This is a genomic window from Actinoplanes sp. NPDC021490, assembly GCF_055562135.1.
In genome coordinates this window covers 557,186-610,454 of the sequence record NZ_JBVHFW010000003.1, presented here as the reverse complement: position 1 = coordinate 610,454, position 53,269 = coordinate 557,186, and the positions used below count along the sequence as shown (strand labels likewise).

The window sequence follows — 53,269 nt, the reverse complement described above, 5'->3', positions numbered from 1 at the left end:
ATCCATGCCAACAATCCTAGGGCCGGTGCAGCGCGGCCGCGGTGGCCGCGTCGGCCGGCAGGAACGATTCGATCGCCAGCTCGGACAGCGTCACGTCCAACGGCGTACCGAGAACCGAAGTGATGCTGAAGAAGGCCAGGTCGTCGAAGCGCAGCGGCACGACCAGCCCGTCCGGCCGGAACGTGGCGCCGGGTGTCCCGCCCGGATAGCCCGCCAGCTCGGCGCGCAGCTCCCGCAGCACCGGGTCGGCGGTGGCGGCGGCCTGCTGGTCGAGACGATGCAGCACATGGGCGCGCCACTCGTTCAGGTTCCGGATCCGTGGCGCCATGCCTTCGGGGTGCAGCGAGAGGCGCAGCACGTTCACCGGCGGCTCCAGCAGCCACGCCGCGCACCCCGCGGTGAACCGCCCGACCGCCTCGTTCGCGTCCACCATCGTCCAATGGCGATCGACGAGCAGCGCCGGGTAGGGCGCATGACCGGCCAGCACATCGCGCAGCGAGGCCAGCACGGTCGCGAGCGGCGGGCCGTCGAGAGCGGTTTCCCCGTACGCCGGAGCGAAGCCCCCGGCCAGCAGCAGCTCGTTGCGGGACCGCAGCGGCACCGACAGCTCTTCGGCCAGCCGCAGGATCATCTCGCGGGTCGGCCGGGAGCGCCCGGTCTCGAGGAACGACAGGTGCCGCGCCGACACCCCGGCCCGCACCGACAGTTCCAGCTGACTGAGCCGGCGCCCGGTCCGCCACTCCCGCAGAAGCTGTCCCACCCCGTTCACGCCTCCGACCCTAGGCACCGCCGGGAAGCGCGGCCATTACCTCGCGGGTAATCGACCGGCCTACCTTTTGCGGCGAAGGTTCTTCTCGTCAGCAACGACGGAGGGACGAAACGATGAGTGACTTCAATGCCGTGGTGGACCGCTACCTGGCCGTGTGGAACGAGCCGGACGCCGGAACCCGCCGCGCCGCCATCGACGACGTGTTCGCCGACGGCGTCCGCTACACCGACCCGCTGGCCGCCGTCGAGGGCCGCGACCAGCTGAACACGCTGATCGGCGCCGCGCGGCAGCAGTTCCCCGGTTTCACCTTCACGCCCGGCGGCCCGGTCGACGGCCACCACGACCAGCTGCGCTTCACCTGGAACCTGGGCGAGGCGGGCGGTGAGCCGCTGGTGGTCGGCTTCGACGTGGCCGAACTCGACGCCGACGGCCGCATCCGGCAGGTGCTGGGCTTCATCGACAAGGCCCCCGCCTGATCCGACGCGGTCAGGGGCGGCGGAGGATCCAGGCGCGGCCGCGGAGCTGGAAGGCTGTGGCGCCCGCGACCGAGCGCAACGCCGGGGCACGGCGGGGGCGGGGGGCGCTGCGGCCGTCGTAGTGCCAGATGGCCTCCCGCTCGGCCAGCTCGGGGGCGGCCAGGGCCGGGAGGGCGCGGCGGCCGGCCAGCGCGCGGGCCAGGTCCCAGCCGTCGCGCAGGGAACCCTGGGTGGGGCGGGCGGCGGCCCACGCGGCGAACTCGGGTTTCCAGCGGTCGCCGAAGGCCGCGGCGAGCAGGGGCCAGGCTCGGGCCACCTCGCCGGCCCGCTTGCGCAGCAGGGCGACCCGGGCGGCCTCGAAGCGGGGGCCGTCGATGCCCTCGGGGATCGGCCGTCCGGCGGTCAGCGCCTCGACCAGGGCGGCCTGCCGGGCGGCCAGACTGTCGGGCCCGCTCATGTCACCGTGGGGTAGCCGGAGGCCCGGGCGATCGCGTCGAGCTCGGCCGTCAGGTCGGCCGCGGCCGGGTAGTCGCCGTCGCGTTCGAGCATCAGGGCCGGCGGGCGGTGGCGGGCGCACAGCTCGGCCACCAGGTCGAGCACCGGCGGCGGCACCGCGTCGGTGTGGGTGTCGTGGTAGAGGCCCTGGTGTTCGGAGCCGCCGGCCACATGGACGTACGCGACCCGATCGAGCGGCAGGTTGTCGAGCAGGTCGAGCGGGTCGGTGCCGCGGTTGCGCGCGTTGGCGTAGACGTTGGCGATGTCGAGCAGCAGCATCGCGCCCGAGCGGTCCAGGATCTCGCCGATGAACTGGGCCTCGGTCAGCTCGTCGTCCGGCCAGTCGAACAGCGCGGCGATCGGCTCGAGGGCGATCGGCACCGTGATCGACTCCTGGACCCGCCGCACGTTGGCGACAACAGCGTCAACAGCTTCCCGCGTACGGGGGAGGGGCAGCAGATGCCCCGCCTCGATGCCCCCGGCCCGCACGAACGCGATGTGCTCGCTGACCATCGGCGCCCCGAGCCGCTCGGCCACGGCCGCGAAGTGCGCCACCCGCTCCGGGTCGACCGCCTCGGCGCCGCCCAGCGACAGCCGTACGCCGTGCGGGACGACGGTGACGCCCCGGTCGAGCAGAGCCTGCAGGCCGGGCGGAAGCTCCCCGTGTGCGTGCACCGACTCGGCGACCACTTCGGCGAACCGCAGCCCGGGCAGCTTCTCGACGAAGCCGGCGATCTCGGGCCGCCACCCGATCCCGACGCCCGGCCCGGCGATCCCGGGTGGCCATCCGATCCCGACGCCCGGCCCGGCGGTCTCCCCGCGTACGGGCTCAGCCACCGCAACCGCCCCCGCCGCCGCAACCACCGCCGCCGCCTCCGCAGGAGGACGAACTGGAGCAGGAGCTGCTGGTGCTGCCGCTGTCGCCGCCCCCGCCGGTCGCGCCGCCCGTGGCCGCGATGCGCTGCACCTGGGCCTCGGCCGCGAACGCGGGGTCCATCGAATACAACGCGGCCCCGCCGAAGAGGGCCACGCCCATCGCCGCGCCGGTCGCGCCGTAGGTGGCGTACGAGGGGCTGTTGTCCGGGGCCAGGTGGTTGTGCTTGTAACGCAGGTCGCGCATGGACTTCTGGGCCACGTCGGTGGCGTAGCGGCGCGAACGCAGCAGTGTCAGCGTCAGCACGATCGCGCCGGCCGTGGCCAGGAGCATGAACAGGACCGGCTTGTCGTTGTTCACGCCGGCGACGACGCGGCCGATGCCGAGCACGGTCAGGGCCAGACCGGCGAGCACCCAGAGCCGGGCCGCCCGCATCGTGGCCGGGCTGACCGCGAGGCCGCTGCGCTCGAGGTGGTCGCGCAGCTGATCGAGCGCCGAGGCCACGAACTGGTCGTCGGCCAGGTCGCGAGCGCGCACCCCGCGGGCGGCGGCGTTGTAGATCGCGTTGTCGAGCGGGGTGACACCGCCGGGCAGCGGCCCGGTCTGCGCGAGCGTGCGGCCGGAGCCGGTGCCGATCGCGCCGGCCGCCCGCAGGCCGCCCATCGCGGCGTAGATGGCGAGGCGGTCGCCGCCGTTGAGATAGGCCACCTGCTGCGGGCCCAGGTTGTCGACGCGGACGCCGGGGGTGCCCCGGAACAGCGCCTTGCGGTGGAACGCGGAGATCAACGCGATGGCCAGGCCAGCGAAGAGAAAGTAGGTGAGAAAGGTCGGGCCGGAGATTCCCCAGGTGTCGTTCATGGCTGGACCCTCCCTGGTGATGCGACGTGATGGCCTCATTGTGCAGGCGCGCGCAACGTCGGGGATCAGGCCTTTCGGACGGCGTCCTCGACCAGATCGAGGACCCGGCTCAGCTCGCCCGGCGGGCGCCCGGTCGCGAGGTGCAGAACGAGACCGTCGTACGCCAGCTCGAGGAACTGGGTGAGCACCTCGACCGGCACGTCGTCGCGCAGGACCCCGGCCTCACGCTGGCGCTGGAGCCGCTCGCGGGTGGCGTCGGCGATGGCCGCGGACCGCTCGGTCCACCGCTTGGCGAACGCCGGGTCGGTGCGCAGCCGCCGCGACACCTCGAGCTGGGTGCCGAGCCAGCCGGCCGTGTCGCCCTCGCTGCCGCCGGCCCGCTCGAGCAGGTCGCGCATCACCTGGACGAGACCGTTGCGGGCGACCGTCTCGACCATCGCGGCCGCGTCGTCCTCGGCCACGGCGAGGAAGAGGGATTCCTTGTCACGAAAATGGTGGAAAATCGCACCGCGCGACAGCCCGGTTGCGTCCTCGAGGCGCCGCACTGTCGCACCCTCGTAGCCGAACCGGGCGAAACAGTCGCGCGCGGCCGCGAGGATCTCGTGGCGGCGGGCGTCCAGCTGGTCCTGGCTTACTCGGGGCACACTCTGGATCGTGTCACGGGTCCCCTTTCGTATGCAATCCGTACGTACGTCTTGGCAACCCCCGTCGCCGTACGGACGGATGGCGCGAATTCCCCCATCCCGCCCGAAGGTTGTTTACAACACTGACTACTCGATGCCCGTTCCGCTCACGTAAAGTGCCCGGGTGCCCCTCGTCCTGATAGCTCTCGACGACACCCTGCTCGACCGCAGCGGTGCGTTCCGGCTGTGGGCAAAGGGTTTCCTCGATGAGATCGGCGCGCCACAGGACGACCTCGACTGGTTACTCTCGGTCGATGCCGACGGCCTGACCTCGCGCTGGGACCTGGCCGACCTGATCCGCGACCGCTACCAGCTCACCATCCCGTCGATCGACCTCGTCGACGAGCTGCACGAGGGCCCCCTGCCGTTCGAGAAACTCGACCCGATGGTGGGCTGCGCGCTGCAGATCGCCGGCGATGCCGGGCTCGTCCCCGTGGTGGTGACCAACGGCCGGGCGGAGATCCAGGACAGCCGCATCCGGCGTACGGGGCTGGACCGCTATGTCGCCGACTGGGTGATCTCGGAGCAGGCCGGGGTGAGCAAGCCCAACCCGCGCATCTTCGCGCTGGCCGCCCAGCGGGTGCGGATGCGGCTCGGCGGCGCGTGGGTGGTGGGCGACAGCCCCGAGGCCGACATCGGCGGCGCCGCGGCCATGGGCCTGCCCAGCGTGTGGCTGCACCGAGGCCGCGAGTGGGTCGACAACCGGTTCGCCCCGACCAAGGTCGTCGGCAACGTGATCCAGGGGCTCTCGGCCATCATGGCCGCCGCGAAATAAATAGGTTGCACGCTCCCGGCGGTCTTCGGGAGAGTGAGCGCGTCGCCCACAAGGGGCTTGAGAGAGAGGGGGGTGGACTCATGGCTGTCATTGCGATGCCTGCTGTCCAGGAATTTTCTTCTTCTTCCTCTCTCTCCAAGGAGACCCCGCAGTGCGCGAGCACGACTCTTTCGGCCCGGCCACCATGCGCCGCGGCCGTCGCAAGTTCGACGATGACGAGCCTGACTTCCTGAAGCGCGGGCGGCTCGAGCCGCAGCTGAAGGAAGACCCCGACCTGCCCGAGACCGGTGACCGCTGGTCGACGTGGGACGGTTCGCTCAAAGGCCCGGAGCCCCGGCCCGAGTGGGTCCGCACCGAATACGGCGCGGTCGACACCGAACTGGGCATGCTCAAGACGGGCAAGGAAGCCGACGTCTTCCTGGTGCGCCGGGCCGTTCCCGACACCGGCAAGGTCAGCATGCTGGCCGCCAAGCGTTACCGCGACGGCGACCACCGGCTGTTCCACCGCGACGCCGGCTATCTCGAGGGACGCCGGGTCCGCCGGTCACGCGAGATGCGGGCCATGACCAACCGCACCTCGTTCGGCAAGGAAATGATCGCCGGCCAGTGGGCGATGGCCGAGTTCGGCGCGCTCAGCCACCTCTGGCAGGTGGGTCAGGAGAGCGGCCTGGTCCGGGTGCCCTATCCGGTTCAGGTGATCGGCACCGAGCTGATGCTGGAGTTCATCGGCGACTGGGAGACCGGCGAGGCGGCGCCCCGGCTCGCTGCGGTGCGGGCCGGCCGCGACGAGCTGGCCGGCATGTGGGGGCAGATGATCGACGCGCTGTCGGTGCTGGCCCGCGCGCAGGTGGCGCACGGCGACCTCTCGCCCTACAACATCCTCGTGCACGAGGGGCGGCTGGTGCTGATCGACCTGCCGCAGATCGTCGACGTGGTGGCCAACCCGCAGGGCGCCGACTTCATCGCCCGGGACGTGCGCAACGTCGCGGCCTGGTTCGCCCAGCGGGGCCTGCCGGTCGACGCCGACGAGCTGCTGGAAAGGCTGCTCTACGAAGCCGGCCTGAGATGACCCGTCGCACGAAGCCCGGACCGCGGCCGCCGAAGACCCGGCGGCCGCGGCCGAGGCCGTGTCACTGCAGGTAGCCCTCGACCTCACCGACGCTGTGCGCCTGCTCGGAGTTCGGGTCGTTGCCCACTTCGCGGGCGGCGCGGCGGCGGCGGAGCAGGTCCCAGCACTGGTCCAGGGCCTCCTCCAGATCCTTGAGCCGGGCGTGCTCCTCGTCCGACGAGATCTCGCCCTTGCCCAGCTGCGAGCGCAGCTTGTGCTCCTCATCGACCAGGCCGTGGATCCGGCTCAGCACAGTCTTGTCATCCATGCGCGAAGCCTATGCGCAAGTCCTGGTCCCTGTGCGGTCAGCATGGTCACGACCGGGGCGGCGGCGATGTGATGGTCCCTGTGCGGTCAGCATGGTCACGACCGGGGCGGCGGCGATGTGATGGTCCCTGTGCGGCGAGCATGGTCACGACCGGGGCGGCGGCGATGTGATGGTCCCTGTGCGGCGAGCATGGTCACGACCGGGGCGGCGGCGATGTGATGGTCCCTGTGCGGCCAGCATGGTCACGACCGCGGCCGCGGCGGTGTCATGGTCCTTGTGCGGCGAGCATCGTCATGACCGGGGCGGCGGCGGTGTCATGGTCCTTGTGCGGCGAGCATCGTCACGACCGCGGCCGCGGCGAGCACGGTGGCGCCCATCCGGCGGGCGCCGAGGGGCTCGCGCAGCACGAGGAAGGCGATCAATCCGGCCCACAGCAGGCTCGAGCTGCGCAGGGCGGCCACAAGCGAGACTGGGGCGTACCGGGTGGCGTACAGGCCGAGCAGGTACGACAGCGGGACCAGCACGGCGAGCAGGGCGATCGGCCCGGGGCGGCGGCGGAACTGACCGGCCGCCTCGGGCAGCCGCCGGCGCAGCAGAACCGTGAGAAAGATCAGCTGCAGCAGGGACCCGTACGCGTAGAAGAAGATCGGGTCGGCGCCGAGCTCGACCACGGCCCAGCCGTCAAAGGTGGTGTACGCGGCGATGCTCACGGCGATCAGGGCCGACCACAACACCGCGCCACCCGATTCGGGACGCTCGCTCAGCAGCAGCGCCACAGACGCCGCGAGCAACAGGACCGCGATCCACTGCGGCGCGCGCAGCCACTGGCCCAGGGCGCCCGCCCCCGCGAACGCGACCAGCACCGGCGCGAGACCGCGGGACAGCGGATAGATCTGCCCGACGTCGAAGCGCGTGTAGGCACGTTGGAGACAGACCGCGTACGCGGTGTGCAGCACGGTGCTGATCGGCGCGAGCAACATCAGTCGTCCGTTTGCAGCGCCGAAGTGAGCGATCGTGAGCGGCGCGAGCAAAACGAACGCCACCACGCCGGAGGCCCAAATCGCGGGCAGACCGGCCATGGCTGTTCGTTTGGCCGTCGTGTTCCACCCCGCATGAGCGATCGCCGATCCGATCGCCAGAACCACACCTAGAACCATGCTTCCCCCGTACGCGTAGACAGTGTCTATCTGGTAGACACTGTCTACGTGATGGCGGGTGACGATGTAAAGGCCGCTCTTGTTCGGCACGGCGCGCTGCTGCTCGACGAGCAGGGGCTGGCCGGCTTCACCGGCCGGGAGGTCGCGCGGCGGGCCGGGGTGTCGCACGGAGCGCCACGCCGATATTTCCCGACGCTGGCCGCTCTGCTGTCAGCCGTCGCCGCCACCGGCTTCGCCGACTTGCGCTCCCGATTGCCCGGAGTGCGAAACAACCCGTCCACCGGCGGCTCAGCGAGCGAACGCTCAATGAGTGAACGCTCAATGAGTGAACGCTCATCGGGCGAGCACTCATCGGGCGGACGCTCATCGGGCGAGCACTCATCGGGCGGACGCTCATCGGGCGGACACTCATCGGGCGGACACTCATCGGGCGGACACTCAGCGGGCGGACACTCAGCGGGCGAACGCTCATCAGGCGAACGCTCAGCGAGCGATCACTTGGCGGGCGAACACTCAGCGGGCGAACACTCAGCGGGCGAACGCTCAGCGGGCGAACGCTCAATGAGCGAACGCTCAACGGGCGGACACTCATCAGGCGAACGCTCATCAGGCGAACGCTCATCAGGCGAACGCTCATCAGGCGAACGCTCAGCGAGCGATCACTTGGCGGGCGAACACTCAGTGAGCGAACGCTCAACGGACGAACGCTCAACGGACGAACGCTCAACGGACGAACGCTCAACGGACGAACGCTCAACGGACGAACGCTCAACGGACGAACGCTCATCGGACGAACACTCAACGGACGAACACTCAATGAGCGAACACTCGGCGGGCGATGCGCGTGACGCTTTGCGCGCGCTTGCCCGCGAGTACGTTGCGTTCGCTCAGGACCGGCCGGCCATGTTCGAGCTGATGTTCCGCCACGACCTGCTCGAAGGGTCGGGGGAGCGGCTGCGTGAGCACAGCACGCCGATCTTCGAGGCCGCGTTCACTCTGGTCGCGCGGACCGGCGTACGGGAACCGCGGTTGACTGCCGTTGATCTGTGGGCCGGTGTGCACGGACTGGCCGTGCTGGCGAGCCGCCGGGCGCTCGGTTTGATCACCGATGAGACGCCCGGCGGCCTTCTGGAACGCCAGCTGAGGGCGCACCTGAACTTTTAGAGGTCGCGGCGCTGGAAAGCGAGACCGGCCAGGGCGAGGACCAGCACGATCCAGGCGACTGCCCACACCAGGTAGGCGCCGGTCAACGGGGCTTTGCTGAGGAACGGATGTCCCTCGAAGGCCTCGCCGAACTGGGACAGCAGCGTTGGATCCTGGAAGGAGCGCATCGCCCCGCGCCACAGGCCGTCGGTGGGCAGCAGCATCTGTGAGACCGTGCCGACCTTGCGGACGCTGTCGTTGCCGAGCGCGTCGCCGACCCCGCCGACCACGCCCGCGATCCAGGTGGCGCCGAACAGGCCTACCGCCACGATGCCCGACGCCATCGGTGAGATTACCGTGGACAGCAGCAGGCCCAGCGTGAGCAGCGCGATCGCCTGCCCGCAGAGCAGCGCCAGGCCGGACACGGGGCTGGGGGGCCAATATCCGGTGGTCGCCTTGACGATCACCAGCTGGGCCGCTCCGGCGATCACCACGAAGCCGGCGCCGAACGCGACCAGGCCCAGCCACTTGCCGAGCAGCACGTACGCCCGCCGCACCGGGCGGGCCAGCACGGCCAGCGCGATGCCCGACTCGGCCTCGCCGGCCAGCGTCGGACCGGCCAGGAACGCCGTGCCCAGCGCGGCGATCAGGCTCAGCCCGAACATCACCAGGTTGAGCACGGTGGCCGCCGCCAGTTTGGCCTCACCGCTGGTCAGGCCGCCGAACTCGGCGTCGATGCGGGAGAAGCCCCAGGCGCTGAGCGACAGCAGCAGAACGGTCAGGACGGCCAGCGACCGCAGCACCTTGCGCCGGGCCGCCTCGCGCAGGGTGAGCCCGGCGATGGTGAGAACGATGGTCATGAGCCACTCCGGATGATGTCCAGCAGGCGTTCCTCGAGGCTGATCCGGCTGGGTTCGACGGCGTGGATCCGCACGCCGAGCTTGACGAGATCGGCGACGAGGTCCGGTACGGTGCTCTCGTCCTCGATGGCCACGACGAAGACCTCGCCGTCCTTGGTGAAATGTCCGAGCCGCCCGCGGGCCTCCTCGGAGAGGTCCGACAGCTTGAGCCGCAGTTCCCGCCGCCCGAGCAACTCCGGGAGCGTGCCCGACGCGGCCACCCGCCCGTGATCGAGGATGACGACCCGGTCGCAGACCCGCTCCACCTCGCCGATCAGGTGCGAGTTGAGCAGCACGGCCACCCCCTTGTCGCGCAGGGCCAGGAGCAGATCCCGTACGTCGGCCCGCCCGAGCGGATCGAGAGCGCTCGTCGGCTCGTCCAGCACCACCAGCTCGGGCCGGGCGACCAGCGCGACGGCCAGCCCGAGACGCTGCTGCATGCCCTTGGAGAAGCCGCCGACCCGGTCGCCCGCGCGATCGGCCAGCCCGACCAGGGTCAGCGGCTCCTCGTCGGCCTCGACCGCGGCCAGCCGGGCGTGCAGCCGCAGCACCTCGGTCGCGGTCAGCCACGGCTGGTAGCGGAACAGTTCGGGCAGATAGCCGACCCGGGCCCGCGACCGGGGATCCGCGCCCGGCCGGCCCAGCAGCATCACCTCGCCGGCGTCCGGGCGTACGAGGCCCAGAAGCATCTTGATGACGGTGGTCTTGCCCGCGCCGTTCGGGCCGAGCAGACCGACCACCTCGCCCCGGCCGACCGTGAACGACACGTCGTCCACCGCCTGCCGCTTCCGATAGCGTTTGCGCAGCCCGGACGCCCACACCGCGGGGGCCGGCTTGCTGAGCTCCTCCAGAACCGTCACCACAGACCCCTCGCGACCGTCAGCACCTCGTCCGGCGACAGCGACCCGGCGACCAGCGTGACCACCCCGTCGTCGACCCAGACCGCGGCCGACAGCACCTGGTCGGTCGAGGTCAGCAGCGTCGCCGGGGTGCCGTTGACCTCGGTCGGCTTGCTGGTCAGCTCCTCGGGCATGACGTGCAGGGGCAGGGTCCGGCCGTCGGCCGAGAAACTGCGGAGCTGGCCGGCGACGTCGGCGGGCAGGCCGGAGAGCGACAGCAGGTAGTCGCGGGCGGTCGCGAAGGGCACCCCGTCCGAGTACGCCGCCGGGGCGACCGCGCGGGCCACGATCAGCGACGGCACCCCCTGGTTGCTCGACCAGACCGCGGCCGCGCCGGGACCGGCGGTCAGGCGGAACTTGCTGCCGTCGAGACCCGCGGGCATGGGCGGCGCCGACGCGGTGAACGCCTTGATCTTTGCGGCCCGGAAGGTGAATGTCGCGCTGATCCGCTTGCCGGCCTGATACTGCGGCTCGCCGGTCACCCCGCGGGGTAGACCGGCGACCTGCGGCAGGTCGAGGCCGGTCTCCTTCTCGGCGGCGGCCCGACCGCCGACGGGGTGGATCTTGGGGCGATCGGTGATCTCGACGTCGCCCCAGGAGGACAGGTCGGGCAACGCCATCAGGTCGGCCTGGTGGACGGTGATGGGCGCGATCTTCTCGGTGCGGAAGATCTGCAGCCAGTCGGCGGCGGCCGCGGTGCCCGCGCCGGCCAGGATGACCACCGCGGCCAGTCCGGCCACCAGGGGCGTACGCCTTGGTGTCAGCCACCGCCGTCTCGCCGGAGCCGCCGCCTTGCCGGTGGTCGTCGTGGCTCGCTGCCAGGCCGCGTCCACGTCGGGGTCGATGTCGATGTGCAGGGCGCTCGCGGCGAAGGCGGCGTCCTGCTGAATCCGGTCCAGGCTCGTCCGGCAGGCCGGGCAACCGGACACGTGGGCACGATCGGTGTCGGCGACACCGGCGGGCTCGTCGACGAGCCGGCGCAGCACACCCTCACTCGGATGGCGCATGACTGTTCAACTCCTTGCGCAGGGCGGACTCGGCGCGCCGCACGGTGGTGCCGACGCTGCCGGGGGAGAGGTCGAGGGCGGCGGCCACCTCGGTGTAGCTCAGACCGCTGTGCCGCAGCACGAGGGCGACCGCCTGTTTGCGGGGTAATCGGGCGAGCGCGGCCCGGACCCGGCGGCGCTCCTCGGAGGCGACCACCGCGTCGGCCACGTCCGGCACGACGGCGTCCCGGGGGTGGGCCGCTTCCTCGCGTCCGGCGCGGCGTTTCCCCGTACGGATGTGATTGAGCGCGGTGTGGGCGGCCGCAACCGACAGCCAGGGCAGCGCCTCGCCGGCCGGCACGCCGGAGCGCCCGAACGTCAGGAAGACTTCCTGCGCCACGTCCTCGGCCTCGTCCCGCGACCCCAGCACCCGCGCGGCGACGGCCACGATCCGCGGATACGAGGCGCGAAAGACCTGCTCGAGGTCGGGCCGCACAACTCCGGGTGATCGGGCCACGCTGTCCTTCCGCTCCCATGACAGTGCAACGTCCATGCTTAGTCAGCACCGCAGCACACCTCCATGTGACAGCGGACGCCACAAGAACGTGTGCAGGTTGTGTAGTGGAAGTGTGAAGGTGCGGCAGTTCCCGTCCGGCAGCTCCGGTTTCGAGGCGTTCCTGCGTGAGAGCGGGCCCGCCCTGCTGAGGCTGGGCAACCTGCTGACCCTCGACCGCGCCACCGCCGAGGATCTGGCCCAGGAGACGTACATCAGGGTCGGGCTGGCCTGGTCGCGGGTTCGCCAGGACGGCAACCCGGTCGGCTACGCCCGCCGCACGATGGTCAACCTGTTCCTGAACTCGCGCCGCCGGACCCGCCCGACGCCGGTGCCGCAGGTGCCGGAGACCCCGCACGAGGACGCCGCGCTGGCCGCCGTCGATTCGGCCGCGGTGATCCGGCAGATTCTGGCCGGCCTGCCGCCGCAGCAGCGGGCCGCGCTGGCGCTGCGCTATCTCGACGACCTGCCCGACGACGAGATCGGCGCGCTGCTCGGCTGCACGGCCGCGACCGTGCGGTCCCACCTGTCCCGAGGCCTGGCCACGCTGCGCGCACGCACGGAAGGAGAGCGCGATGCCCGACGACCTTGACGTCCTGTCGGCGATCGACGCCGAGCTGCCGGTCACCGACGAGTTCATTTCCCGCGTACGCCGGGGGGTGCGCCGCCGTCGTGCCGCCCGCGTCTCCGCGGTGCTGGTGGCGGCCGCGGCCGTGATCGCGGTGGCCGCGCCGGCCCTTCCACCGGCTCGTCCGGCGCCGCCCCCGGTCGCTTCGCCCAGCCTGCCGGCGCCGGACGCGCCGCTGGACGGGTTCCGCATCGGCTATGTCCCCGACGGGTTGCGAGCCGATGTGCGCGACGACCACGGCGGTCCGTGGCTGGTCACCGAGAACGAGCTGCACATCGGCACCGCGGCGCCGGACCCCGGCGTACGGATGGCCCCGTTTTTCAATGATCCCGCGGCGACCGTGTCGATGCGCCGCTACCTGCGGGACAACGGTGGGAACTGGCTTTGGATCACCGTCCTGCGCCCGCGGATGAACGATCCGGCCGGCCCGTCCACGGTCACCCGATGGCTGGTGGGTTCGCAGACGGCGGGCGCCGAGATCAGCGGCTCGTTCCTCGTCCCGGCCGGCCGGGCCGTGCTGACCACCATGAAAGGCAGCGAGGTGACCACCCACGACATCGTGATCACCACCCCGGAGGGCGTGGTGGTGACGGTGGGCGGAAACGCGGGCCTGGGCGAACGTGAACTGCGGGCCGTCGCCGACGGCATCGCCGAACTCTGACAATCATTCCTGAGTCGTGCTGATCCGGTCGTCGCCACGCAGCTGGTCGACCAGGCGCCGGGCGGTCGTGCCGATGGCCGCGTCGATGCGGGCCGGGTCGGTGGTTGCCCCCGGCGGGCAGCGGGTGAAGACGGCCACGGCGTACTGCCCGCCGGCGGGCAGGGTGACCACGCCGGCCTCGTTGCGGACGATGCCCATCAAGCCGCCGCTCTTGGCCGCGACCCGCACCCGCGGGCCGAACCCGGAGGCGATGCGGTGCCGGGTCAGCTGCTGGGCCATTGCCTCCCGGACCGGCCCGGCCGCCGGATCACGCCAGACCGCTTGGAGCAGCCGCACGGTGTCGGCGGCCGTGGTGCACGAGCCGCGCGCCGGGTCGAGGGCAGCCGTCCGGGACAGGTCGGGGGCCACGCCGGCGCGGGCCAGCGTCGCGTAGTCGGCGAAGCCTGCCTCCGCGGCCATGTCGTCGAGCATGGGTCCGAGGCCGGCGACGATGCGCGTACGGGCAAGGCCGAGGCCGGCGGTGAGCGCGTTGATCCGGTCGAGCCCGGCCCGGGCGATCAGCTCGTCGGTGGCCACGTTGTCGCTGATCGTCAGCATCAAGGTCAGCAGGTCGCGCACCGACATGCGCACCTCGTCACGCATCAGCGAGATCCCGACCGGGCCCGGCGTCCGCCCCTCGGGCCGCAGCACCACCTGAGAGCCGCCGTCCAGTTCGCCGGCCGCGATCGCCCGGGCGACGGCCAGCCCGATCTGGATCTTCATGACCGACGCCGGCGTCACCGGCTCGTCGGCTGCGAATCCGGCGCCCGGCCCGCCGTCGATCGGGGCCGCGAAGGCCGTCGCGGTGACTTCCTCCAGGTCGAGCATCAGGCCTGCCGGGCTCGGGCCGCGGTGGACGAGACGGTGGCCAGGTCGGGGCGAGCGGGCAGGAGCAGCGTCGGTACGCCGAGGGAGTCGTTCATGGCGGCCAGTTCGTGCTCGTGGCGAACGTCGCGGCTGTTGCGGATGCCGCGGACGATCACGTCGATGTGGTGGCGGTGGCAGTAGTCGGCGGTCAGGCCACGCCACGCGGTGACGGTGACGCCGGGCCGGCCGGGCGGTAGGGCGGCGCGTACGGCTGCGGCCCGGGCCTCGCCTTCGCGGGTGGGCTGTTTGGCGCCGTTGACGGCGACCAGCACGACCAGCTCGTCGAACAGGTGGCGGGCCCGCTCGATGACGTCGAGGTGGCCGGGGGTGACGGGGTCGAACGTGCCGGGGTACACCGCGCGCGTCATGACCCGAGCCTAAGCAGACGGCCCCGCCCTCCGCGAGCGGAGAGCGGGGCCGTCACAGCCGATCGAACGGTCAGCTGTTGAGCATCTTGCGCAGCACGTACTGCAGGATGCCGCCGTGCCGGTAGTAGTCGGCCTCGCCGGGGGTGTCGATGCGGACGTCGGCGTCGAACTCGACGCCGGTGTCGGTGCGCACCTTGACCGTGCTCGGGGTGTCGCCGTCGTTGAGGGCCGTCACGCCGGTGATCGTGAAGGTCTCGGTGCCGGTCAGGCCGAGCGACTCGGCGCTGGTCTTGGGCGGGAACTGCAGCGGCAGCACGCCCATGCCGATCAGGTTGGAGCGGTGGATGCGCTCGTAGCTCTCGGCGATGACCGCGCGCACGCCCAGCAGCATCGTGCCCTTGGCCGCCCAGTCCCGCGAGGAACCGGAGCCGTACTCCTTGCCGGCCAGGATGACCAGCGGGACGCCGGCCTCCTGGTAGGCCACGCTGGCGTCGTAGATCGTCGTCTGGTCGCCGGTCAGGTGGTTGACCGTGAAGCCGCCCTCGACGCCGGGCACCAGCTGGTTGCGCAGCCGGATGTTGGCGAACGTGCCGCGGATCATGACCTCGTGGTTGCCGCGGCGGGAGCCGTAGCTGTTGAACTCGTGACGCGGCACGCCGTGCTCGGCCAGGTACTTGCCGGCGGGCGAGTCGGCCTTGATCGACGACGCGGGCGAGATGTGGTCGGTCGTGACCGAGTCGCCCAGCTTGGCCAGCACCCGGGCGCCCGCGATGTCGTTCACGGGCTGGGGGGCGGGCTGCATGCCCTCGAAGTAAGGGGGCTTGCGCACGTACGTCGACTCGTCGGCCCACTCGAAGGTCTTGCCCTCGGGCGTGGGCAGCGACTGCCACTGCTCGTCACCGGCGAACACGTCGGAGTAGGCCGTGCTGAAGCCCTCGGCCCCGATCGCCGACGCGATGACGTCGTCGATCTCCTTGGCGCTGGGCCAGATGTCGTTGAGGTGGACCGGCTTGCCGTCGGAGCCGGTGCCGAGCGGCTCGGTGGTGATGTCGATGTCCATCGAGCCGGCCAGCGCGTACGCCACCACCAGCGGCGGGGACGCCAGGTAGTTCATCTTGACGTCCGGGTTGATCCGGCCCTCGAAGTTGCGGTTGCCGGAGAGCACGCTGACCGCGGTCAGGTCGGCCTCGTTGACGGCGGCGGAGACCTCCTCGGGCAGCGGGCCCGAGTTGCCGATGCACGTCGTGCAGCCGTAGCCGACCAGGTTGAAGCCGAGCTTGTCGAGGTACGGCGTCAGGCCGGACCGGTCGTAGTAGTCGGAGACGACCTTGGAGCCGGGCGCCAGCGTGGTCTTGACCCACGGCTTGCGGGTCAGGCCGCGCTCGACGGCCTTCTTCGCGAGCAGCGCCGCACCGATCATGACCTGCGGGTTCGAGGTGTTGGTGCAGGAGGTGATGGCCGCGATCACCACGGCGCCGTGGTCGAGCTCGTACTCGACGCCGTCCTCGCCGACCACCCGGGTCGGCTTGGAGGGACGCCCGTCGGCGCCGGTGGCCGCGCTGAACACGTGCGGCTTGTCGGCGGCCGAGTTCTCGTGGTTGGCCGGCGGGTCGCTGGCCGGGAACGACTCCTCGCTGGCCTCGTCGGCCGGGCCCTGGCCGGAGACGTAGTTGGCCAGGGCGTCGCGGAACATCGGCTTGGCCGCGTTCAGCGGCACCCGGTCCTGCGGGCGCTTCGGGCCGGCCAGCGACGGCACGATCGTCGACAGGTCGAGCTCGAGCTTCTCGGAGTAGTCGGGCTCGGCGGCCGGGTCGAGCCACAGGCCCTGCCGCTTCGCGTACGCCTCGACCAGCGCCACCTGCTGCTCGGAGCGGCCGGTCAGCTTGAGGTACTTGATGGTCTCGTCGTCGATCGGGAAGATCGCCACGGTCGAGCCGTACTCGGGCGACATGTTGCCGATGGTGGCCCGGTTGGCCAGCGGCACGGCGCTGACGCCGGGGCCGTAGAACTCGACGAACTTGCTGACCACACCGTGCTCGCGGAGCATCTCGGTGATCGTCAGCACCAGGTCGGTGGCGGTGGTGCCGGCCGGCATCTCGCCGGAGAGCTTGAAGCCGACGACCCGCGGGATGAGCATGCTGACCGGCTGGCCGAGCATGGCCGCCTCGGCCTCGATGCCGCCGACGCCCCAGCCCAGCACGCCCAGGCCGTTGACCATCGTGGTGTGCGAGTCGGTGCCGACGACCGTGTCGGGGTAGGCCTGGCCGTTGCGCTCCATGATCGTACGGGCCAGGTATTCGATGTTGACCTGGTGCACGATGCCGGTGCCCGGCGGCACGACCTTGAACTCGTTGAACGCGGTCTGGCCCCAGCGCAGGAACTGGTAGCGCTCGCGGTTGCGCTGGTACTCCAGCTCGACGTTGCGGGCGAAGGCGTCCTCGCGGCCGAACAGGTCGGCGATGACCGAGTGGTCGATGACCAGCTCGGCCGGCGCGAGCGGGTTGACCTTGGTCGGGTCGCCGCCCAGGTCCTTCACGGCCTCGCGCATGGTGGCCAGGTCGACCACGCAGGGAACGCCGGTGAAGTCCTGCATCAGCACCCGGGCGGGCGTGAACTGGATCTCGACGCTCGGGTCGGCGGTCTGGTCCCAGCCGCCGAGCGCGCGGATGTGGTCGGCGGTGATGTTCGCGCCGTCCTCCGTGCGGAGCAGGTTCTCCAGCAGGATCTTCAAGGAGTAGGGCAGGCGGTCGTGCCCCTCGACCTTGTCGATCGTGAAAATCTCGTAGCTCGCGTCATTGACGCGCAGCTCGCTCTTCGCACCAAAGGTGTCGAGGCTGGCCACGTCATCTCCTTCACACCCAGCGACTGTCGTCCAAGTCTTTCGCACCGAATGAGCCGCCTTCGGGTTAGGCAGCCCTAACTCTCGGTTCACGATTCCCGTAAACCGTACGTCCGTCTTGTAAGCGTGCGCAAGGCGGGGTGCCTTCCCTCCCACGTTTACTCCGCCGGCGCGCCGGGCACACGTCGAACCGTGAAGGCGCCCACCGATCCGGCCGAGCTCACCGATTTCTTCGATCGCTACGGCGCCGCGCTGACCAGCGGGGACGTCACGGCGATCAGTCGCTGCTACGCCCTGCCGGGCATGGTGGTGGCCGATGCGTACAGCTTCACCTTCACCTCGCCGGCGGCGGTCGCCCTGTCGTTCCTGGGCGCGGCGCCGTCCTACGCCGAGCAGCAGATAGTCGCCGCGCATGCGCAGTTGCGGGACGTGCAGCGCCTCTCACCGGCGCTCAGCCTGGTCTCGGTGGAGTGGGAGTATCTCGACTCGCGCGGCAACGCCGTACACGGTGAGCGGTATTCATACCTTTTGCGCGTCGACGCGGATGGGCCAAAGATCACTACCGTCATCGCCACCCACTGAATCATTCTCACCCAGCTGCCAGTATGGGCCGGGTGAGCAGCGTCATCATCCACTACCAGCGTCCGGGCAACGACTACGACGGATGGGGCGTGCACGCCTGGGAGGGCGCCGTCGCCCGGCCCGACTGGCGCTCGCCGCTCGCCCCCACCGCGTTCGACGACTTCGGCGCCGTGTTCGAGATTCCCGTACGCGACGGCGCGATCGGCCTGCGCTTCGTGCTGCACCGCGGCGACGAGAAGGACCTCCCCGACGACCAGCGCCTCGACCTCACCGTGGCCCGCGAGATCTGGCTGCGCGCCGGCACCAAGGCGCCGGTCGAGCCCCGCCTGGCCACGCTCGGCCCCGAACTCGACGCCGTCCGCGCCCTGGCCGTCTTCGTCGACCGCACGACGATCGCCCTGCCCGCCGGTCTGGCCGGCCGGGCCGCCTCGCTGTTCCTGACCGGCCTCGACCGGGAGCTGCCGCTCACCCCGCGCCCCGGCGGCCTGTTCCAGGCGCAGAGCCGGCGCTTTCCCCACCTGCGGGCCTACAAGGCTTTCTCGGTACGCGAGATGGGCGACGCGGCCCTCGGCGACCTGCTGCGCGACCGGATCCTCGTGACCGGCCGCGACACCGGCGGCGAGACCACGGTGCTGACCGGCGTGCAGATCGCGGGCGTCCTCGACGACCTGTACGCGGACGCCGCCGACGCCGACCTCGGGCTGGTCCTCGACGACGACCGCCCCCGCCTGTCGGTGTGGGCGCCGACCGCGCACACGGTCGAACTGGAACTGTTCCGCAACCCCGGCGACGACCCGAAGGTCCTGCCCATGGAGCGGGACGACCTCACCGGCGTCTGGTCGGCCGCGATCAAGCCGAAGTGGATGGGCCGCTACTACCGCTACCGCGTCGAGGTGTGGCATCCGGCGGCCCAGCGCGTCGTCACCACCAGCGTCACCGACCCGTATTCGCTGGCCCTGGCCGTCGACTCCACGCACAGCCTGCTGGTCGACCTGGACGACCCCGAGCTGGCCCCGCCCGGCTGGGACACTCTGACCAAGCCGCCCCCCGTCGCGCCGGCCCGCATGCAGATCAGCGAGGTGTCGATCCGCGACTTCTCCATCTTCGACCACTCCCTGCCGCCGGCCGAGCGGGGCACCTACACGGCGTTCACCCGGTCCGGGTCGGCCTCGATGAGCCACCTGCGCTCGCTGGCCGACGCCGGGCTGACCCACCTGCACCTGCTGCCCGCGTCCGACTTCGGCAGCGTGCCCGACCGCCACGCCGATCAGGCCACCCCCGCCTGCGACCTGGCCGCCTTCCCGCCCGACTCGCCCGAGCAGCAGCGCGAGGTGGCCGCGATCGCCGACCGCGACGGGTTCAACTGGGGTTACGACCCGTGGCACTACACGACGCCCGAGGGCAGCTACGCCGTCGACCCGGCCGGCCCGGCCCGCATCCTCGAGTTCCGGCGCATGGTGGCCGCGCTCAACGCGGCCGGGCTGCGCGTGGTGCTCGACGTTGTCTACAACCACACGATGGCCGACGGCACCGACCGGTTCAGCGTGCTCGACCGCATCGTGCCCGGCTACTACCACCGCCAGCTGGCCGACGGCTCGACGGCCCGGTCGACCTGCTGCCCGAACACCGCCCCCGAGCACATGATGATGAGCAAGCTGATCGTCGACTCGGTGGTCACCTGGGCCCGCGGCTACAAGATCGACGGCTTCCGGTTCGACCTCATGGGCCACCATCCGCGGGCCAACATCCTCGAGGTCCGGGTCAACCTCGACCATCTGACGGCCGACGTCGAGGGCGTCGACGGCAAGCAGATCTACCTGTACGGCGAGGGCTGGAACTTCGGCGAGGTGGCCAACGACGCCCGGTTCGCCCAGGCCACGCAGATCAACATGGCCGGCACCGGGATCGGCACGTTCAACGACCGGCTGCGCGACGCCGTCCGGGGCGGGCACGCGTTCGGCGACCCCACCGTGCCCGGCTTCGCCACCGGGTCGGGCGCGCTGACCCCGCTCGTCGTCCACGACCAGATCAAGGTGGGGCTGTCGGGCGGGCTGGCGGCGTACCGGTTCGTCAATCACGCCGGGACCGAGCAGAGCGGCGCCCAGGTCGACTACAACGGCGCGCCCAGCGGCTACGCGACGTGCCCGGGCGAGACCGTCAACTACGTCGACGCCCACGACAACGAGATCCTGTACGACGCCATGGCGTACAAGCTGCCGATCACCACGCCGGCCGTCGAGCGCGCCCGCCTGCAGGTGCTCGCGCTGGCGCTGGTGGTGCTCGGCCAGGGCGCCGGGTTCGTGACGCTGGGCAGCGAACGGCTGCGGTCCAAGTCGCTCGACCGCGACTCCTACGACTCCGGCGACTGGTTCAACCAGATCCGCTGGGACCCCGAGCTCGGCAACGGCTTCGGCCTGGGCCTGCCCCCGGCCGCGACCAACCGGGACCGCTGGCCGCTGGCCGCGCCGCTGCTGGCCGACCCGGCGCTGGTGCCGCCGCCCGAGGTGATCGAGATGACCGCCGAGCGGTACCGCGAGCTGCTGCGCATCCGCCGCTCCTCGCCGGTGTTCGGGCTGCCGACGGCGGACGAGGTGCAGCGCCGGCTGACGTTCCCGCTCGGCGGGCCCGGCGAGACGCCCGGCGTGATCGTGATGTGTCTCGACGGCACCGGCCTCGACCGCCGGTGGAGTCAGATCGTGGTCGTCTTCAACGCCACCGGCGCCGAGACCGTCCAATACGTCCCCGGCCTCGCCGACGGCCTGCGCCCGCACCCCGAGCTGGTCGAATCGGCCGACAAACTCCTGCGTACGGCGGTCGCGACCGGCGCCCGGCTGACCGTGCCGTCCCGATCGGTGGCGGTCTTCGTGCGCGACGCAACCTGAAGCAATTCTGTGAGTCCGGTCGCGACCCGGTGTGGAGGGGTGTCCCCGGCGGCTCCGAAAGCGAACAATGGGCCAGGGGAGGCAGGACTTTGCGCGAGGTGAACTACGACGAGCGGCAGCATCGGGTCTATGCGCGTGCCCGGGCGCTGCCACCCGAGACGCTGACCGAGTGGGTGCACGTCTTCGCCCGGCACGCTCCGGCGGGCCGGCCGCTGGCCGTGCTCGACCTGGGCTCCGGCACCGGCCGGTTCACCCCGGCGCTGGCCGCCGAGTTCGGCGGCCCGGTCTGGGGCGTCGAGCCGTTCGACCGCATGCGCGCCGTGGCCGAGGAACACGCCGGGCACGACGGCGTCACCTACCTGACCGGCTCGGCCACCGAGATCCCGCTGCCCGACCGCAGCTGCGACCTGGTGCTTCTCTTCCTCGTGCTGCACCACGTGCGCGACCACGCGGCCGCGGCGGCCGAGATCGCCCGGGTGCTGCGCCCCGGCGGGCGGGTGCTGATCCGCAGCCTGTTCCCCGACCGCATGCCCGCCCTGCCGTGGTACGACTACTTTCCCGGCATCCGCCTGATCGACGAGCAGGTGTTCCCGCGTCTCGACCCGCTGCTCGACACGTTCGCCGCGGCCGGCCTGCGGTTCGTCACCGTCGACCGGGTGCAGGAACGCATCGCCACCAGCCTGGCCGAATACGAGGACCGGCTGAAACTGCGCGGCTCGTCGGCGTTCGAGCGGCTCACCGAAGACGAGATCACCGTCGGGTTCGAGGCCCTCGACGCCGCGGTCCGGGCCGAACGCAGCCCACGGCCGGTCGAGGAAGAAAGCGACCTACTGGTTCTCGAGCTTCCGCAGTAACACCGCGCGCTCCCGGGCGTTGCCGCAGAGCCGCGCGGCCAGCTCGAATTCGGCGCGGGCCTCGCGGGTGCGGCCCAGCCGGGCCAGCAGCTCGCCGCGCACGCTGGGCAGCAGGTGGGAGCCGGGCAGCCGGTCCTGCGCGACCAGTTCGTCGACCATCAGCAGCGCCTCGGCCGGGCCGCTCGCCATCGCGACGGCCACCGCCCGGTTCAGCTCGACGATCGGGGACGGCGCGACCCGGCCCAGCGCCTCGTAGAGCAGCACGATCCGCTCCCAGTCGGTGCCGGCGACCGAATCGGCCTCGGCATGGCGGGCGGCGATCGCGGCCTGCAACCCGTACGGGCCGAGACCGCGACCGGCGGCCGACGCCCGGCCCAGCGCCGCCAGCCCACGGCGGATCGCCGACCGGTCCCAGCGGCGACGGTCCTGCTGCTCGAGCAGGATCGCCTCGCCGTCCGGGCCGGTGCGCGCCGGAAACCGCGACGAGGTCAGCTCGCACAACGCGATCAGCCCGGCCACCTCCGGCTCCCCGGGCAGCAGCGCGGCCAGGGTCCGGGCGAGCCGGATGGCCTCATACGCCAGGTCCGGGCGCAACAGGCGGTCGCCCGCGGTCGCCGTGGAACCCTCGGTGAAGATCACGTAGAGGACGCTGAGCACGCCGCCGAGCCGCTGCCTGCGCTCATCGGCCGGCGGCACCTCGAACGGCACCCGCGCCGCCGCGATCGTCTTCTTGGCCCGGGTGATGCGGGCCTGGATCGTCGGCACCGGCACCACGAACGCGCGGGCGATCTCCTCACTGGACAGCCCGCCGACCGTGCGCAGCGTCAGCGCCACCCGGGCCACGGGGGAGAGGACCGGATGACACGCCACGAACATCAGCGCCAGCACGTCGTCGTCGATCCGGTCCGGATCCCACAGATGCCCGTCCCCGCCGTCCGAGTCCTGTTCGGCCAGCAGCGCGTACCTCTGATCGCGGGCGGCCCGGCGGCGGAAGGCGTCGATCGCCCGCCGCCGGGCCGTGGCCAGCAGCCACCCCACCGGGTTGTCCGGCTCACCGTCCCGCGGCCACTTCTCGAGAGCCTCGGCCACCGCCTCCTGCGCGACATCCTCGGCCAGCTCGAGATCCCCGCCGGTGTAGCGGGTCAGCGCGCCGACGATGCGCGCCGACTCGATCCGCCAGACGGCCTCGATCGCACTCACAGCCGGCCCGTCTCCAGCATGATGGCCACTCCTCGGTTCGCGTCCGGTCGCCTGCCGACCTTCTCACCCTCAGGTCGAACGGGCCCGGCGCGGATCGACACGGCCGTGCATGCCTGCGCTAGATTTCCCCGCGTGCTCCTCCGAAAGCTTCCCTGGGCCCTGGCGCTGGTCGCGCTGGCCGCCGGATGCACCTCGTCCGACCCGTCGCCGCCCGCCCCGACCACGTCCACCGCCGCCTCGCCCCCGGCGTGGACCGAGCCGGGCTCGTACTCGTACGTGCTGACCCGGGGTTGTGACGACGCCAAACCGCTCGGCCGTTACCAGGTCAAGGTGACCTCCGGAGCCGTCTCGGCCGCCGACCGCCTGGACGCCACCACGGTGAAGCCGTCCGCCGGGGCCGATGAGGAACTGGGCCCGGTCACCGGCAACGACGGCGAGGAGATCGAGGCCTTCACTCTCGGCGAGCTCGTCGAGATGGCCCAGACCGCCACCGAGGACGGCGCCGAGGTCGCCACCACCTACGACACCGCCGACGGGCACCCGGTCAAGGTCAGCATCGACGTCGGCGAAGGCCCCGAGTGCTGGGGTGTCACCGACTACAATACGTCCTGAGGCTTGACTTCGAGCGCGCTCGAAGCCCTACGTTGCGGTGTCATGACCGCTCCCACTGCCCATGACGTGCTCTCCGGAACCGACCTGACCGGCCGGACCGCCGTGGTGACCGGCGGCGCCTCGGGCATCGGCCGGGCCGCCGCCCGCGCCCTCGCCGACGCCGGCGCCCACGTGATCGTGCCCGCACGCCGGCCCCGCCCCGAGCCGGGCCTCGACGTCCGGCCGATGGACCTGACCGACCCCGCCTCGATCCGCTCGTTCGCCGCCACGATCGGACGCGCCGACATCCTGATCGGCAGCGCCGGCGTGATGGCCTGCCCCGAAACCCGCGTCGGCCCCGGCTGGGAAGCCCAGTTCGCCACCAACCACCTCGGCCACTACGCCCTGGTCATGCACCTGTGGCCGGCCCTGCTCGCCGCGGGCGGCGCCCGGGTGGTGATGGTCGCCTCGGGCCGCTCCCCGGACGACCGGATCCGCTGGAACGACGTGCAGTTCACCCTCGGCTACGACAAGTGGGCCGCCTACACCCAGTCCAAGCTGGCCAACATCCTGTTCGCCTACCAGCTCGACCTGCTCGGCGCACCCTTCGGCGTACGGGCGTTCTCGGCCAGTCCCGGCTGGGTGCTGACCCCGCTGCAGCGCCACCTCACGCAGGCCGAGATGACCGGCGCGGGCTGGATCGACGAGGACGGCCGGCCGATTCCCGGCCTGTTCCAGACCCCCGAACAGGGCGCCGCCACCCCGATCTGGGCCGCGGTGACCCCGGTGACCCGCGGCGGCGCCTACTGCCGCGACCGCGAACTGACCGGGGAGTATCCGACGGACGCCCCCGAAGCCGCCAAACTCTGGCACCTTTCGGCCCGGCTGACCGGCCTCAACCTGCCCGGGATTCCAGACGGGCAACCCGCCGCGGCCCGGCCGTGAGGCGATAGCTGGCGTCGATCAGCTCGGCGATCTCGGCCCAGTCGGTGCCCTCGCCGAGATGGACGCCGAGCCAGCCCGCCGGCGCCAGGTAGGCCGGCCGATAACAGCGCGGGTCGCCGGCCATCGCGTCGCGCTCATCCGGGTCGAGCAGCACCAGCAGCGAGTCGTCGTGCCGCACCCACTCGCCGCCGTCCTTGACGCTGCCGCCGTAATAGGCGAACACCTTCGTCGTGTAGAACGCCGGATGCCCGTGCGAGACCTTCTCCGCCGCGTCGGGAAAAGCCAGGGCGATTTCCCGTACGCGGTGAAGAAGCGCACTCGACTCGTCGAACCGGACGGGGTGCGCCACAGCGGCTCTAGATCTCGTCGATCAGGTCGGCGACCGATTCCACGATGCGGGACGGGCGGAACGGATAACGGTCGGCCTCCGCGCGGGTGCTGATGCCGGTCATGACCAGGATCGTCTCCAGGCCCGCCTCCAGCCCGCACAGCACGTCGGTGTCCATCCGGTCGCCGATCATGGCGGTGGACTCGCTGTGAGCCTCGATCGTGTTCAGCGCCGAGCGCATCATCATCGGGTTCGGCTTGCCCACGAAATACGGGTCGACGCCGGTTGCCTTGGAGATCATCGCCGCCACCGAACCGGCCGCGGGCAGCGCGCCCTCGTTGGACGGGCCGGTCGCGTCGGGGTTCGTGCAGATGAACTTGGCCCCCGCGTCGATCAGCCGGATCGCCTTGGTGATCGCCTCGAAGCTGTACGTGCGGGTCTCGCCCAGCACCACGTAATCCGGGTCGAACTCGGTGAGCACGTAACCCGCCGCGTGCATGGCGGTGGTCAGACCGGCCTCGCCGATCACGTACGCCGTGCCACCCGGCCGCTGATCGGCCAGGAACTGGGCCGTGGCCAGGGCGGCCGTCCAGATCGACTGCTCCGGCACGTCGAAACCCATCCGGTTGAGACGGGCCTGCAGGTCACGCGGCGTGTAGATCGAGTTGTTGGTCAGGATCAGGAACGGCTTGCCGGACGTCTTCATCCGGTTCACGAACTCGGGAGCGCCCGGAACCGGCACACCCTCGTGGACCAGCACGCCGTCCATGTCGGTGAGCCAGCTCTCGATGGCCTTGCGCTCAGGCATCATGCACCTCGTCGCTGTGGGGGTGGGCAGCAGGCGACCGGGCAGTCGTCCCAGACCGGCAGCGTACCGAGCCGCTTCAGGGGCGCGCGGTCGGTCCGCTCCTGCACGAGTTCCCGCACCATGGTGACGAAACGCGGGTCGACGCCGGGCGTCGCGGCCCGCGCGTAGCCCAGGCCCAGCCGCTTGGCGGTGTCGGCCGCCTCGTTGTCGAGATCCCAGAGGACCTCGAGGTGGTCGGAGACGAACCCGATCGGGCTGACCACCACGTCGGTGACGCCCTGCTCGGCCAGCGCCTCGAGATGGTCGTTGATGTCGGGCTCCAGCCACGGCACCTGCGGCGGGCCGGAGCGGCTCTGCCACACCAGGTCCCAGGGCAGATCGGCCGCGGCGGCCGCGTGCACCAGGCGGGCCGTCTCGGTGAGCTGGGCCTCGTAGCGCCCGCCGTCGGGACCGGCCGTCTTGGCCATGGTCACCGGAATCGAGTGGGCGGTGAACACCAGCCGCGTGGTGGCGCGCCGGCCCTCGTCCAGGGTCGCGAGCGACGAGCGTACGGCGTCGGAATGCGGCTCGACAAAACCGGGATGATCCCAGAACTGGCGCAACTTGGAAATCACCGGAGCGCCCGGACCGACCTTGGCCCGGGCGGCCGCGATGTCCTCCCAGTACTGCTTGCACGACGAATAACCGCCGTACGCGCTGGTGGCGAGCCCGAGCGCATGCGTGACACCGTCGTCGCGCATCTGCGCCACCGTGTCGGCCAGCATGGGCTGCCAGTTGCGGTTTCCCCAGTACGCGGGCAGGTCGATCCCGTTCGCGGCGAACTCGGTGCGCACGGCGGCGAGGAGGTCCCGGCACTGCTGGTTGATCGGCGAGACGCCGCCGAAGTGCATGTAGTGCTCGGCCACCTCGGCCAGGCGCTCGTCCGGAACTCCGCGCCCGCGTACCACGTTGCGCAGGAACGGCATTACGTCTTCAGGCTTCTCGGGCCCGCCGAAGGACAGCAGGACGAACGCGTCATAGACCACGCATCCATACTGTCACCGCGTCAGGCTGAGCTGGCATGGGCCTGCCTTCCTGGCCCTGCGTCCGCTCCGCTCACTGCGGTGCAGTCAGTCAGGCTGAGCTGGCATGGGCCTGCCTTCCTGGCCCTGCGTCCGCTCCGCTCACTGCGGTGCAGTCAGTCAGGCTGAGCTGGCATGGGCCTGCCTTCCTGGCCCTGCGTCCGCTCCGCTCACTGCGGTGCAGTCAGTCAGGCCCCAAGAGCGTGGTAGCCCCCGTCGACGTGTACAACCTCACCCGTGGTGGCGGGGAACCAGTCGGAGAGCAGGGCGCAGATCGCCTTGCCGGCCGCCGACGTGTCGTGCAGATCCCAGCCCAGCGGCGCCCGCTCGGCCCACGCCTCCTCGAACTGCTCGAAGCCCGGGATCGACTTCGCCGCCATCGTGCGCAGCGGACCGGCCGACACCAGGTTGCTGCGGATGCCCTGCTTGCCCAGGTGCAGCGCCAGATAGCGGTTGGCCGACTCCAGACCGGCCTTGGCCACGCCCATCCAGTCATAGACCGGCCACGCCTTGGTCGCGTCGAACGTCAGCCCGACCACGCTGCCGCCCGACTGCATCAGCGGCAGGCAGGCCACGGCGAGCGATTTGTACGAGTACGTGGAGACGTGCAGCGCCTTGGCCACGTCCTCCCACTGAGCGTTGAGGAACTCGCCGCCCAGCACACTCTGCGGCCCGAAGGCGATCGAGTGCAGAACTCCGTCGAGCCCGTCCACGTGCTCGCTCACCTTGCCGGGCAGCGCGGCCAGGTGGTCGGGGTCGGTGACGTCGAGCTCGATCACCGGCGGCGGCTCGGGCAGCCGCTTGGCGATCCGCTCGACCAGCGACATCCGGCCGAAACCGGTCAGCACGACGGTCGCCCCGTTCTCCTGGGCGATCTTCGCCGCCGAGAACGCGATCGAGGCGTCGGTGATGACGCCGGAGATGAGCAGCCGCTTGCCGGCCAGCAATCCAGACACGGTTCTTCGTGCTCCTTCAGTTAAAGGTGTCAGTGGCCCATGTTTCGGTGGCCCATGATTCAGTGGCCCATGCCGAGGCCACCGTCGACCGGGATGACCGCGCCGTTGATGTACGCGGCGGAGTCGCCGGCCAGGAAGGTCACCACGGCCGCGACCTCGTCGGCACTGGCGAGCCGGCCCGCCGGAACCGCCTTGATGATCTCTGCCTGCCGGGTCTCCGACAAGACCGCTGTCATCTCCGTCTCGATGAACCCGGGCGCCACCACATTCGCCGTGATGTTCCGGCTGCCCAGCTCACGAGTGATGCTGCGGGCCATGCCGACCAGCCCGGCCTTGCTCGCCGCATAGTTCACCTGACCGGGGCCGCCGTACAGCCCGACCACCGACGAGATGTAGATGATGCGTCCCCACTTGGCCCGCAGCATCTTCGAACTGGCCCGCTTGGAAACCCGGAACGAGCCCTTGAGGTTCGTGTCGATCACACGCTCGAACTGCTCCTCGCTCATCCGCAGCAGCAGCGTGTCGTCGGTGATGCCCGCGTTGGCCACCAGCACCTCGACCGGGCCGAGCTCCTTCTCGATCTCGGTGAAGGCCGCGTCGACCTGCGCCGGATCGGTGATGTCGCACTGCACCCCGAACAGGCCCTCGGGAGCGCCGCTGCCGCGGTGCGTGACCGCGACCCGGTCGCCCTGCGCGGCGAACGCCCGCGCGATGGCGAGGCCGATGCCCCGGTTGCCGCCTGTCACCAGTACCGTGCGCGCCACGACCTTCGCTCCTCATACCCAGGTAGGGGGTGCCGGCTGGCACCACGGGGGCACGACGGCGGCGCAATACCGCCGTAACCTGCCGGGGTGGAGACTATCGGCCCGGTGACCCGGCGCAATGCCACGGGGCCGCTGAGACGCCTGATGTGGTCACGCGAGAGGGCCCGGCCCGCACCGCACGGCCGGTTCTGGAACTATGCGCTGCCCCTCGGCCTGCTCGCCCTGAGCGGCCTCGGACTCGCCGCCGGCGCCTACCTGACCGACACCCGCAAGCTCGGCGACTTCTGGATCGTGCTCATCGCCGTCGGCTCGGTGCTGCCCGTCGCCGTCACGCTCCGCATGCCCGTCATCGCCTGGCGGCTCGGCTTCGTCATGCTCTTCGTCGGCACCCTCACCTACGGTCCCGCCGAACCCGGCACCCAGCCCGAGTCCTGGCCGTGGAACACCGTGCAGATCATCGGCTTCCTCGTCGTGCTGGCCCGGCTGTCAATCGCCGAGGACTCGGCCCTCACCATCTGGGCCGTCGCCCTCAGCCTGATCCCGGTCTTCGTCTACGCCCCGTACGCGAACGCCTGGGGTGCCGCGGTCCTGCTCGTGGCCATCGGGGCGCTCGGCGACATCGTGTCGCGACGACGCCGTACGAGGGCCCTGCTCGCCGAAAAGGAAGAGCTGACCGAGCTGGAGCGCGCCCGGCGGGCCGTGCTGGAAGAACGCACCCGGATCGCGCGCGAGATGCACGACGTCGTCGCCCACCACATGTCGATGATCGCCGTACGGGCGGAAACGGCGCCGTACCGGGTGGGTGGTCTGTCCGAGCCGGCCCGGGAGGAGCTGGCGACCATCGCGGGCTCGGCCCGGGAGGCGCTGATCGACATGCGGCGGCTGCTGGGGGTGCTGCGCGCCGAGGAGGGGGAGGCGCCGCTCACGCCGCAGCCCGGGCTGGCCGAGATCGACGACCTGATCGCGAACGCCCGGGCCGCCGGAGTCGAGGTCTCGTACCACACGTCGGGCTCGCTGGGCCAGCACGAGAGCCGCCCTGTGGACAACGCCGAACCCGAAATCGCCCCTGTGGACAACGCGGCTCCCGGCCGCGCAAAAACCGATAGGGTCCCCACCCTGGGTGGGGCCGCTGCAGAGCTCGCGGCCTACCGGATCGTGCAGGAGGCGCTGGCCAACGCCGCCCGGCACGCGCCCGAAGGCCCGGTGACCCTGGATGCCCGCGGCCTCGGCGACCGGCTCGAACTGACCATCCGCAACCGGCTGACCAGCCCCGTCGCGCCCGACCAGGGGCACGGGACGGCCGGTCCCGTCCCGCTCAGCCAGGGGCACGGGCTGGCCGGCATGCGCGAGCGCGCCGAACTGCTCGGCGGCACGCTCGCGGCCGGGGCTGAGGACGACCATTTCGTCGTACGGGCCAGTCTGCCTTTGGGGGACAAGCAGTGATCAAGGTCCTGATCGCCGACGACCAGGCGATGGTCCGCGAGGGTTTCGGCGCGTTGCTCGCCGCCCAGCCCGACATGCTGGTCGTGGGCGACGCCTCCGACGGCGCGGCCGCCGTGGCCCAGGCCCGCGAGCTGCGCCCCGACGTCGTGCTGATGGACGTACGCATGCCGGTCATGGACGGCCTGGAAGCCACCCGGCGCCTGCACGACGGCTCCACTCCGGGCGGCCCCAAGATCCTCATCCTCACCACGTTCGACCTGGACGATTACGTATACGCGGCCCTGCGCGCGGGCGCGAGCGGCTTCCTCCTCAAGGACGCCCCGGCCGCCGACCTGATCAACGCCGTACGCGTCGTGGCCGCCGGCGAGGCCCTGCTCGCGCCTCGGGTGACCCGCCGCCTGATCGCCGAGTTCGCGGCCCGCCCGATGGCCGCCCGCCCCAAACCCGCCGCCCTGAACGCCCTGACCCCGCGCGAAACCGACGTGCTGCTTCTGATCGCGCGGGGCCGCTCCAACCAGGAGATAGCCGAAGAGCTGATCGTGGCCGAGCAGACCGTGAAGACCCACATCGGACGGATCCTGGCCAAGCTCAACCTCCGCGACCGGGCCCAGGCCGTCGTTTTCGCGTACGAGACCGGCCTCGTCATCCCGTCCTGACCGGATCCGGAGCGAGGGCCCGCCTCGGGCGGTACCGTTCGCTCATCGCATCTGGATGGTGACCGACGTGCTGCCGCCGCGGATCACGTAGACGCCGTCGGCCACCTCGTCGGAGTCCAGCAGCGCCTGGCTCTGCCACTCCAGCGACGGCCATCGGGTCGCCGCCGACCATCGCAGCCCGGCCAACGGAAGAAGCCGGAGATCGGCCGCGCGCAGATCGGCGCCCACGAAGTCGTGCTGGGCCCGATCCAGGGCGTCAGCCAGCCGGGGAGCAAGGGCGCGGTGCTGCGCCGTCACGAGATCCTGGTCGAGGACCGCCGGGTCGAGGCCCACCGCATCAGGGATCTCGTCACCGTTGACAGCGTGCAGCAGGTCGACAGTCAACTCGCGGATTCGCCGCAGCTCCCGCGCGAACTCACACTCCGGCGCCTCAACGAGCATCGGTTCAAGCAGGCGGGCAAGCACCTGCTCGAGCTCACCGGCCGCTGCTTGGAGCACCTGGCCCGGCCGGGGACGCCGCAACTGGTCGAGGACCGCGCCGGCCCGCCGGGCGATCATCCGGGCCTCGATATCGACGTTCAGAACGCGTGCGGCCGGCATCAGCACGTTCATCCGTACGACGAGGGCGAGCGCGATGATCACCGGATGTGCACGCAACACGAGCCGGTGGACGTCCTCGAGGGACGTCAGCCAGTCGGCGACGGCACTTTCGCCGCTGGGCCGCCGTCCGGGGCGTTTCCCGGCGCGTAGGACGGCGCGCAGTCCGCCCTCGACGTCGAGGGGGAGGTTGTCCCGGGTGCACGTATGCCGGGCGACCAGCAGGACTTCACTCAATCCGGTCTCGACGTCGAGCAGGTCGCCGAGTTCGCCGGCGGCGGCGGAGTGCGCGTCGCCAAGGCCTCGCGACGGGGAACGGTTCCCGCCGCGGACCGGCAGGCCGTGCGGATCGCGGCTCATTCCGGCTCCTCCTCCCGGCCGAGCAGCCCGGCCAGCGCGCGTCGGGCGAGCTTCAGACTGGCCCGCACCGCCTCCGGGGTGATACCCAGCTCGGCGGCGATCTCGTGTGGCTGATAGCCGTCGTAGCACCAGGCCATGACCTGTCGCTGCCGCCACGGGAGAGTGGCGATCAGCCGCAGCACCTCGTGCCTTTCCTCCCACGCGGCGATGTCCTCGCGGGAGGCCCGCAGCAGCGGGTTGCGCTCGCCGGTCAGGTCGACGGCCGTCTCGTCGAGGTGGGAACGCGCGTACTTGCGCGACGCGACGACCCGGACCCACGCCCGGGGACGCTGGACGTTCGCCCAGTTGCGCACCAGGTCGAGCATCGTCTCTTGCGCGAGGTCGGTGGCATCGGCCATCCCGGCGCCCATCCAGAGCAGGAAGTTGACCAGGTCACGGATCTCCGCGCGGTAGAACGCGCTGATCGCCTCGACCGGATCCGTCTCGGGGCACTGCCGGACGGCCGGGAGCGGCTCGGGTGGTTCGAGGCGGGCGGTCATCGTGGCTCGTCCCGGTTCGCCGCCTCGACCACGACCAGTGTGATCCGCTCGCCGGCCGGGGCGTTCCGCTTACGCAGCGACAGCCACAACCGCACCACGGACGTCACCGCCCCCATCAGTACCGCCCCGTCCCCGATCACTTCGTGAACCCCCATCGCCGCCCCCGCCGGTTCTTGGATGTCACCACATAAGTGGAGATTTCGTCCCACTTGCGTGAAGCCCCACCCGGAGGTTTCTTGACTCGGGTGCCCGCTCAACCATCCAACGCCGGCTGATCAAGCGTGGCCGCCGTCAGCCGGCCGCGTCGTTGACGAGTTTCAGGAGCTCGGCGGTGAACTCGGCCGGGCGTTCGAGGTGTGGTGAGTGGCCGCAGTTGTCGTAGACGACCTCACGGAAGCTGCCAGAGCTCGCCGCGTATCGCTGGAGCACCGCGCGGGTCTGGCCGACCATGGGCTGCGGCGGGCACGCGTCGGCGCCGGGCCAGTCCGGTACTGCGCCGATCGAGCCCAGGTAGGCCCGGTCGAACAGCGACGTGTCCGACACGATCACGTCCCGGTCGCCGCGGACCCAGACGATCGGTGGCTTCTGCGCGGCGCCGACCAGGGCGTCAGCGACGTTGAAATGCTTGGGTGACATGGCGTTGAGGACGCCACGGTCACCCGGCCCGAAGAAAGGCCAGCTGTTCGCCGGCTTGCTGTCGCCCGGGTAGCTGTCCTCGCCGACCGTGGTGCTGAGCATCGCCTTGAGCAGAAGTTCTTCATCGTCGCCGAGCGATGCCGGGTCGGCCACATACGTGGAGCGCAGCACCGACAGCGGACTCGTCTGCGCCTCGGAGCTGCGGTCGCCCGCTTCGAGGCGGGCCACGAAGTCGGGGTTGGCGCCGCCGCCTCCGGTGCCGGCGAAATCCGGGGTTGTCGGGATGCCTTCGAGGTCGCGGGTGCCGCCGAAGCCGTACGGGCTCACCGGCGACTCCAGGAGGACCGACGTGATCCGGCCCGGGTGGTCGGCGATCATCTGCATGACCACGCCGGCGCCCATCGAGTGGGCCGCCACGATCACCGGGCCGCCCTGGGGGAACAGGTCGCGGTCGTCGAGCAGCGTGGCCACGTCATCGGAGAAGTCCCGCAGGCCCCGGGTGGCGTCCACCGGTGCCGCCTCACTGCGCCCGTACCCGCGCAGGTGCGGGGCGACGACCCGGATGCCGTCCGGCAGCCGCCGGATCAGCGGCAGCCAGAATTCCGCGGACGAGCAGTTGCCGTGCACCAGCAGAACCGGCACGCCGTCGTTCGGCCCACCGACCAGCACGTCATAGGTGACACCGCGGGCCTGGACGAGCCATTCGATGTGCTCCGGGAGCAACCGGGTGCCCCGGGTCCGCGGATCGCGGCGCTCGTCATGCCGGCGGGCCGCCACGGCGTACGTCTCGCCGGTCTCCGCCATTCGCGCCCGGATCGCCCGCTGACGGGCCCGGCGGTCGTTGTTGACCATGCTCATCTTCTTCCCGCGGGAAGCCCATGCCACCGCGCGGTCGAAAATGATCACGGAATGGTTCCACGCTGCGTCGCAGACGGCTTGTCCTCGGTCGTCCGGCAAGGTGACGGCATGGGCGTCGAGCCGGACTCGGAGTCAGGCAGAGCGTGGCTGCCGCCCAGCACGGTACCCGCTCGGGCCGCTCCTTGGTAGAGCGGCGCCTGTCCCGCTCTGTGGGCCTTTACGCCACCCACCACCAGCCGTCGCCCAGCTCCCGTTTCGGATATCCGAAGTCGCCCGACGCTGTGGTGATGGTTGTCGACTTGGTGGGCGGCTCGGCGAAATACGCGATTCCTGTTCCCGATTCCTCTCGCCAGTTCTGCCACAGTTGCACGAACAGAACGGTCGGACTGGCGTACGCGAATCCGGACGGGCACAGGGAGCGCATGTCGACCGGCAGGGTCACTTCGTCGTCCAGGCGCCCGGCCCGGTAGTCCTCGACCAGTTCGGCGAGCGCGGCCCGGTGCAGCTGGTACCGATAGCCAACGGGGTAGACCTGGGAATCGTGCCGGGAGACGACGACAGCGGCGGCGGCGACGAGACACAAGCTCACCACGGCGACTCCCCACGAACGGCGTACGCAGGCAATCAGGATCGCCGCAATCGAAATGAGCGCAGCGAACAACACAGCCAGCAACGAGATCAGCCAGCCGACGAACGAACCGACGAGCAGAGGCGTCTCGGCGAGCCACCAGGCGGGAATCAGCAGCAGCCACCCGGCACAGCTCAAGACGGCCTGCAACATGCCGCGCACGCTCCACGCGGCCGTCGCATGCGGCTCGGCCGGCCGATCGACCGGATCCCACTGAAAGTCCATGGCGAGGATCTTGCATTGGCGGTCACAAGCCGCGAAAGGCCGTACACAAAACCTCTACACGGTCTCCTTGCGACGGCCGACAATGCCGGTGTGATCCGACTTGCGCGAGCCGACGACCTTCAACACCTGCCCGACATCGAGCGTGCCGCGGGAGAACCCTTCCGGCAGATAGGCATGGACGCTGTGGCCGACTACAGTCCACCGACGCCGGCTGAGCTCGCCGTTTTTCAGCGGGCCGGCCGCGCCTGGGTGGCGGTCGACGACGCCGACATGCCGATGGGCTACGTGCTGGCCGATGTGGTGGATGGGTGCGCGCACGTGGAGCAGGTGTCGATCCACCCGCGGTACGCGCGGCAGGGCGTGGGAAGGCGATTGTTGGAAGCCGTGGAACGGTGGGCGCGTCATGCGGAATTCCCGGCGATGACGCTGACGACGTTTTCCGATGTCCCGTGGAACGCGCTCTACTACGAGCGTCTGGGGTGGAGCCGACTAGCTGAGCCCGAACTGACGCCCGGGTTGGTCGCCGTCCGAAATCACGAGGCGGAACTTGGCTTGGACCGCTGGCCGCGCGTAGTAATGCGCTACGCACTCTCGTAGCCAGCGTTCTCATCCTCGGATCTGATCCGCCAAGTCCTTGGCCATGACGTGCTGCCGAGTCACGCCATCGGGCATGAGCTCGCCCTCGTCGCCGGTCTCATGAAAGCCGTTTCTTTCATAAAGCGCCCGGGCACTGCTGTTGCTCTCTGTCACCGCCAACCGCAGTTCCTCCGCGCCAGTCTGTCCGGCCCATTGCGCCACCCGCTGCACAAGCAGATCACCCACTCCGCGACCGCGCCCCTGCGGCAGCACATACAGGGAAATCAGCTCCACGGTCCGCGCCTCACCGGCCGGAACGCCGCTCACCATCCCCACCGCTGCGCCGTCGAGCGACGCCACAACGTTGTACGAGCCGGGAATGGTCAGGCGGGCGCGCCAGCGTTCCTCCCGGTCCCCGTCGCCCTGCCAATCCGCCAGGCGGCTCCCAAACGCGTAGGGGGCCTCGGCCAACGCCTGGAGCCGCAGCTCGCGCCACAACGCCCAATCGTCTTCGGTAAGAACACGGGTCCCGATCATCGGCGAAGCTTGCCCGTCACGCTCGGGGGGAGCAACCGATATGCACCTGCTGGCGTATGCCTCCACCTGGCCTCCCGGTCGTCAGGACATGCAGCGCACGGATCCGCCGCGGTTTGGCACGCGTTCAGGACGAGCTGCGGTTCATGTACTGGTTCCATACGTGCCTTTCGATCTCGAGGATGGGCCGGCCCAGCTGTGCCGGGTTGGTGAACCGGCGTTGCCCGGAGGCGTGTCCGGGACCGGCCGGGTTCTGGAGCCATCGCCGGGCGGTCCGGAAACCATAGGTAGGCGAGTCTCCCCGCGCGGATGAAGGCGGCCGGTTGCTGACCCGTCGTGCAGGAGCCGAAGAAACGCCTGCCCGCCCCAGTCGGGCCGCCGGCTGGTTCATGCGTTCTATGTCGTGGTCGCCGCGATTCGAGCTGCGAGGTCGGGCAGGTCCACCGGATCGTGTGTGTTGACACGTAGCACCGGTGCCGCATCGAGAGGTTGCCCCTCCGCCGCCCAGCGGGGCCAGTCGTCGACAAGGCGGCGGTGATCGTCATGGATTCGGTGTCGTTGACGAGCCGCGTACCGTGCTTTGGCGACATCAGGCGGGACGTCGCACCAGACCTCGACCGTCCTGTCTGGCCGGCATCGGCGCAGGCCGGCCTCGACGAAGGGCAAATCCCTCGGTTTGAACCACCACGACTCCAGCACCACCCGGCCGGACATCGCCGCCGCCAGCGACCACATCATCTCGCCGGCCGCCGCCCCGAGCGCATGCCCCGGAACTGACGGCGCGATGCCCGAGACGGCTTACTTGATCGCATCCTTGGAGATCACCGGGACACCGAAGACCGAGGCCAGCCCCGTCGCCAGAGTCGTCTTCCCTGAACCCGGCAGACCGTTGACGAGAATGAGATCAACCATGCGGCGATCGTTGCTCACGCGTACCGACGTAGCGCGGGCCGGCCCCGTCCGGCGAGGGCAGACTTCATCGCGCCAGCGAGCCACGACGCGGTGGACGCAGGTATGGCCGCGTTACGGCGGCGTGTCGAGCACCGCGTCGGCGGCATCGTCGAGACTCTGCACGATCCACTGCTCGAAGTCGGCCGTGGTGCGCTCCGCCGCTGCCTGCCAGCGCAGCCGCTGCTCCTCCGTGGTGATGCGGGGCAGTGGCGCAGTCAGCCGGCGTGCGCCGCCGGCGCGGGTGGCCCGGAGATTCCGGCGCAGCTCGTTGCGCGACCAGCCCCCCTCCTCGGCCTGATCCAGCCATCGATCCTGCTGTTCGTCGGGCAGACCGGCTACCTCGGCATGATGCTGGAAGCTCAACGCGGCCCGCCGCCGGGCCAGTGGGAAACGGCGCGCGACCCATGCATAATTACGCACTGTCTGATACTCCAAGCCCAGAGTTTCGACGGCGCGCCGATACCTTCCGGTAAATTCCCGTTCACCGTGTGCCAGCCAGTCCCCAATACACCACACGGATGAATTCAGCACCTCAACGAGCCGCCGCCCGGCGCGCTCCCACCCCGCGAACGTGACGCCACCTGGTATTTGGAGTCCCACCTGGGTGACCAGGATCTGACCATTCGGCACGGCCGCCTCATGAGCCGTCTGCAGGTCTTTTCCAGAGTTTGCGGCGGCACTCACACCTCGTTGTTCAGGTATCGACAACGTGACTCCTCGCGATCGTCACTAAGGAGAGCCTGCCGTCCCGGCTCTCCGCGGGCCTCCCGCCACAAAGGACCGTATTTTGTCGGGGCCAACGGCATCTTCCCCCCACGGTGGACATTTGCGCGTAGCTCGCGCGGGGGACGCGCCGGACGCTGCTGTCTCGCCGGCGGGACAACAGTGGCGGCCGCCGGAATCGTGAAAACGTTGACACTGATGGATTTCTCTCCGCAATATGTGTCCACCGAATCCTCACCCTCGTCGAGAGGAAAGGGCAGTAATGGGCATGAACTCGCGAACAGGCCGAGGCTGGAAAAGGGCGGCAGTAATGGTTGCCGCATCCATGGCAGCGGTGGTTGGTGTGACCGGTCCGGCATTCGCCATCCATCAGCCTGACCCGCTTTCCTGCGCCTGGAATCGCACTTACGGCAGCGGCGACTACCTCTGGCTCAAGATCTTGCAAAGCAATCCGTCGGTGCCGTGGACGCCGTTGTGCTTCGTCGACGCCGGCTCGGATTTCAATGTGAGCGCGTTTGGAGTGATCGGGCTGCACAGCGGCAACAACGCCGGCATCATCGGCAGCGACACGATCCTCTGGGCATTTCCCAAGTGGCACGACGACTTCACCAACTACGGCACCGTCCGAGTGCTGACCATCTACTCGTGACATACGCGCCGCCGGGCGGTCCGACGTGCCGGACCGCCCGGCCGGCCAACACTTGGGGGTGTGCGAACGTGCGCGAGAACGACGACATCCGCGCCGCGGCGGGCCGCCGATCGCGGCGCCGCCGCATCGCTGCCGGGCTGGCCGGGATTGTCCTAGCCGGTTCTGCCTGGTGGGCGTACGACCGGTCGGCGGAACCAGCGGCTCCCGGCGACGGTGCCACGGTCAACGTGCTGGACTCCGATCTGCGAGACCCCGACCGGCTGGACGCCATCCTTGATGACGCCGGTATCCCGGCCCGCATCCAGATCATGCACGCCAAGGTCGTCAACGGCGTTCTTTTGGGTGGTTGCGGCGGCGCCGGTCAGGACGGCCTGCGCCAGATCGAGGCGGTGCTCGGCCCGCCGCCGGTGATTCGTCCGATTGGCAACAGCGAAGGCGTACGGATCGACATCGCGGCCCTGCCCCGCAACACCCAGATGTCATTCGTCTACTGGGTGATGCCTGGCCAGGTCCGGCCCATCACCGCGCCGACGATGAGCCTGCACAACGGCACGCCGCCGACCTGCACCCTGCCGGTCGCCCCGGCCCGTGACCGTCAATCGACTGGGCGGCCGGCACCCTGAAGACGACCGTGATTATCGACCGTATGCCGGTCGAGGAGCGTGCTTTCGCGGTGCATCCGGGGGGTGTGGAACGCAGTGACCGGGACCGGCCGTGACCTGCGCCGCCCGGGTCCGGGCCACGTAGTGTGCCGCGCCGTCGCGCCCGGCCGGCTCTGCGGTGCCGGCACCGGCCGCGATTGCTCGCATGGCGAAGTCGGGAACGGGCCGGGCGTCCTTGAAGCCCTGCTCGGTCACCATCGGCCTGGTCAAGGGGCGGCTCGGTGCGGTTGATCCCAGCCGTCCGGCAGAACGATGGAATCCCATCCGGGGTCCGGCCGATAATCGGTCCACCGACCGTCGAACGGTGGTGCGCCGCTCGCCGCGAGATCCATCAGATGTTCTCCGGCGGCCCGGATCGCCGGCGCCTGATCGGCGCTCCAACGGCCCGGTAGACCTGTCAGCGCGGCGAATTCGTCCTCGTCCTTCCACCGGCCGTTCCCGTCCGGGGTGATTAAGACGTCCAGGGCGCGGTCTGCGGTGTCGATGCCACGCAGGCTTCCGGTTTCCCAGCGCACGCGAGGCGACTCGAGATTGCCGTACCAGCCTTCGAAGCGCATGGAGGCGTCGAAGAACCACCACAAGGACCAGTCGCCGACCGTCGGTGCATAGTGCACGATGCCGGAACCTCGCCAGGTGGAACGGCGAGAGGCCCGGGGCAGATGAACCCGATCGGCGATCGAAACGTCGCGTAATCCACGTCCGTCGGCCAGGACGGATTCGATTTGCGGCGTGCCCGGACCGATCCACAACGCCAGCCCCTCGGCGTCGTCGCTGATGACCCGGCCGACCCGTACGAAACGCGCCTGTCCCTGACGCCCGTACCGATAGAGGACCGTGTCGCCGTAACCCCAGACCATGGGCGCACCGTATTACGCCGGCACTAGTCTGCCGCCGAGAATGCTGTTTCATACCTGGGTAGCACTCGCGATTGCGGTCTGTGGTGTGACGACCCGGGGGACACTTCGGCCGGACGCTCCAGGCCATGCGAATCCTGCCGCTCACCTTGGCCCTGACCAGCATCTTCACCCTGACCGCGGCCGCCGGCCCCCCACCCAGGGTGGGGACCCTATCGCCTTTCGCGGCGGCGCGGTCCGCGTTGTCCACAGGGGCGAATTCGCGTTCCGAGTTATCCACAGGCAGCTTGCCGGCGGGTCCGGCGCTGGCCTCCACTGTGTTTGCGGCGGCCTACCGGGAGACGGCCGTGCGCATGCTGGCCGCCGGCTGCCCGTACGCGAACTGGGCCGCCCAAGGCCGCCACTTCCTGCAGTTCGACCCGGCCGGCGACGGGCGCGTCGTCGAGGTGCTCGGGGACTTGGGGTCGGCCTCGCGGGTGGCGATCCTGGTTCCGGGCGTGGACACCACGCTGGCCGACTTCGACCGTGGCCTGGGCGGGGTGCCGCGACGGGCGCCGGGGGTGCAGGCGCGCAACCTGTACGAGGCCCTGACCAAGCGCGACCGGCACACCGCGGTCATCGCGTGGCTGGGTTACGACCCGCCGGAGGGGATCGGGGTGGCGGCCGCGACCGAGGGGCGGGCCCGGGACGGCGCGGCGGCGCTGACCGCGTTCGTGCGGGGCGTGCTGCGGCAGCGGCCGGGGACGGCGGTGACGTTGATCGGGCACAGCTATGGCTCGATCGTCGCCGGGCTGGCCGCGGAACGGCTGCCCGAGGTGGGCGATGTCGTGACGTTGGGCGCGCCCGGCATCGGGGTGGACCACGCCGGAGACCTGGGTGGGGCGCGGGTGTGGTCGGCGTTGGCTCCGACCGACTGGATTCGCCGGATTCCGCAGGTGCGCGTGCTGGGTCTGGGTCTCGGGCGGCGTCCGAGTTCGCCGGAATTCGGGGCGAACGTGCTGCCCACGGACGGGGTGGCGGGGCACGATTTCTATCTTGTGCCGGGAAGCGCGACCCTGAAGGCGGTAGGCGACATCGTCCTCTCGGGTGGTCCTCGCCACGAGACGCCGGGCCGCGTTTCTTAAGCCGCGCTTAAGGGGTACAGTTCCGGGCGGTCCTGATGCTGACGACTTCGCGGGAGGTGTTCGCTGTGCGAGATAGCGATCCTCCTAGTCGTGGCCGGGCTGCCTGTCAGCGCGCCTGACCGCTGACACAGGACTCTTCCACCCCGCATCCACCCGTACGCCGTTTGCCGGCGCCGGGTCGAGTCGTGCGCGCCGCGACGCCGGATGCGTGGGTGCCGGCCGCGACGTGATGTGCGCCCAGAACGCCACTCACGAGCGGAAGAAGGCCCCTCTGATGAAGAACCTCATCGCGCCCCTGACCTTCACGGTCGCTGCCATTTACGTGGTCATGCTGTTCGTCCTGGCTCACAGCACGCCGTGAACAGCCGCTAAGGCAAGCGGGACGTCCACAGCAGCGAAAGTCCGGCCGCCACCAGGCCCAGCAGCAACGCCAGCCCCGCATACCACTGCGTGACCTCGCGGGGCTCCACCCGGTGGCCGATCGAGCTGCCCATGTCCTCGTACACCTGCTTGAGCTCGCTGACCGACGCGGCCTCGTAGAAGTAGCCCTCGGTGTTCTCGGCCAGCTGCTGCAGCGACAGCCGGTCGACCGGCACCCGCTGCAGGGCGCCGCGGATGTCGACCACGCCGGTGTCGGTGCCGAACGCGATCGTCGAGACCGGCACGTTGGCCTGTGACGCAGCGGTGGCCGCGTCCTCGATCGAGCGGCCCGACGTGCGGTAGCCGTCGGAGAGCAGCACGATCCGGGCCGGGGGAGCGCCGGCGGCCCCGTCGGCGGGCACCGCGCGGATGGCGTCGAGCGAGGTGAACACGGCCTCGCCGGTCGCGGTTGCCTCGGCCAGCGTCAGTCCGTCGATCGCCGAGACCACCTGCGAGCGGTCCTTGGTCGGCGGCACGAGCACGTTGGCGGCCTTCGCGAACGACACCAGCCCCAGGTTGTACGTGGGGGGCAGCTCGTTGACGAACGCCTTCGCCGCCTCCTGGGCGGCCTCGATGCGGTTGGGCGCGACGTCGTCGGCCTCCATCGACAGCGACACGTCGATCGCCAGCATCACGGTGGCCCGTTCGAGCGGCTCCTCCTTGTCGACCGACGGGCGGGCCAGGGCCGTGCCCAGGGTCAGCAGCGAGAGGATGAACGCGGCCGCGGAGACGTGCCGGCGCCAGCCCAGGCCCTTGGGGGCGAGCGTGCGCAGCAGGTCGACGTTGGTGAAGCGCATCGCGTACTGGCGCTTGCGGAACTGCCTCCAGGTGTACAGGCCGGCGAAGACCAGCACCGGGAGCACAGCGAGGAGCCACCACGGCTCGAGGAAACGGATCATCGGGTGGTCCCCCGGGTGCGTGCGTGTCGCTGGGCGGCCACGAAGCGGACCACGTCCAGCAGCCAGTCGGTGTCGGTGCGCAGGCGTAGGTGGGCGGCGCCGGCTGCGCGCAGGGCTCCGGCGATCGCGCCGCGCTGTTCGGCGGCCGCCTCAGCGTAGCGCCGGCGCAGTGCGGGGTCGGCTGTCTGCACCTCGTGCAGCGCCCCGGTCTCGGGATCGGCCAGCGTGATCACGCCGACGTCGGGCAGCTCGAGCTCGCGCGGATCGACGACCTCGACGGCGAGCACGTCGTGGCGGACGCCGAGCTTGCGGATCGGCCGCGACCAGCCCTCGACGGGGGCCATGAAGTCGGAGATGACGACGGCCACACCGCGACGCCGTGGCGGCCGGTTGAGCAGGTCGATCAGCTCGCCCAGGTCGGTGCGGCCGGGCCGGATGTGGGTGCCGGCGACCGCGCGCAGCAGGGCCTGCGCCTCCTTGCGGCCGGGGCGGGCGGGCATCCGTACGACGGAAGGGGTGGTCGCCGCAGGCGGGGTCTTCTCCCGGCGCCATCGGCTCGGCTTCGCCTCGACCGCGGAGCCCGTGCCGACGACGGCGCCGATGCGGTTGCCTCCCCGTACGGTCAGGTGGGCCATCGCCGTGGCCGCCGCGAGCACCAGGTCGCGCTTGAGCATCTTGGCCGTGCCGAAGTCGAGGCTGGCGCTCAGGTCGATCGCCATCCACGTCTCGAGCTCACGGTCGGCGACCGTGCGGCGCACGTGCGGCAGCGTGGTGCGCGCGGTCACCGGCCAGTCCATCCGCCGCACGTCGTCGCCGGGGCGGTACTCGCGGGACTCGCCGGCCTCGCTGCCCGGGCCCGGCAGCAGACCCGCGTAGTCGCCCTGGAGCAGGCCGTCGAGTTTGCGCGTGACCAGCAGCTGCAGCCGGGACAGGACGGCCTCGGCCCGTGCTGTGCCGGAGTCGGCGCTTAGTGCTGGGCCGGCCACGGAGCACCAGTCTGGGGCTGCGGACCGCCGCTGACCGGGGCGGCGGGGTGGCTGCCGTTGGGCGACGTGCCCTGCCGGGCGGCCACCGAGGGCAGCGGGACGCTCTGCATGATGCGGGCGACGATGTGGTCGGCCGGGATGTCGTCGGCCAGCGCGTCGTAGCTGAGCACCAGCCGGTGGCGCAGGATGTCGGGCGCGATGTCCTGCACGTCCTGCGGCAGCGCGTAATCGCGGCCGCGCAGCAGCGCCAGGGCCCGCGTCGCGCGGACGATGCCGAGCGAGGCGCGCGGGCTCGCGCCGTACTGGATGAGCTGGGCCACGTCGGGCATGCCGTGCTGGGCCGGGGCGCGGGTGGCCAGAACCAGCCGCACCGTGTAGTCGACCAGGGCGTTGTGCACGAACACCTGGTCGGCGCGGCGCTGCAGGCCCAGCAGCTCCTCGGTGGTGAAGACCGTCTTGGGCTCGGGCGGGCTCACGCCCATCCGGTAGACGATCTCGCGTTCCTCGGCGTCGGTGGGGTAGCCGACCAGGATCTTCATGAGGAAGCGGTCGCGCTGGGCCTCGGGCAGCGGGTAGACGCCTTCCTGCTCGATCGGGTTCTGGGTGGCCATCACCAGGAACGGGGTGGGCACCTCGTGGCTCTGCCCGCCGATCGACACCTGGTGCTCGGCCATGACCTCGAGCAGCGCCGACTGCACCTTGGCGGGCGCGCGGTTGATCTCGTCGGCCAGCAGGAAGTTGACGAACACCGGGCCCAGCTCGACGTCGAACTTCTCGCTCGACTGGCGGTAGATGCGGGTGCCGACGATGTCGGCCGGCACCAGGTCGGGGGTGAACTGGATGCGGGAGAACGAGCCGCCCACCACCCGGGCCAGGGTCTCGACGGCGAGCGTCTTGGCCACGCCGGGCACGCCCTCGAGCAGGCAGTGCCCGCGGGCGAGCAGCGCCACGAACATGCGCTCGACCATCCTGTCCTGGCCGACGATCACCCGCTTGACCTCGAACATCGCGCGCTCGAGCTGGGACGCGTCCTGTGCGGGCGGAACGGGCGCGCCGCTACCGGAAATCGTCTCGGTCTCGGGCGTGAGCGGCTGAGCCACCGGTCCTCCACAGCGGTCGAAAAAGTCGTCTGCCGACGCTCAAGACTTACACGACCGACCTGAGAGCGTGCTCGTGGTGTCGCATTACGCGCCGCGCGGCCGCCTCGCCATGGACCGCAGGTGTCGATCTTTCTGCGCGATGCGCCGGAACGGGCACCCGCGGCGGGAGGATGCGCCAAGCCTGGATGCGTGTAACATTCTCCACGTCGCCGGGCGGCTTCCCCCGTGGTCGCCCGGCGCTCAATACCCTAGGGTCATGGACCTCGAGGTCATGGACGGCCCGACTCACCCGCAGTGCTCCTCCAAAGGATGCCGCGCGGACGCCAAGTGGCAGCTTTTGTGGAACAACCCCAAGCTGCACACCCCGGAATATCGGAAAACGTGGCTGGCCTGCGACGATCATCGTCCTACGCTCGGTCAGTTCCTCGAAGTCCGCGGATTCCTGCGCGAAGTGACGCCCTTCGGTGCAGCGTCCGATGCGCCGATCTCGTAGGGTCGAACCGTGACCGTCGACGCCCTCACGCCCTGGCCCGACACCGTGGATTGGCGCCCGGTCTCCCCGAAGCTGATCACAGTGGAACTGATCGTCCGCGGGGTCTGGACCCTGATCGTCATCGCCGGCCTGGTCGTGGGCCTCGTGCTGCAGGGCCACTGGCTGTGGCAACTCGGCATCGCGCTGGTCGTGGTGAACGCGATCTGGCGTTCCTTCGTCACCGTCCGGGCCGTCCGCGCCTGGGGTTACGCCGAGCGCGACAACGACCTGCTGGTGCGGCACGGCCTGCTGGTGCGGCGGCTCTCCATCGTCCCGTACGCGCGGATGCAGTTCGTCGACGTGACGGCCGGCCCGCTCGAACGTGCGTTCGGGCTGGCCACCGTGCAGCTGCACACCGCCGCGGCGGCCAGCGACGCGCGCATCCCCGGTCTGCCGCCGGCCGAGGCGGCCCGGTTGCGTGACCGGCTCACCGCCCTGGGCGAGGACCGGGCCGAGGGACTGTGACCGCCACCGAGCCCCCGGGAACGGCGGTCGTGGAACCCGAGCCACGACGCCGTCTGCACCCGCTCAGCCCGCTGCTGCACGGCGCCAAGAGCATCGCCGTGATCGTGGCCGCGCTGTCCTGGCAGACGCTGTCCCAGGTCGGGCTGGAGCGGTTCGCGATCGTGGTGGCGGTCATCGCGGTCGGCGTGGTGCTGTTCTCGATCGTCGGGTGGCTGACCACCGGCTATCAGGTGGTCGGGCGGGAGCTGCGGATCTCCGACGGCGTGGTCTGGCGGCGCAACCGCGCCATTCCGCTCGAACGGCTGCAGGCGGTGGAGCTGCGACGGCCGCTGCTGGCCCAGCTGACCGGGCTGGCCGAGCTGCGACTCGAGGTGATCGGCGGGGGCAAGACCGAGGCCCCGCTGGCCTACCTGACGGTCAAGGAGGCCTCCGCCCTTCGGGAGAGGCTTCTGCGGCTGGCCGGGCGTACGAGGGCAGTCGAAGCGCAACCCACCGGCCAGGCCGATGCGGCGGCACCCGGCGCGCCCGCTCTCGAACGCCCGCTCATGCGGGTCAGAAACCGCGATCTGGTCGTCAGCCAGTTGCTCACCCCGCAGGCGTTCTTCCTGCCCGTCGGCGTGGCGTTCGTCGTGCTGCAGTTCGTGCTCGAGGGATCGTGGACGTTCGTCGGCATCGCCAGCACCGTGACCGCCATGGCCGGTGTGCTGCTGCAGCCGGTGCGGCGCGTGCTGCAGGACTGGGACTTCCGGCTCGCGCGCGACCCCGAAGGCCGGCTCGCCGTGCGCTACGGGCTGCTCGAGACGCGCAGCCAGCTGGTGCCGCTCAACCGTGTGCAGGCCATCGGGGCGACCTGGCCGCTGCTGTGGCGGGGTCAGGGCTGGCTGCATCTGCGTCTGGACATCGCCGGGTACGCCGGTGAGCCCGGCAGCGGTGACTCCAAGCGCTCCGACCGCCTCCTGCCGGTGGGGGAGTTCGCCACCGCGCGGGCCCTCGTGTGGGAGGTGCTGCCCGGGGTCGACCTGGCCACACTGGCCACCTCGCCGCCCCCGTCGCGGGCGCGCTGGCTCAACCCGTTCTCGCTGCGGTCGATCGGCGTCGGGCTCACCCCCGAGGTCTTCGTGAGCCGCTGGGGGCTGCTCACCCGCGAAATGCACATCGTTCCGTACGCGCGGCTGCAGAGCGTACGGGTGGTGCAGGGTCCTCTGCAGCGGATGTCCGGCCTGGCCACGGTCTACGCCGACACCGCCCGGGGCCGCGCCGGCCAGGCCAAGGACCGGGATCTTGCCGAGGCATACGCGCTGGCCGCGGAACTGGCCGTGCGGGCGCGCCAGGCCCGGGAACCGCAGACCCCCTAAGCTCGGGGGATGGAGCTTCCGGAGTTCTCGCCCGGTCTCAGCGCCCGGGTGGAATTGACCGTCACCGACGCCGACACCGCCCAGGCTGTCGGCTCGGGTGACGTGCCCGTGCTGGCCACGCCGCGCGTGCTGGCCCTGGCCGAGGCGGCCACCGTCGCCGCCACCGCCCGCCTGATTCCCGGCGGGATCACCACGGTCGGTGTGCGCGCCGAGATCTCGCACCTGGCCCCCACCCCGGTCGGGCGTCAGGTGCACGCGCTGGCCACGCTGGCCAAAGTGGACGGGCGCAAGCTGCACTTCGAGGTCGTGGTGCGGGACGGCGAGACGCTGGTGGCCGAGGTGCGGGTCGAACGGGCACTGCTCGACCGCCAGCGCTTCATCGAAAAGGCCCTCGGCTAGGCGCCCCAGCGGGCGACGACCTCCTCGTTGGTCGGCATCGCGACCGCGCCGCCGCGCCGCTCGCAGACCAGCGCGGCGACGTTGAGGGCGAACTGCACGTTGCGCTGCCAGCCCTCGAGATCCTTGGGCAGGCCGTCGGCGAGCAGCCGGCGCACCAGGGCGCCCATCACCGAATCGCCGGCGCCGGTCGCGTCGATCGCGTCGACCTTGGGCGCGGCCAGCATCATCGCGCCCTCCGCGGCGGCGATGTAGGCGCCCTTGGACCCGGCGGTGACGACCACGGCCTTGGCCCCCAGCGAGCGGATGCGCTCGGCGGCCTTTTCGGGTGACGCGCCGTCGTAGAGCACCTCGGCGTCGGCCGCGCTCAGCTTGACCAGGTCGGCCGTGGCGAAAAACTCCTCGGACAGCTCCCGCAGGTGGGTCACCGCGGCGCCGTCGGGCAGCAGGGTGGGCCGCGCGTTCGGGTCGAAGACGCGCAGCGGCCCGGGAGTCGCCCACGCGGCCCTCGCAGCCGCCCGGAACGGCTCCCGCAGCAGGCAGATCGATCCGCTGTAGAGCACGTCGGCCCCGGACACCATGGCCGTGTCGAGGTCGGCCGGGCCGAGCAGCGCGTACGACGGGGGCTCGCCGTAGAAGGTGAACGTCGGCTCGGCCCCCACGAACGTGGTGACCGCCAGCGTGGTCGGCGCGGAGACCCGCTTCACGCCGGCCGTGCCGACGCCGCGTTCGGTCAGGAACACCGCGATCCGGTTGCCCAGCACGTCGTCGCTGAGCGAGCCGACATACTGCACCTGGCCGCCGAGCCGGGTCGCGCCGACGGCGACGTTCAGCGGCGCACCGCCGATCGCCTGGCGGTAGACCACCTCGCCGTCGTGCTCGGCCTCCTGAAGGTCGATCAGCGCCTCGCCGAGCACCACCGCATAGCCCATTGCCGGTCCTTCCCCTCATTCGCTCCGGGAACCCGGCCATGTGCTCAGGTAACCCGGCCGTAATGCAGAACAGCCTTACGTCCGGGGACGCGCAGCGCCAGTACTCGCCTGATATGTCCCTTTTTGGGATGATCAACGGATGTTATCCCGCGCGCTCGCCCTTGCTGTCCCCCTCACCATGATCGCTGGCTGCACGAACTCGGTGGACGTCGGACCCACCACGCCCGTCTCGGTCACCGCCTCGGCCTCGGCCTGGACCGTCTTCGAGGGCGGGACCAGCCCATCGCCGGCCGGTTCGTGGAATCCCGACACGGTCGCCTCCGGCACGTTCCTGCCGTTCCGGCCGGGCTCGACGGCCATCACCTACGACCCCGCGGTGGTCCCGCCGGGTGCGACCGCCTCGGTGCAGATCTCCCAGAACCCCCAGGCCATGGAGGTACGCGTCGTGGCCGCGGGACTGATTCCCCGAAGGGCGTACGGCGCCCACCTGCACACCATGCCGTGCACCGCCGTTCCTGACGCCGCAGGGCCGCACTACCAGCATCAGAGCGACCCGTCCAAGCCGTCGGTCGACCCGTCGTACGCCAACCCGGAGAACGAGGTGTGGCTCGACTTCACCGTCGACGGGTACGGCGAGGCCACGTCGTCGTCCCTGGTCAAGTGGACTTTTCCGGAGGGGCAGTCGGCGCGGTCGCTGATCCTGCACGCCCAGCCGACGAAGACGGCCGCGGGGGTGGCGGGGACAGCCGGGCCGCGTGTGGCCTGCCTGACATTGCCGGAGCGCTGAGGCGTTTGCCGGTTCTGTCCTGTGGACAACCGGCGCCGCGCGCTTGACACCCGGGTAGTGTCCCCAGCCATTGCCCCTGGGTGGCCGGGGGAGGTGGTGGGCACCCGCGCGAGGCTCCCGGGCCTCCTTCCGGCCGGCGGCAGCGGTAACGTCGGGGGCGGATCGGCGACCCAGCGTCGTCCACGGCTGAGAACTTCGGAGGCGGCACCATGGCCGAGCAGAAGGCCGCGCAACCCGCGGTCAAGACGGAAACCCACGACCCCGGCTTCCCCGAGGCTTTTCTGCAGTTCATGCGGGGCGGGTGGCGTGAGGACCCGCTGGCCGTCAACCCGCTGCCCGAGGTGCCCAACTACGAGAAGCGGCGCAACGCGCTCTCCGAGGCCTTCCCGGGCGAGACGCTGATCATCCCGTCCGGCAACGAGAAGGTCCGCGCCAACGACACGGACTACTCCTTCCGCCCCGGCAGCGACTTCGTCTACCTGACCGGCGACCGCGATCCCGACAGCGTTCTCGTGCTGCGGCCCAGCGGCTCCGGCCACGACGCGGTGCTCTACACGCGGCAGCGCAACTCGAAGGACACCGACGCCTTCTTCCGCAGCCGCAACGGCGAGCTGTGGATCGGGCGTACGCACACGCTGGCCGAGAAGTCGACCGAGCTCGGCGTCCAGACCGCCCCGCTGGCCGAGCTGGGCCCCGCGCTGGCCGGCTCGGCGCCGGGACGCACCCGGGTGCTGCGCGGGCTCGACGCCGCGGTCGACCGGGCCGTGCTGGCGTACGAGCCGAACCGTGAACAGCCGCGCGACCGCGAGCTGGCCTGGGTTCTCAGCGAGCTCAAGCTGGTCAAGGACGAGTGGGAGATCGCCCAGCTGCAGGCCGCGATCGACGCCACCGTCCGCGGCTTCGAGGATGTCGCCCGGGTGCTGCCGGCCGACCGCGGGGTCAAGGAGCGGCTGCTCGAGGGCGTGTTCAGCCTGCGGGCCCGGCACGACGGCAACGACGTCGGCTACGGCTCGATCGTCGGTGCGGGCGCGCACGCGACGATCCTGCACTGGGTGCGCAACACCGGCGTCACCAAGCCGGGCGAGCTGCTGCTCATGGACATGGGCGTCGAGGGCGACAACTTCTACACGGCCGACGTGACCCGTACGGTGCCGGTGTCGGGGCAGTTCTCGCCGCTGCAGCGCCAGGTCTACGACATCGTCCACGCGTCGCAGCAGGCCGGCATGGAGGCGATCCGGCCGGGCGTGCTGTTCAAGGACGTGCACCAGGCCTGCATGCGTGTGCTGGCCGAGGGGCTCGACGACCTGGGGCTGCTGCCGGTCAGCGTCGACGAGGCGATGAGCGAGGAGAGCACGGTCTACCGCCGCTGGACGCTGCACGGGTTCGGCCACATGCTCGGCATCGACGTGCACGACTGCAACAACGCGCGCAACGAGACGTACCGGGACGGGGCGCTGGGGGAGGGCTACGTGCTCACCGTCGAGCCCGGCCTCTACTTCCAGCCCGAGGACGACCTGGTGCCCGAGGAGCTGCGCGGCATGGGCGTCCGGATCGAGGACGACGTGCTGGTCACCGCCGACGGCTGCAAGAACCTGTCGGCCGGCCTGCCCCGCTCGTCATCCGACGTCGAGGCGTGGATGGCGGCGCAGCGCGAGGCCGGCCCGCGCCTCCCGGACTAGCCGATGAGCCGGTCGACGAGCGGAAACTCGTCGTACGGCTGGTTGTAGTCGCCGAAGTGGCCGTCGTCGCGGACGATCTGGGTGCCGCCGACGCGTTCGAACATCGCTCGCCCCTGGTGCTCGTCGCAGCCGTACGGGTCCAGGCGCGAGTTGATGAAATACGCGTCCCGCACGTTGCCGCGGATCGTGCTCCAGTCGTAGCTCGGCTGGAGCACGGGCTCGTCCGAGTCGTTGGGCTGCGTGCAGTAGCCGGCGACCAGGATCGCCTGGTCGACCGTGACGTGTTCGAGCAGGGCCAGCAGCAGCGCGGCGCCGCCCGAGTGCCCGACCAGGACGGTCTGCTCGTCGAACGTATGCGCCTTGAGAACCCGGGGCAGGAACTCGGCGATCGGCTCGACGTTGAGGTCGGGGTAGTGCGGCACCTCGACGTCGTAGCCACGCTCGGTCAGGCGGCCGGCCAGCCATGGATACCAGGCCACGCCGGGGTTGCCGCCGGTGCCGTGAAAGATGATCGCGCGTCGCATCGGGCCAGTCTGGCATCCGGAGTCGGGGTTCGATGCCCCTGTGGATGACGCCGGGCCGCTGTGGATAACCCGCATTACGCGGCTTGACAACGGCGTACGTTCTGCCCCAACGACCCAGGGTGGGCGGGGGAGGCGGCGGCCACCCAGCGCAAAGCCGACAAAACCGGATCAGCGCTTAACATGGTGATTTTTCGTTTTTGGGAGGCCTAGTCTGGACGGCATGGTGAGGGTGCCTAGTTCGCGCAGGGCCGTGGTGGCCGGGGCGTTCCTGCTCGTGCTCGGGGCGACGCCGGCCGTGGCGCACCTCAAGAACGCCGAACCAGGGATGTTCAACAAGGCCGAGCCGGGGGTGTTCGCCGCCCGGCAGATTCCCACCGTGGCGCCGACGGTGGCGCCGGTGCCCCGGGCGGTGCGGGCGCCCCGAGACCTGCCGACGATCAACTACTGGGATTCGCCGCAGGGTTTCTCGCCCGACGTGACGCCCAGGTCGGTGACGGCCGTACGGGAAGGGCTGCACCCGAAGCGCAAGCTGGCCGTCTACGACGCCCCGGGTGGACTGCCGCGCGCGTTCCTGGCCCGGACGATCAGCGGGCTCCCGGTCACCGTGCCGATCGTCGAGCGACGCCAGGGCTGGGCCGCGGTGCTGCTGCCCTCGGTCAACCGGCGGGTCGGATGGCTGCCGCCGCACGGCTGGGAGACGCGCCGGCTCCGCGACGAAGTGGTGGTCGACCTGAGCGACCACCGGCTGACCTGGCTGCGGGACGGCCGGAAACGCGGCGCCTGGACGGTGGCGGTCGGGTCGTCGCGGACGCCGACGCCGCTCGGCCGGACGTTCGTGATGGGACGCACGATCACCCACGGCCACGTGTACGCGGGCCTCGACGCACTGGTGCTGGGAGCCGTGCCGGACGACCGGGACGCCCTGTCGGCCTCGCTGCGCAACGGGCACACGGCGATCCACGCGTGGCGGCAGGAGTCGGCCTTCGGGCGCAGCATCTCCAACGGGTGCATCCGGATGCCGGCCGACGTGCAGCGCACGTTGCTCGACCACCTCGGGCCGGGCACCGTCGTGCACGTGGTCAGCTGAGAAAGACTACGAACGCAGCCACTGCGCCTTGGCCGCGGCCCGCTGCTCATCGGCCCCGGCCGCCCGCAGCAGTTCCAGCACCGGCCAGTACGAGACCGTGTCGGCCTGCCCGCCGCTGACCACCCGATGCAGATAGTCGCCCAGCACGTCGCCGAGAACCAGGCCGTCGCGGGTGATCGCGCGGACGGCGGGCACCGCCTCGGAGTGGTCGTCGCCCGGGCCCAGCCCCTCGATCATCGCGCTGATGCGGGCGGCCTCTGCACGTTGTTGCTCGTCCAGTTCCGGCTTCTGCATATCGCCACCGTAAGCCGCCCGGCCAAGGTCAGTCCTGGAAGCTGCGGCCCAGCACCGCCAGCAGGGCCAGTTTCTCGTGGCTCTCGCTGCCCGGGGTGGCCGTGAAGACCAGCAGCGACTGGGCCTGATCGGGGTCCTGCAGGCTCTGGCAGAACAGGTCGAGCCGCCCGACCCGGGGATGCGCGAAGCGTTTCGTGTCGCTCCACCGCAGCCCGACCTCGTGCCGGTTCCACACCTCGGCGAACTCGGGGCTCGTACGCAGCAGGGTGCCGACGAGCGCCTGGGCCGGTGCGCCGGTAGTCCGCAGCGCCGCGGCCAGGAACCGGCCCTGCTTGTCGTGGTCGTCGGCGAAGTAGATGGCGCGCGAGGCCGGGTCGGTGAACCAGCGGTAGACCGCACTGCGGGCCGGCCCCTCGTACGCCGTCTCGTCGCCGAACAGCGCCACCGCGGGCGGGGTCTGCAGCAGCGTCTCCCCGAGCGGGCTGATCACCTGGGCGGGCGTGTCCTGCAGTCGGTCGAGGATGCGCATCAGGCCGGGGCTGACGTGCCCACCCGCGCCGCGCTGGGCGGCGCTGTAACCGCACAGCCGGAACAGGTGGTCGCGCTCGTCCGGCGTCAGGCGCAGACCGCGGGCGACGGCGGCGAGCATCTGCGGGGACGGTTGCGGGCCGTCGCCGCGTTCGAGGCGGGCGAAGTAGTCGGCCGACATGTCGCACAGCTCGGCCACCTCCTCGCGGCGCAGGCCCTTCGCCCGCCGCCGGGCGCCCCGCCGCAGACCCACGTCCTCCGGTTGCAGGGCTTCGCGGCGGGCGCGCAGGAAGGCGCCGAGCGAGGCGCGGTCGAACGTCATGCTCCGATCGTCGCGGATCCGGCCCGGCTCAACCACGGCATCGCATTCAGTGGCTGAGCGGAGCCTTCATCCGGCGCTCGAGGCGCAGGCTACCCTCGCGCGGTGAGCTCCCAAGTGATTGCGGCGGCCTGGGTGCACGTGCGGGACCGCCGGGTCCTCGTCGTGCGGGCCGCCAACTCCGACGCGTTCTATCTGCCCGGCGGCAAACCCGAGCCGTCCGAGACGTACGCCGAGGCGGCCGCGCGTGAGGTGCACGAGGAGGTCGGCATCGTCGTCGACCCGGCCGACCTGACCCTGTTCACCGAGATCGTCGCGCCCGCCCACAACCGGCCGCCCGGCACCACCGTACGGCTGATCTGTTTCCTCGGCGGCAAGACCGAGGACGCGCCGAGGGCCGCGAACGAGATCGCCGAACTGGACTGGTTCACCTCGGCCGAGTCCCCGCTCTGCGCCCCGGCGATCCGGCTGCTGATCGGCGAGCTGGTGACCGCGGGCCTGATCGATTAGGCCGGTGCCGCTTCGAAAAACCGGTCGGCAACGGCTGTGTGGGTGCTGAACCCGAGTTCGGCCGGGCCGGTCAGCACGTCCCAGCCGTGGGTCTCGTCGTTCGCCTCGGCGGCGGGCATGTCGTC

The 53,269-nt window shown here is 70.9% G+C and carries 62 protein-coding genes and 1 pseudogene (2 of these 63 cut by a window edge); 25 read left to right on the top strand and 38 right to left on the bottom strand.

Annotated elements, in window-relative coordinates:
* Together ACZ3I4_RS11190 and ACZ3I4_RS11185 are read right to left on the bottom strand one after the other, a co-directional pair.
* Nucleotides 1-6, bottom strand: the 5' portion of a protein-coding gene (locus ACZ3I4_RS11190; protein ID WP_465381742.1) for an SDR family oxidoreductase. It extends 756 nt beyond the left edge of the window; 6 of the gene's 762 nt are visible here — the first part of the coding sequence; its start codon is at nt 4-6; its stop codon lies off the left edge, out of view.
* A gap of 10 nt (nt 7-16) precedes the next feature.
* The gene (locus ACZ3I4_RS11185) at nt 17-769 is read right to left on the bottom strand and encodes a helix-turn-helix domain-containing protein (RefSeq protein WP_465381741.1); all 753 of its coding nucleotides are present in this window, start codon (nt 767-769) and stop codon (nt 17-19) included.
* 113 nt (nt 770-882) lie between these two features.
* Here ACZ3I4_RS11185 and ACZ3I4_RS11180 point away from each other — a divergent pair, with 113 nt between their 5' ends.
* On the top strand, nt 883-1,245 hold the full coding sequence (locus ACZ3I4_RS11180; protein ID WP_465381740.1) for a nuclear transport factor 2 family protein: 363 nt from the start codon (nt 883-885) through the stop codon (nt 1,243-1,245).
* Between the two features lie 10 nt (nt 1,246-1,255).
* On the opposite strand, the gene ACZ3I4_RS11175 is transcribed toward ACZ3I4_RS11180, so the two are convergent.
* The 4 genes from ACZ3I4_RS11175 to ACZ3I4_RS11160 all read right to left on the bottom strand — a co-directional run bounded on the left by ACZ3I4_RS11175 (nt 1,256) and on the right by ACZ3I4_RS11160 (nt 4,116).
* Nucleotides 1,256-1,702, bottom strand: coding sequence for an SCO6045 C-terminal-like domain-containing protein (locus ACZ3I4_RS11175; RefSeq protein WP_465381739.1), 447 nt, complete (start codon nt 1,700-1,702; stop codon nt 1,256-1,258).
* Nucleotides 1,699-2,514 carry an MbnB/TglH/ChrH family RiPP precursor modification enzyme gene (locus tag ACZ3I4_RS11170; protein ID WP_465381849.1) on the bottom strand — a complete coding sequence of 272 codons (816 nt, stop codon included), beginning with the start codon at nt 2,512-2,514 and terminating at the stop codon, nt 1,699-1,701. The genes ACZ3I4_RS11175 and ACZ3I4_RS11170 overlap by 4 nt, the downstream gene beginning before the upstream one ends.
* Nucleotides 2,515-2,569: 55 nt before the next feature.
* Entirely contained in the window at nt 2,570-3,472 is a 903-nt protein-coding gene (locus ACZ3I4_RS11165) for a TIGR04222 domain-containing membrane protein (RefSeq protein ID WP_465381738.1), read from the bottom strand.
* Between the two features lie 65 nt (nt 3,473-3,537).
* Nucleotides 3,538-4,116, bottom strand: coding sequence for a TetR/AcrR family transcriptional regulator (locus ACZ3I4_RS11160; protein ID WP_465381737.1), 579 nt, complete (start codon nt 4,114-4,116; stop codon nt 3,538-3,540).
* A 163-nt stretch (nt 4,117-4,279) separates the two neighbouring features.
* On the opposite strand from ACZ3I4_RS11160, the gene ACZ3I4_RS11155 reads away from it, so the two are divergent.
* Together ACZ3I4_RS11155 and ACZ3I4_RS11150 are read left to right on the top strand one after the other, a co-directional pair.
* Nucleotides 4,280-4,930: an HAD family hydrolase gene (locus ACZ3I4_RS11155; protein WP_465381736.1), complete on the top strand. Its 651-nt coding sequence runs from the start codon at nt 4,280-4,282 to the stop codon at nt 4,928-4,930.
* A gap of 151 nt (nt 4,931-5,081) precedes the next feature.
* The gene (locus ACZ3I4_RS11150) at nt 5,082-5,999 is read left to right on the top strand and encodes a serine protein kinase RIO (protein ID WP_465381735.1); all 918 of its coding nucleotides are present in this window, start codon (nt 5,082-5,084) and stop codon (nt 5,997-5,999) included.
* 61 nt (nt 6,000-6,060) lie between these two features.
* Here ACZ3I4_RS11150 and ACZ3I4_RS11145 read toward each other — a convergent pair whose 3' ends face one another.
* A complete protein-coding gene (locus tag ACZ3I4_RS11145) occupies nt 6,061-6,306 on the bottom strand; it encodes a DUF2630 family protein (protein WP_465381734.1) in 246 nt (81 codons plus the stop codon).
* A 314-nt stretch (nt 6,307-6,620) separates the two neighbouring features.
* A complete protein-coding gene (locus tag ACZ3I4_RS11140) occupies nt 6,621-7,631 on the bottom strand; it encodes an EamA family transporter (protein ID WP_465381733.1) in 1,011 nt (336 codons plus the stop codon).
* 648 nt (nt 7,632-8,279) lie between these two features.
* On the opposite strand from ACZ3I4_RS11140, the gene ACZ3I4_RS11135 reads away from it, so the two are divergent.
* A complete protein-coding gene (locus tag ACZ3I4_RS11135; RefSeq protein ID WP_465381732.1) occupies nt 8,280-8,627 on the top strand; it encodes a TetR-like C-terminal domain-containing protein in 348 nt (115 codons plus the stop codon).
* Here the strand turns inward: ACZ3I4_RS11135 and ACZ3I4_RS11130 are convergent.
* Genes ACZ3I4_RS11130 through ACZ3I4_RS11115 form a run of 4 tightly spaced genes read right to left on the bottom strand, consistent with a single transcriptional unit; the run spans nt 8,624 to nt 11,943 of the window.
* Nucleotides 8,624-9,466 (bottom strand): ABC transporter permease subunit, encoded by an 843-nt coding sequence (locus ACZ3I4_RS11130; RefSeq protein ID WP_465381731.1) that lies wholly within the window; start codon nt 9,464-9,466, stop codon nt 8,624-8,626. The genes ACZ3I4_RS11135 and ACZ3I4_RS11130 overlap by 4 nt on opposite strands.
* Entirely contained in the window at nt 9,463-10,365 is a 903-nt protein-coding gene (locus tag ACZ3I4_RS11125) for an ABC transporter ATP-binding protein (RefSeq protein ID WP_465381730.1), read from the bottom strand. Before ACZ3I4_RS11125 ends, ACZ3I4_RS11130 begins: the two co-directional genes overlap by 4 nt.
* Nucleotides 10,362-11,411, bottom strand: a complete 1,050-nt coding sequence (locus tag ACZ3I4_RS11120) for a hypothetical protein (protein WP_465381729.1) — start codon at nt 11,409-11,411, stop codon at nt 10,362-10,364. Before ACZ3I4_RS11120 ends, ACZ3I4_RS11125 begins: the two co-directional genes overlap by 4 nt.
* Nucleotides 11,395-11,943 carry a sigma-70 family RNA polymerase sigma factor gene (locus ACZ3I4_RS11115; RefSeq protein WP_465381728.1) on the bottom strand — a complete coding sequence of 183 codons (549 nt, stop codon included), beginning with the start codon at nt 11,941-11,943 and terminating at the stop codon, nt 11,395-11,397. Before ACZ3I4_RS11115 ends, ACZ3I4_RS11120 begins: the two co-directional genes overlap by 17 nt.
* A gap of 76 nt (nt 11,944-12,019) precedes the next feature.
* On the opposite strand from ACZ3I4_RS11115, the gene ACZ3I4_RS11110 reads away from it, so the two are divergent.
* On the top strand, nt 12,020-12,535 hold the full coding sequence (locus ACZ3I4_RS11110) for a SigE family RNA polymerase sigma factor (protein ID WP_465381727.1): 516 nt from the start codon (nt 12,020-12,022) through the stop codon (nt 12,533-12,535).
* Nucleotides 12,519-13,232: a hypothetical protein gene (locus tag ACZ3I4_RS11105; RefSeq protein WP_465381726.1), complete on the top strand. Its 714-nt coding sequence runs from the start codon at nt 12,519-12,521 to the stop codon at nt 13,230-13,232. Before ACZ3I4_RS11110 ends, ACZ3I4_RS11105 begins: the two co-directional genes overlap by 17 nt.
* Nucleotides 13,233-13,235: 3 nt before the next feature.
* Here ACZ3I4_RS11105 and ACZ3I4_RS11100 read toward each other — a convergent pair whose 3' ends face one another.
* The 3 genes from ACZ3I4_RS11100 to acnA form a co-directional block, all read right to left on the bottom strand.
* The gene (locus tag ACZ3I4_RS11100) at nt 13,236-14,099 is read right to left on the bottom strand and encodes a serine hydrolase (RefSeq protein WP_465381725.1); all 864 of its coding nucleotides are present in this window, start codon (nt 14,097-14,099) and stop codon (nt 13,236-13,238) included.
* Nucleotides 14,099-14,506, bottom strand: a complete 408-nt coding sequence (gene coaD / locus ACZ3I4_RS11095) for a pantetheine-phosphate adenylyltransferase (protein WP_465381724.1) — start codon at nt 14,504-14,506, stop codon at nt 14,099-14,101. The genes ACZ3I4_RS11100 and coaD overlap by 1 nt, the downstream gene beginning before the upstream one ends.
* Before the next feature lie 70 nt (nt 14,507-14,576).
* Nucleotides 14,577-17,348, bottom strand: a complete 2,772-nt coding sequence (acnA, locus tag ACZ3I4_RS11090; RefSeq protein WP_465381723.1) for an aconitate hydratase AcnA — start codon at nt 17,346-17,348, stop codon at nt 14,577-14,579.
* A 189-nt stretch (nt 17,349-17,537) separates the two neighbouring features.
* On the opposite strand from acnA, the gene ACZ3I4_RS11085 reads away from it, so the two are divergent.
* From ACZ3I4_RS11085 to ACZ3I4_RS11075, 3 genes and pseudogenes are all read left to right on the top strand, one after another.
* Nucleotides 17,538-17,927, top strand: a complete 390-nt coding sequence (locus ACZ3I4_RS11085) for a hypothetical protein (RefSeq protein ID WP_465381722.1) — start codon at nt 17,538-17,540, stop codon at nt 17,925-17,927.
* Nucleotides 17,928-17,965: 38 nt separating this feature from the next.
* Nucleotides 17,966-20,809 (top strand): annotated as a pseudogene (gene pulA / locus ACZ3I4_RS11080) (pullulanase-type alpha-1,6-glucosidase); the annotation flags it as partial.
* A 98-nt stretch (nt 20,810-20,907) separates the two neighbouring features.
* Nucleotides 20,908-21,663 (top strand): class I SAM-dependent methyltransferase, encoded by a 756-nt coding sequence (locus ACZ3I4_RS11075; RefSeq protein WP_465381848.1) that lies wholly within the window; start codon nt 20,908-20,910, stop codon nt 21,661-21,663.
* Here the strand turns inward: ACZ3I4_RS11075 and ACZ3I4_RS11070 are convergent.
* Entirely contained in the window at nt 21,637-22,863 is a 1,227-nt protein-coding gene (locus ACZ3I4_RS11070) for an RNA polymerase sigma factor (RefSeq protein ID WP_465381721.1), read from the bottom strand. The two genes, ACZ3I4_RS11075 and ACZ3I4_RS11070, sit on opposite strands and share 27 nt — an antisense overlap.
* A gap of 132 nt (nt 22,864-22,995) precedes the next feature.
* Between ACZ3I4_RS11070 and ACZ3I4_RS11065 the strand changes: the two genes are divergently transcribed.
* The gene (locus ACZ3I4_RS11065) at nt 22,996-23,475 is read left to right on the top strand and encodes a hypothetical protein (RefSeq protein WP_465381720.1); all 480 of its coding nucleotides are present in this window, start codon (nt 22,996-22,998) and stop codon (nt 23,473-23,475) included.
* 42 nt (nt 23,476-23,517) lie between these two features.
* Nucleotides 23,518-24,399 carry an SDR family NAD(P)-dependent oxidoreductase gene (locus ACZ3I4_RS11060; RefSeq protein WP_465381719.1) on the top strand — a complete coding sequence of 294 codons (882 nt, stop codon included), beginning with the start codon at nt 23,518-23,520 and terminating at the stop codon, nt 24,397-24,399.
* On the opposite strand, the gene ACZ3I4_RS11055 is transcribed toward ACZ3I4_RS11060, so the two are convergent.
* From ACZ3I4_RS11055 to ACZ3I4_RS11035, 5 genes are all read right to left on the bottom strand, one after another.
* On the bottom strand, nt 24,350-24,748 hold the full coding sequence (locus ACZ3I4_RS11055) for an MmcQ/YjbR family DNA-binding protein (RefSeq protein ID WP_465381718.1): 399 nt from the start codon (nt 24,746-24,748) through the stop codon (nt 24,350-24,352). The genes ACZ3I4_RS11060 and ACZ3I4_RS11055 overlap by 50 nt on opposite strands.
* A gap of 7 nt (nt 24,749-24,755) precedes the next feature.
* The gene (locus ACZ3I4_RS11050; protein WP_465381717.1) at nt 24,756-25,535 is read right to left on the bottom strand and encodes an HAD-IIA family hydrolase; all 780 of its coding nucleotides are present in this window, start codon (nt 25,533-25,535) and stop codon (nt 24,756-24,758) included.
* Nucleotides 25,535-26,560, bottom strand: a complete 1,026-nt coding sequence (locus ACZ3I4_RS11045; RefSeq protein WP_465381716.1) for a ferrochelatase — start codon at nt 26,558-26,560, stop codon at nt 25,535-25,537. Before ACZ3I4_RS11045 ends, ACZ3I4_RS11050 begins: the two co-directional genes overlap by 1 nt.
* 224 nt (nt 26,561-26,784) lie before the next feature.
* Complete coding sequence (gene fabI / locus ACZ3I4_RS11040; RefSeq protein WP_465381715.1) at nt 26,785-27,552, bottom strand: enoyl-ACP reductase FabI; 768 nt, start codon at nt 27,550-27,552, stop codon at nt 26,785-26,787.
* Between the two features lie 59 nt (nt 27,553-27,611).
* Nucleotides 27,612-28,316 carry a beta-ketoacyl-ACP reductase gene (locus tag ACZ3I4_RS11035; protein ID WP_465381714.1) on the bottom strand — a complete coding sequence of 235 codons (705 nt, stop codon included), beginning with the start codon at nt 28,314-28,316 and terminating at the stop codon, nt 27,612-27,614.
* Nucleotides 28,317-28,403: 87 nt separating this feature from the next.
* Here ACZ3I4_RS11035 and ACZ3I4_RS11030 point away from each other — a divergent pair, with 87 nt between their 5' ends.
* Both ACZ3I4_RS11030 and ACZ3I4_RS11025 read left to right on the top strand, forming a co-directional pair.
* Entirely contained in the window at nt 28,404-29,759 is a 1,356-nt protein-coding gene (locus tag ACZ3I4_RS11030; protein WP_465381713.1) for a sensor histidine kinase, read from the top strand.
* Complete coding sequence (locus ACZ3I4_RS11025) at nt 29,756-30,415, top strand: response regulator (RefSeq protein WP_465381712.1); 660 nt, start codon at nt 29,756-29,758, stop codon at nt 30,413-30,415. Before ACZ3I4_RS11030 ends, ACZ3I4_RS11025 begins: the two co-directional genes overlap by 4 nt.
* A 42-nt stretch (nt 30,416-30,457) precedes the next feature.
* Here the strand turns inward: ACZ3I4_RS11025 and ACZ3I4_RS11020 are convergent, their stop codons facing one another.
* The 5 genes from ACZ3I4_RS11020 to ACZ3I4_RS11000 all read right to left on the bottom strand — a co-directional run bounded on the left by ACZ3I4_RS11020 (nt 30,458) and on the right by ACZ3I4_RS11000 (nt 34,258).
* On the bottom strand, nt 30,458-31,372 hold the full coding sequence (locus ACZ3I4_RS11020) for a hypothetical protein (RefSeq protein ID WP_465381711.1): 915 nt from the start codon (nt 31,370-31,372) through the stop codon (nt 30,458-30,460).
* Nucleotides 31,369-31,911, bottom strand: a complete 543-nt coding sequence (locus ACZ3I4_RS11015) for an RNA polymerase sigma factor (RefSeq protein ID WP_465381710.1) — start codon at nt 31,909-31,911, stop codon at nt 31,369-31,371. Before ACZ3I4_RS11015 ends, ACZ3I4_RS11020 begins: the two co-directional genes overlap by 4 nt.
* On the bottom strand, nt 31,908-32,066 hold the full coding sequence (locus ACZ3I4_RS11010; protein WP_465381709.1) for a hypothetical protein: 159 nt from the start codon (nt 32,064-32,066) through the stop codon (nt 31,908-31,910). The genes ACZ3I4_RS11015 and ACZ3I4_RS11010 overlap by 4 nt, the downstream gene beginning before the upstream one ends.
* Nucleotides 32,067-32,202: 136 nt before the next feature.
* The gene (locus ACZ3I4_RS11005; RefSeq protein WP_465381708.1) at nt 32,203-33,399 is read right to left on the bottom strand and encodes an alpha/beta hydrolase; all 1,197 of its coding nucleotides are present in this window, start codon (nt 33,397-33,399) and stop codon (nt 32,203-32,205) included.
* A 223-nt stretch (nt 33,400-33,622) separates the two neighbouring features.
* Nucleotides 33,623-34,258 (bottom strand): hypothetical protein, encoded by a 636-nt coding sequence (locus ACZ3I4_RS11000; RefSeq protein ID WP_465381707.1) that lies wholly within the window; start codon nt 34,256-34,258, stop codon nt 33,623-33,625.
* Between the two features lie 90 nt (nt 34,259-34,348).
* Here ACZ3I4_RS11000 and ACZ3I4_RS10995 point away from each other — a divergent pair, with 90 nt between their 5' ends.
* Nucleotides 34,349-34,855 carry a GNAT family N-acetyltransferase gene (locus tag ACZ3I4_RS10995; protein ID WP_465381706.1) on the top strand — a complete coding sequence of 169 codons (507 nt, stop codon included), beginning with the start codon at nt 34,349-34,351 and terminating at the stop codon, nt 34,853-34,855.
* Between the two features lie 9 nt (nt 34,856-34,864).
* Here the strand turns inward: ACZ3I4_RS10995 and ACZ3I4_RS10990 are convergent, their stop codons facing one another.
* The 3 genes from ACZ3I4_RS10990 to ACZ3I4_RS10980 form a co-directional block, all read right to left on the bottom strand.
* Complete coding sequence (locus ACZ3I4_RS10990) at nt 34,865-35,371, bottom strand: GNAT family N-acetyltransferase (protein WP_465381705.1); 507 nt, start codon at nt 35,369-35,371, stop codon at nt 34,865-34,867.
* 795 nt (nt 35,372-36,166) lie between these two features.
* Nucleotides 36,167-36,298: a P-loop nucleotide/nucleoside kinase family protein gene (locus ACZ3I4_RS10985; protein ID WP_465381704.1), complete on the bottom strand. Its 132-nt coding sequence runs from the start codon at nt 36,296-36,298 to the stop codon at nt 36,167-36,169.
* 93 nt (nt 36,299-36,391) lie between these two features.
* The gene (locus ACZ3I4_RS10980; RefSeq protein WP_465381703.1) at nt 36,392-37,003 is read right to left on the bottom strand and encodes an LmbU family transcriptional regulator; all 612 of its coding nucleotides are present in this window, start codon (nt 37,001-37,003) and stop codon (nt 36,392-36,394) included.
* 364 nt (nt 37,004-37,367) lie between these two features.
* On the opposite strand from ACZ3I4_RS10980, the gene ACZ3I4_RS10975 reads away from it, so the two are divergent.
* Nucleotides 37,368-37,691, top strand: a complete 324-nt coding sequence (locus tag ACZ3I4_RS10975; RefSeq protein WP_465381702.1) for a hypothetical protein — start codon at nt 37,368-37,370, stop codon at nt 37,689-37,691.
* A gap of 68 nt (nt 37,692-37,759) precedes the next feature.
* Nucleotides 37,760-38,314, top strand: coding sequence for a hypothetical protein (locus ACZ3I4_RS10970; protein WP_465381701.1), 555 nt, complete (start codon nt 37,760-37,762; stop codon nt 38,312-38,314).
* Between the two features lie 245 nt (nt 38,315-38,559).
* Here ACZ3I4_RS10970 and ACZ3I4_RS10965 read toward each other — a convergent pair whose 3' ends face one another.
* Nucleotides 38,560-39,210, bottom strand: coding sequence for a ribonuclease FAU-1 family protein (locus ACZ3I4_RS10965; RefSeq protein ID WP_465381700.1), 651 nt, complete (start codon nt 39,208-39,210; stop codon nt 38,560-38,562).
* A 284-nt stretch (nt 39,211-39,494) separates the two neighbouring features.
* Between ACZ3I4_RS10965 and ACZ3I4_RS10960 the strand changes: the two genes are divergently transcribed.
* The gene (locus ACZ3I4_RS10960; RefSeq protein ID WP_465381699.1) at nt 39,495-40,331 is read left to right on the top strand and encodes an alpha/beta hydrolase; all 837 of its coding nucleotides are present in this window, start codon (nt 39,495-39,497) and stop codon (nt 40,329-40,331) included.
* A 368-nt stretch (nt 40,332-40,699) separates the two neighbouring features.
* On the opposite strand, the gene ACZ3I4_RS10955 is transcribed toward ACZ3I4_RS10960, so the two are convergent.
* The 3 genes from ACZ3I4_RS10955 to ACZ3I4_RS10945 are packed head-to-tail and all read right to left on the bottom strand — an operon-like array spanning nt 40,700 to nt 43,736.
* A complete protein-coding gene (locus ACZ3I4_RS10955; RefSeq protein ID WP_465381698.1) occupies nt 40,700-41,650 on the bottom strand; it encodes a VWA domain-containing protein in 951 nt (316 codons plus the stop codon).
* Nucleotides 41,647-42,636: a DUF58 domain-containing protein gene (locus ACZ3I4_RS10950; protein WP_465381697.1), complete on the bottom strand. Its 990-nt coding sequence runs from the start codon at nt 42,634-42,636 to the stop codon at nt 41,647-41,649. Before ACZ3I4_RS10950 ends, ACZ3I4_RS10955 begins: the two co-directional genes overlap by 4 nt.
* The gene (locus ACZ3I4_RS10945; RefSeq protein ID WP_465381696.1) at nt 42,618-43,736 is read right to left on the bottom strand and encodes an AAA family ATPase; all 1,119 of its coding nucleotides are present in this window, start codon (nt 43,734-43,736) and stop codon (nt 42,618-42,620) included. Before ACZ3I4_RS10945 ends, ACZ3I4_RS10950 begins: the two co-directional genes overlap by 19 nt.
* Before the next feature lie 256 nt (nt 43,737-43,992).
* On the opposite strand from ACZ3I4_RS10945, the gene ACZ3I4_RS10940 reads away from it, so the two are divergent.
* From ACZ3I4_RS10940 to ACZ3I4_RS10925, 4 genes are read left to right on the top strand one after another with little or no spacing between them, the layout of a single operon-like run.
* Nucleotides 43,993-44,229, top strand: coding sequence for a hypothetical protein (locus ACZ3I4_RS10940; protein WP_465381695.1), 237 nt, complete (start codon nt 43,993-43,995; stop codon nt 44,227-44,229).
* Between the two features lie 9 nt (nt 44,230-44,238).
* The gene (locus tag ACZ3I4_RS10935; RefSeq protein WP_465381694.1) at nt 44,239-44,733 is read left to right on the top strand and encodes a PH domain-containing protein; all 495 of its coding nucleotides are present in this window, start codon (nt 44,239-44,241) and stop codon (nt 44,731-44,733) included.
* Complete coding sequence (locus ACZ3I4_RS10930; RefSeq protein ID WP_465381693.1) at nt 44,730-46,088, top strand: PH domain-containing protein; 1,359 nt, start codon at nt 44,730-44,732, stop codon at nt 46,086-46,088. Before ACZ3I4_RS10935 ends, ACZ3I4_RS10930 begins: the two co-directional genes overlap by 4 nt.
* 9 nt (nt 46,089-46,097) lie before the next feature.
* Nucleotides 46,098-46,487 (top strand): thioesterase family protein, encoded by a 390-nt coding sequence (locus tag ACZ3I4_RS10925; protein WP_465381692.1) that lies wholly within the window; start codon nt 46,098-46,100, stop codon nt 46,485-46,487.
* Here the strand turns inward: ACZ3I4_RS10925 and ACZ3I4_RS10920 are convergent.
* A complete protein-coding gene (locus tag ACZ3I4_RS10920; protein ID WP_465381691.1) occupies nt 46,484-47,416 on the bottom strand; it encodes a carbohydrate kinase family protein in 933 nt (310 codons plus the stop codon). The two genes, ACZ3I4_RS10925 and ACZ3I4_RS10920, sit on opposite strands and share 4 nt — an antisense overlap.
* A gap of 139 nt (nt 47,417-47,555) precedes the next feature.
* Between ACZ3I4_RS10920 and ACZ3I4_RS10915 the strand changes: the two genes are divergently transcribed.
* Nucleotides 47,556-48,203: a superoxide dismutase family protein gene (locus ACZ3I4_RS10915; RefSeq protein ID WP_465381690.1), complete on the top strand. Its 648-nt coding sequence runs from the start codon at nt 47,556-47,558 to the stop codon at nt 48,201-48,203.
* 209 nt (nt 48,204-48,412) lie between these two features.
* Nucleotides 48,413-49,882 (top strand): aminopeptidase P family protein, encoded by a 1,470-nt coding sequence (locus ACZ3I4_RS10910; protein ID WP_465381689.1) that lies wholly within the window; start codon nt 48,413-48,415, stop codon nt 49,880-49,882.
* Here ACZ3I4_RS10910 and ACZ3I4_RS10905 read toward each other — a convergent pair.
* The gene (locus ACZ3I4_RS10905; RefSeq protein ID WP_465381688.1) at nt 49,879-50,406 is read right to left on the bottom strand and encodes an alpha/beta hydrolase; all 528 of its coding nucleotides are present in this window, start codon (nt 50,404-50,406) and stop codon (nt 49,879-49,881) included. The genes ACZ3I4_RS10910 and ACZ3I4_RS10905 overlap by 4 nt on opposite strands.
* Nucleotides 50,407-50,626: 220 nt before the next feature.
* Here ACZ3I4_RS10905 and ACZ3I4_RS10900 point away from each other — a divergent pair, with 220 nt between their 5' ends.
* Entirely contained in the window at nt 50,627-51,493 is an 867-nt protein-coding gene (locus ACZ3I4_RS10900) for a L,D-transpeptidase (RefSeq protein ID WP_465381687.1), read from the top strand.
* Nucleotides 51,494-51,499: 6 nt separating this feature from the next.
* Here ACZ3I4_RS10900 and ACZ3I4_RS10895 read toward each other — a convergent pair whose 3' ends face one another.
* Both ACZ3I4_RS10895 and ACZ3I4_RS10890 read right to left on the bottom strand, forming a co-directional pair.
* On the bottom strand, nt 51,500-51,787 hold the full coding sequence (locus tag ACZ3I4_RS10895) for a hypothetical protein (RefSeq protein WP_465381686.1): 288 nt from the start codon (nt 51,785-51,787) through the stop codon (nt 51,500-51,502).
* Between the two features lie 28 nt (nt 51,788-51,815).
* A complete protein-coding gene (locus ACZ3I4_RS10890; protein ID WP_465381685.1) occupies nt 51,816-52,637 on the bottom strand; it encodes a helix-turn-helix transcriptional regulator in 822 nt (273 codons plus the stop codon).
* A 102-nt stretch (nt 52,638-52,739) separates the two neighbouring features.
* Here ACZ3I4_RS10890 and ACZ3I4_RS10885 point away from each other — a divergent pair, with 102 nt between their 5' ends.
* The gene (locus ACZ3I4_RS10885) at nt 52,740-53,144 is read left to right on the top strand and encodes an NUDIX hydrolase (RefSeq protein ID WP_465381684.1); all 405 of its coding nucleotides are present in this window, start codon (nt 52,740-52,742) and stop codon (nt 53,142-53,144) included.
* Here ACZ3I4_RS10885 and ACZ3I4_RS10880 read toward each other — a convergent pair.
* Nucleotides 53,141-53,269: the 3' portion of an NUDIX domain-containing protein gene (locus ACZ3I4_RS10880; RefSeq protein ID WP_465381683.1), read on the bottom strand. It continues 369 nt past the right edge of the window; only the last 129 of its 498 coding nucleotides appear in the window; its start codon lies off the right edge, out of view; it ends in the stop codon at nt 53,141-53,143. The two genes, ACZ3I4_RS10885 and ACZ3I4_RS10880, sit on opposite strands and share 4 nt — an antisense overlap.

What these genes read in the sequence shown, in the direction of transcription:
- ACZ3I4_RS11180 (WP_465381740.1), top strand. Translation starts at nt 883, where the DNA reads ATGAGTGACTTCAATGCCGTGGTGGACCGCTACCTGGCCGTGTGGAAC.
- ACZ3I4_RS11175 (WP_465381739.1), bottom strand. Translation starts at nt 1,702, where the DNA reads ATGAGCGGGCCCGACAGTCTGGCCGCCCGGCAGGCCGCCCTGGTCGAG.
- ACZ3I4_RS11165 (WP_465381738.1), bottom strand. Translation starts at nt 3,472, where the DNA reads ATGAACGACACCTGGGGAATCTCCGGCCCGACCTTTCTCACCTACTTT.
- ACZ3I4_RS11145 (WP_465381734.1), bottom strand. Translation starts at nt 6,306, where the DNA reads ATGGATGACAAGACTGTGCTGAGCCGGATCCACGGCCTGGTCGATGAG.
- ACZ3I4_RS11135 (WP_465381732.1), top strand. Translation starts at nt 8,280, where the DNA reads ATGAGCGAACACTCGGCGGGCGATGCGCGTGACGCTTTGCGCGCGCTT.
- ACZ3I4_RS11130 (WP_465381731.1), bottom strand. Translation starts at nt 9,466, where the DNA reads ATGACCATCGTTCTCACCATCGCCGGGCTCACCCTGCGCGAGGCGGCC.
- ACZ3I4_RS11120 (WP_465381729.1), bottom strand. Translation starts at nt 11,411, where the DNA reads ATGCGCCATCCGAGTGAGGGTGTGCTGCGCCGGCTCGTCGACGAGCCC.
- ACZ3I4_RS11115 (WP_465381728.1), bottom strand. Translation starts at nt 11,943, where the DNA reads ATGGACGTTGCACTGTCATGGGAGCGGAAGGACAGCGTGGCCCGATCA.
- ACZ3I4_RS11105 (WP_465381726.1), top strand. Translation starts at nt 12,519, where the DNA reads ATGCCCGACGACCTTGACGTCCTGTCGGCGATCGACGCCGAGCTGCCG.
- ACZ3I4_RS11100 (WP_465381725.1), bottom strand. Translation starts at nt 14,099, where the DNA reads ATGCTCGACCTGGAGGAAGTCACCGCGACGGCCTTCGCGGCCCCGATC.
- coaD (WP_465381724.1), bottom strand. Translation starts at nt 14,506, where the DNA reads ATGACGCGCGCGGTGTACCCCGGCACGTTCGACCCCGTCACCCCCGGC.
- ACZ3I4_RS11060 (WP_465381719.1), top strand. Translation starts at nt 23,518, where the DNA reads ATGACCGCTCCCACTGCCCATGACGTGCTCTCCGGAACCGACCTGACC.
- ACZ3I4_RS11050 (WP_465381717.1), bottom strand. Translation starts at nt 25,535, where the DNA reads ATGCCTGAGCGCAAGGCCATCGAGAGCTGGCTCACCGACATGGACGGC.
- ACZ3I4_RS11020 (WP_465381711.1), bottom strand. Translation starts at nt 31,372, where the DNA reads ATGAGCCGCGATCCGCACGGCCTGCCGGTCCGCGGCGGGAACCGTTCC.
- ACZ3I4_RS11015 (WP_465381710.1), bottom strand. Translation starts at nt 31,911, where the DNA reads ATGACCGCCCGCCTCGAACCACCCGAGCCGCTCCCGGCCGTCCGGCAG.
- ACZ3I4_RS11010 (WP_465381709.1), bottom strand. Translation starts at nt 32,066, where the DNA reads ATGGGGGTTCACGAAGTGATCGGGGACGGGGCGGTACTGATGGGGGCG.
- ACZ3I4_RS11005 (WP_465381708.1), bottom strand. Translation starts at nt 33,399, where the DNA reads ATGGTCAACAACGACCGCCGGGCCCGTCAGCGGGCGATCCGGGCGCGA.
- ACZ3I4_RS11000 (WP_465381707.1), bottom strand. Translation starts at nt 34,258, where the DNA reads ATGGACTTTCAGTGGGATCCGGTCGATCGGCCGGCCGAGCCGCATGCG.
- ACZ3I4_RS10990 (WP_465381705.1), bottom strand. Translation starts at nt 35,371, where the DNA reads ATGATCGGGACCCGTGTTCTTACCGAAGACGATTGGGCGTTGTGGCGC.
- ACZ3I4_RS10975 (WP_465381702.1), top strand. Translation starts at nt 37,368, where the DNA reads ATGGCAGCGGTGGTTGGTGTGACCGGTCCGGCATTCGCCATCCATCAG.
- ACZ3I4_RS10965 (WP_465381700.1), bottom strand. Translation starts at nt 39,210, where the DNA reads ATGGTCTGGGGTTACGGCGACACGGTCCTCTATCGGTACGGGCGTCAG.
- ACZ3I4_RS10955 (WP_465381698.1), bottom strand. Translation starts at nt 41,650, where the DNA reads ATGATCCGTTTCCTCGAGCCGTGGTGGCTCCTCGCTGTGCTCCCGGTG.
- ACZ3I4_RS10940 (WP_465381695.1), top strand. Translation starts at nt 43,993, where the DNA reads ATGGACCTCGAGGTCATGGACGGCCCGACTCACCCGCAGTGCTCCTCC.
- ACZ3I4_RS10925 (WP_465381692.1), top strand. Translation starts at nt 46,098, where the DNA reads ATGGAGCTTCCGGAGTTCTCGCCCGGTCTCAGCGCCCGGGTGGAATTG.
- ACZ3I4_RS10920 (WP_465381691.1), bottom strand. Translation starts at nt 47,416, where the DNA reads ATGGGCTATGCGGTGGTGCTCGGCGAGGCGCTGATCGACCTTCAGGAG.
- ACZ3I4_RS10915 (WP_465381690.1), top strand. Translation starts at nt 47,556, where the DNA reads ATGTTATCCCGCGCGCTCGCCCTTGCTGTCCCCCTCACCATGATCGCT.
- ACZ3I4_RS10910 (WP_465381689.1), top strand. Translation starts at nt 48,413, where the DNA reads ATGGCCGAGCAGAAGGCCGCGCAACCCGCGGTCAAGACGGAAACCCAC.
- ACZ3I4_RS10905 (WP_465381688.1), bottom strand. Translation starts at nt 50,406, where the DNA reads ATGCGACGCGCGATCATCTTTCACGGCACCGGCGGCAACCCCGGCGTG.
- ACZ3I4_RS10900 (WP_465381687.1), top strand. Translation starts at nt 50,627, where the DNA reads ATGGTGAGGGTGCCTAGTTCGCGCAGGGCCGTGGTGGCCGGGGCGTTC.
- ACZ3I4_RS10895 (WP_465381686.1), bottom strand. Translation starts at nt 51,787, where the DNA reads ATGCAGAAGCCGGAACTGGACGAGCAACAACGTGCAGAGGCCGCCCGC.
- ACZ3I4_RS10890 (WP_465381685.1), bottom strand. Translation starts at nt 52,637, where the DNA reads ATGACGTTCGACCGCGCCTCGCTCGGCGCCTTCCTGCGCGCCCGCCGC.